55 protein-coding genes, 1 tRNA gene and 3 pseudogenes (2 of these 59 running past the window's edge) are annotated in these 55,327 nt (G+C 67.0%); 24 read left to right on the top strand and 35 right to left on the bottom strand.

Annotation, left to right across the window (positions count from 1 at the left end; genetic code table 11):
• The 11 genes from LRK53_RS07045 to LRK53_RS06995 all read left to right on the top strand — a co-directional run.
• Nucleotides 1–483, top strand: partial view of a response regulator gene (locus tag LRK53_RS07045; RefSeq protein ID WP_027493578.1) — the 3' portion only. 207 nt of this gene lie to the left of the window's left edge; 483 of the gene's 690 nt are visible here — the last part of the coding sequence; the start codon falls outside the window, past its left edge; it ends in the stop codon at nt 481–483.
• Entirely contained in the window at nt 480–1,895 is a 1,416-nt protein-coding gene (locus LRK53_RS07040) for a sensor histidine kinase (protein WP_235642587.1), read from the top strand. Before LRK53_RS07045 ends, LRK53_RS07040 begins: the two co-directional genes overlap by 4 nt.
• A gap of 219 nt (nt 1,896–2,114) precedes the next feature.
• A complete protein-coding gene (locus LRK53_RS07035; RefSeq protein WP_235642586.1) occupies nt 2,115–3,503 on the top strand; it encodes a TolC family protein in 1,389 nt (462 codons plus the stop codon).
• A gap of 136 nt (nt 3,504–3,639) precedes the next feature.
• Nucleotides 3,640–4,770 carry an ABC transporter permease gene (locus LRK53_RS07030; protein ID WP_027493580.1) on the top strand — a complete coding sequence of 377 codons (1,131 nt, stop codon included), beginning with the start codon at nt 3,640–3,642 and terminating at the stop codon, nt 4,768–4,770.
• Between the two features lie 5 nt (nt 4,771–4,775).
• The gene (locus tag LRK53_RS07025) at nt 4,776–5,525 is read left to right on the top strand and encodes an ABC transporter ATP-binding protein (protein WP_027493581.1); all 750 of its coding nucleotides are present in this window, start codon (nt 4,776–4,778) and stop codon (nt 5,523–5,525) included.
• Nucleotides 5,522–6,490, top strand: a complete 969-nt coding sequence (locus tag LRK53_RS07020) for an efflux RND transporter periplasmic adaptor subunit (protein WP_027493582.1) — start codon at nt 5,522–5,524, stop codon at nt 6,488–6,490. The genes LRK53_RS07025 and LRK53_RS07020 overlap by 4 nt, the downstream gene beginning before the upstream one ends.
• A 67-nt stretch (nt 6,491–6,557) precedes the next feature.
• Complete coding sequence (locus LRK53_RS07015) at nt 6,558–7,394, top strand: alpha/beta hydrolase (RefSeq protein ID WP_235642585.1); 837 nt, start codon at nt 6,558–6,560, stop codon at nt 7,392–7,394.
• Nucleotides 7,394–7,774 (top strand): DMT family transporter, encoded by a 381-nt coding sequence (locus LRK53_RS07010; protein WP_027493584.1) that lies wholly within the window; start codon nt 7,394–7,396, stop codon nt 7,772–7,774. The genes LRK53_RS07015 and LRK53_RS07010 overlap by 1 nt, the downstream gene beginning before the upstream one ends.
• Nucleotides 7,771–8,178: a DMT family transporter gene (locus LRK53_RS07005; protein ID WP_027493585.1), complete on the top strand. Its 408-nt coding sequence runs from the start codon at nt 7,771–7,773 to the stop codon at nt 8,176–8,178. Before LRK53_RS07010 ends, LRK53_RS07005 begins: the two co-directional genes overlap by 4 nt.
• Before the next feature lie 22 nt (nt 8,179–8,200).
• On the top strand, nt 8,201–9,400 hold the full coding sequence (locus LRK53_RS07000; protein ID WP_037090240.1) for a DegT/DnrJ/EryC1/StrS family aminotransferase: 1,200 nt from the start codon (nt 8,201–8,203) through the stop codon (nt 9,398–9,400).
• 147 nt (nt 9,401–9,547) lie between these two features.
• On the top strand, nt 9,548–11,233 hold the full coding sequence (locus LRK53_RS06995) for an ArnT family glycosyltransferase (RefSeq protein ID WP_235642584.1): 1,686 nt from the start codon (nt 9,548–9,550) through the stop codon (nt 11,231–11,233).
• A 21-nt stretch (nt 11,234–11,254) separates the two neighbouring features.
• Here the strand turns inward: LRK53_RS06995 and LRK53_RS06990 are convergent, their stop codons facing one another.
• Complete coding sequence (locus LRK53_RS06990) at nt 11,255–11,524, bottom strand: hypothetical protein (protein WP_185754686.1); 270 nt, start codon at nt 11,522–11,524, stop codon at nt 11,255–11,257.
• Between the two features lie 345 nt (nt 11,525–11,869).
• Between LRK53_RS06990 and LRK53_RS06985 the strand changes: the two genes are divergently transcribed.
• The 3 genes from LRK53_RS06985 (at nt 11,870) to LRK53_RS06975 (ending at nt 13,837) form a co-directional block, all read left to right on the top strand.
• Nucleotides 11,870–12,832, top strand: coding sequence for an IS1595 family transposase (locus tag LRK53_RS06985; RefSeq protein ID WP_027493587.1), 963 nt, complete (start codon nt 11,870–11,872; stop codon nt 12,830–12,832).
• Nucleotides 12,833–13,010: 178 nt separating this feature from the next.
• Entirely contained in the window at nt 13,011–13,331 is a 321-nt protein-coding gene (locus tag LRK53_RS06980; RefSeq protein WP_185754687.1) for a hypothetical protein, read from the top strand.
• Nucleotides 13,328–13,837, top strand: a complete 510-nt coding sequence (locus tag LRK53_RS06975; protein ID WP_185754688.1) for a hypothetical protein — start codon at nt 13,328–13,330, stop codon at nt 13,835–13,837. Before LRK53_RS06980 ends, LRK53_RS06975 begins: the two co-directional genes overlap by 4 nt.
• Before the next feature lie 352 nt (nt 13,838–14,189).
• Here LRK53_RS06975 and LRK53_RS06970 read toward each other — a convergent pair whose 3' ends face one another.
• The 4 genes from LRK53_RS06970 to LRK53_RS06955 form a co-directional block, all read right to left on the bottom strand.
• Nucleotides 14,190–14,423: an integrase core domain-containing protein gene (locus LRK53_RS06970; RefSeq protein ID WP_027493588.1), complete on the bottom strand. Its 234-nt coding sequence runs from the start codon at nt 14,421–14,423 to the stop codon at nt 14,190–14,192.
• A gap of 352 nt (nt 14,424–14,775) precedes the next feature.
• Complete coding sequence (locus LRK53_RS06965; RefSeq protein ID WP_235642583.1) at nt 14,776–15,717, bottom strand: IS1595 family transposase; 942 nt, start codon at nt 15,715–15,717, stop codon at nt 14,776–14,778.
• 174 nt (nt 15,718–15,891) lie between these two features.
• A complete protein-coding gene (locus tag LRK53_RS06960) occupies nt 15,892–16,803 on the bottom strand; it encodes an arginase family protein (RefSeq protein ID WP_027493790.1) in 912 nt (303 codons plus the stop codon).
• Nucleotides 16,796–17,866 (bottom strand): GNAT family N-acetyltransferase, encoded by a 1,071-nt coding sequence (locus LRK53_RS06955; protein WP_027493791.1) that lies wholly within the window; start codon nt 17,864–17,866, stop codon nt 16,796–16,798. The genes LRK53_RS06960 and LRK53_RS06955 overlap by 8 nt, the downstream gene beginning before the upstream one ends.
• 91 nt (nt 17,867–17,957) lie before the next feature.
• Here LRK53_RS06955 and LRK53_RS06950 point away from each other — a divergent pair, with 91 nt between their 5' ends.
• Together LRK53_RS06950 and LRK53_RS06945 are read left to right on the top strand one after the other, a co-directional pair.
• Entirely contained in the window at nt 17,958–18,230 is a 273-nt protein-coding gene (locus LRK53_RS06950) for an acyl carrier protein (RefSeq protein WP_027493792.1), read from the top strand.
• Nucleotides 18,230–19,462 carry a beta-ketoacyl-[acyl-carrier-protein] synthase family protein gene (locus LRK53_RS06945; protein WP_027493793.1) on the top strand — a complete coding sequence of 411 codons (1,233 nt, stop codon included), beginning with the start codon at nt 18,230–18,232 and terminating at the stop codon, nt 19,460–19,462. Before LRK53_RS06950 ends, LRK53_RS06945 begins: the two co-directional genes overlap by 1 nt.
• Nucleotides 19,463–19,782: 320 nt before the next feature.
• Here LRK53_RS06945 and vapC read toward each other — a convergent pair whose 3' ends face one another.
• The 4 genes from vapC to LRK53_RS06925 form a co-directional block, all read right to left on the bottom strand.
• On the bottom strand, nt 19,783–20,175 hold the full coding sequence (gene vapC / locus LRK53_RS06940) for a type II toxin-antitoxin system VapC family toxin (protein WP_027493794.1): 393 nt from the start codon (nt 20,173–20,175) through the stop codon (nt 19,783–19,785).
• Nucleotides 20,172–20,387 carry a type II toxin-antitoxin system VapB family antitoxin gene (locus tag LRK53_RS06935; protein WP_235642582.1) on the bottom strand — a complete coding sequence of 72 codons (216 nt, stop codon included), beginning with the start codon at nt 20,385–20,387 and terminating at the stop codon, nt 20,172–20,174. Before LRK53_RS06935 ends, vapC begins: the two co-directional genes overlap by 4 nt.
• A gap of 564 nt (nt 20,388–20,951) precedes the next feature.
• Complete coding sequence (locus LRK53_RS06930; protein ID WP_027493796.1) at nt 20,952–22,355, bottom strand: aspartate aminotransferase family protein; 1,404 nt, start codon at nt 22,353–22,355, stop codon at nt 20,952–20,954.
• Nucleotides 22,356–22,408: 53 nt separating this feature from the next.
• Nucleotides 22,409–23,110 (bottom strand): MtnX-like HAD-IB family phosphatase, encoded by a 702-nt coding sequence (locus tag LRK53_RS06925; RefSeq protein ID WP_027493797.1) that lies wholly within the window; start codon nt 23,108–23,110, stop codon nt 22,409–22,411.
• A gap of 140 nt (nt 23,111–23,250) precedes the next feature.
• On the opposite strand from LRK53_RS06925, the gene LRK53_RS06920 reads away from it, so the two are divergent.
• Entirely contained in the window at nt 23,251–24,036 is a 786-nt protein-coding gene (locus LRK53_RS06920; protein ID WP_027493798.1) for a MipA/OmpV family protein, read from the top strand.
• Nucleotides 24,037–24,162: 126 nt separating this feature from the next.
• On the opposite strand, the gene LRK53_RS06915 is transcribed toward LRK53_RS06920, so the two are convergent.
• On the bottom strand, nt 24,163–24,477 hold the full coding sequence (locus LRK53_RS06915) for a non-heme iron oxygenase ferredoxin subunit (RefSeq protein ID WP_027493799.1): 315 nt from the start codon (nt 24,475–24,477) through the stop codon (nt 24,163–24,165).
• Entirely contained in the window at nt 24,474–25,022 is a 549-nt protein-coding gene (locus LRK53_RS06910; RefSeq protein WP_027493800.1) for a GNAT family N-acetyltransferase, read from the bottom strand. Before LRK53_RS06910 ends, LRK53_RS06915 begins: the two co-directional genes overlap by 4 nt.
• Before the next feature lie 177 nt (nt 25,023–25,199).
• Here LRK53_RS06910 and LRK53_RS06905 point away from each other — a divergent pair, with 177 nt between their 5' ends.
• A complete protein-coding gene (locus tag LRK53_RS06905) occupies nt 25,200–27,236 on the top strand; it encodes a M13 family metallopeptidase (protein ID WP_027493801.1) in 2,037 nt (678 codons plus the stop codon).
• Between the two features lie 301 nt (nt 27,237–27,537).
• Here the strand turns inward: LRK53_RS06905 and panE are convergent, their stop codons facing one another.
• The 7 genes from panE to LRK53_RS06870 all read right to left on the bottom strand — a co-directional run bounded on the left by panE (nt 27,538) and on the right by LRK53_RS06870 (nt 34,995).
• Entirely contained in the window at nt 27,538–28,458 is a 921-nt protein-coding gene (gene panE / locus LRK53_RS06900) for a 2-dehydropantoate 2-reductase (protein WP_027493802.1), read from the bottom strand.
• Between the two features lies 1 nt (nt 28,459).
• Nucleotides 28,460–29,374: an acyltransferase gene (locus LRK53_RS06895; protein WP_027493803.1), complete on the bottom strand. Its 915-nt coding sequence runs from the start codon at nt 29,372–29,374 to the stop codon at nt 28,460–28,462.
• A gap of 75 nt (nt 29,375–29,449) precedes the next feature.
• The gene (locus LRK53_RS06890) at nt 29,450–30,694 is read right to left on the bottom strand and encodes a cysteine desulfurase (RefSeq protein ID WP_027493804.1); all 1,245 of its coding nucleotides are present in this window, start codon (nt 30,692–30,694) and stop codon (nt 29,450–29,452) included.
• Between the two features lie 132 nt (nt 30,695–30,826).
• Nucleotides 30,827–32,146: a Fe-S cluster assembly protein SufD gene (gene sufD / locus LRK53_RS06885; protein WP_027493805.1), complete on the bottom strand. Its 1,320-nt coding sequence runs from the start codon at nt 32,144–32,146 to the stop codon at nt 30,827–30,829.
• Nucleotides 32,143–32,895 (bottom strand): Fe-S cluster assembly ATPase SufC, encoded by a 753-nt coding sequence (gene sufC / locus LRK53_RS06880; RefSeq protein WP_027493806.1) that lies wholly within the window; start codon nt 32,893–32,895, stop codon nt 32,143–32,145. The genes sufD and sufC overlap by 4 nt, the downstream gene beginning before the upstream one ends.
• A 136-nt stretch (nt 32,896–33,031) precedes the next feature.
• Entirely contained in the window at nt 33,032–34,498 is a 1,467-nt protein-coding gene (sufB, locus tag LRK53_RS06875; RefSeq protein WP_185754706.1) for a Fe-S cluster assembly protein SufB, read from the bottom strand.
• An 8-nt stretch (nt 34,499–34,506) separates the two neighbouring features.
• Nucleotides 34,507–34,995, bottom strand: coding sequence for an SUF system Fe-S cluster assembly regulator (locus tag LRK53_RS06870; protein ID WP_027493808.1), 489 nt, complete (start codon nt 34,993–34,995; stop codon nt 34,507–34,509).
• 138 nt (nt 34,996–35,133) lie between these two features.
• Here LRK53_RS06870 and LRK53_RS06865 point away from each other — a divergent pair, with 138 nt between their 5' ends.
• Both LRK53_RS06865 and murU read left to right on the top strand, forming a co-directional pair.
• Nucleotides 35,134–36,144 (top strand): aminoglycoside phosphotransferase family protein, encoded by a 1,011-nt coding sequence (locus LRK53_RS06865; RefSeq protein WP_027493809.1) that lies wholly within the window; start codon nt 35,134–35,136, stop codon nt 36,142–36,144.
• A complete protein-coding gene (gene murU / locus LRK53_RS06860; protein ID WP_027493810.1) occupies nt 36,141–36,857 on the top strand; it encodes an N-acetylmuramate alpha-1-phosphate uridylyltransferase MurU in 717 nt (238 codons plus the stop codon). The genes LRK53_RS06865 and murU overlap by 4 nt, the downstream gene beginning before the upstream one ends.
• Before the next feature lie 293 nt (nt 36,858–37,150).
• On the opposite strand, the gene secF is transcribed toward murU, so the two are convergent.
• From secF to LRK53_RS19410, 8 genes and pseudogenes are all read right to left on the bottom strand, one after another.
• On the bottom strand, nt 37,151–38,113 hold the full coding sequence (gene secF / locus LRK53_RS06855) for a protein translocase subunit SecF (protein ID WP_027493811.1): 963 nt from the start codon (nt 38,111–38,113) through the stop codon (nt 37,151–37,153).
• Nucleotides 38,114–38,126: 13 nt separating this feature from the next.
• On the bottom strand, nt 38,127–40,010 hold the full coding sequence (gene secD, locus LRK53_RS06850) for a protein translocase subunit SecD (protein WP_027493812.1): 1,884 nt from the start codon (nt 40,008–40,010) through the stop codon (nt 38,127–38,129).
• Nucleotides 40,011–40,168: 158 nt separating this feature from the next.
• Entirely contained in the window at nt 40,169–40,501 is a 333-nt protein-coding gene (gene yajC, locus LRK53_RS06845; protein ID WP_027493813.1) for a preprotein translocase subunit YajC, read from the bottom strand.
• A 159-nt stretch (nt 40,502–40,660) separates the two neighbouring features.
• On the bottom strand, nt 40,661–41,788 hold the full coding sequence (tgt, locus tag LRK53_RS06840; protein ID WP_027493814.1) for a tRNA guanosine(34) transglycosylase Tgt: 1,128 nt from the start codon (nt 41,786–41,788) through the stop codon (nt 40,661–40,663).
• A gap of 71 nt (nt 41,789–41,859) precedes the next feature.
• Nucleotides 41,860–42,906: a tRNA preQ1(34) S-adenosylmethionine ribosyltransferase-isomerase QueA gene (gene queA / locus LRK53_RS06835; protein WP_027493815.1), complete on the bottom strand. Its 1,047-nt coding sequence runs from the start codon at nt 42,904–42,906 to the stop codon at nt 41,860–41,862.
• Between the two features lie 63 nt (nt 42,907–42,969).
• A pseudogene (locus LRK53_RS06830) lies at nt 42,970–43,126 on the bottom strand (LuxR C-terminal-related transcriptional regulator); the annotation flags it as partial.
• 290 nt (nt 43,127–43,416) lie between these two features.
• Nucleotides 43,417–43,461, bottom strand: a pseudogene (locus tag LRK53_RS19415) (hypothetical protein); the annotation flags it as partial.
• Between the two features lie 140 nt (nt 43,462–43,601).
• Nucleotides 43,602–43,733: pseudogene (locus LRK53_RS19410) on the bottom strand (ATP-binding cassette domain-containing protein); the annotation flags it as partial.
• 435 nt (nt 43,734–44,168) lie between these two features.
• On the opposite strand from LRK53_RS19410, the gene LRK53_RS06820 reads away from it, so the two are divergent.
• The 3 genes from LRK53_RS06820 to upp all read left to right on the top strand — a co-directional run bounded on the left by LRK53_RS06820 (nt 44,169) and on the right by upp (nt 46,946).
• On the top strand, nt 44,169–45,680 hold the full coding sequence (locus tag LRK53_RS06820) for an aminotransferase class III-fold pyridoxal phosphate-dependent enzyme (protein WP_027493816.1): 1,512 nt from the start codon (nt 44,169–44,171) through the stop codon (nt 45,678–45,680).
• Nucleotides 45,681–45,824: 144 nt separating this feature from the next.
• Nucleotides 45,825–46,190, top strand: coding sequence for a PsiF family protein (locus LRK53_RS06815; RefSeq protein WP_027493817.1), 366 nt, complete (start codon nt 45,825–45,827; stop codon nt 46,188–46,190).
• 111 nt (nt 46,191–46,301) lie between these two features.
• Entirely contained in the window at nt 46,302–46,946 is a 645-nt protein-coding gene (gene upp, locus LRK53_RS06810) for a uracil phosphoribosyltransferase (RefSeq protein WP_027493818.1), read from the top strand.
• 107 nt (nt 46,947–47,053) lie between these two features.
• Here the strand turns inward: upp and pip are convergent, their stop codons facing one another.
• Both pip and LRK53_RS06800 read right to left on the bottom strand, forming a co-directional pair.
• On the bottom strand, nt 47,054–48,013 hold the full coding sequence (pip, locus tag LRK53_RS06805) for a prolyl aminopeptidase (RefSeq protein WP_037090403.1): 960 nt from the start codon (nt 48,011–48,013) through the stop codon (nt 47,054–47,056).
• A 62-nt stretch (nt 48,014–48,075) separates the two neighbouring features.
• Nucleotides 48,076–49,467, bottom strand: coding sequence for an FAD-binding oxidoreductase (locus LRK53_RS06800; protein ID WP_027493820.1), 1,392 nt, complete (start codon nt 49,465–49,467; stop codon nt 48,076–48,078).
• A 115-nt stretch (nt 49,468–49,582) separates the two neighbouring features.
• On the opposite strand from LRK53_RS06800, the gene serA reads away from it, so the two are divergent.
• A complete protein-coding gene (serA, locus tag LRK53_RS06795; RefSeq protein WP_027493821.1) occupies nt 49,583–50,815 on the top strand; it encodes a phosphoglycerate dehydrogenase in 1,233 nt (410 codons plus the stop codon).
• Between the two features lie 118 nt (nt 50,816–50,933).
• On the opposite strand, the gene LRK53_RS06790 is transcribed toward serA, so the two are convergent.
• The 7 genes from LRK53_RS06790 to pheS form a co-directional block, all read right to left on the bottom strand.
• Complete coding sequence (locus LRK53_RS06790) at nt 50,934–51,110, bottom strand: hypothetical protein (RefSeq protein WP_185754707.1); 177 nt, start codon at nt 51,108–51,110, stop codon at nt 50,934–50,936.
• Nucleotides 51,110–51,823: a zeta toxin family protein gene (locus tag LRK53_RS06785; RefSeq protein WP_235642581.1), complete on the bottom strand. Its 714-nt coding sequence runs from the start codon at nt 51,821–51,823 to the stop codon at nt 51,110–51,112. The genes LRK53_RS06790 and LRK53_RS06785 overlap by 1 nt, the downstream gene beginning before the upstream one ends.
• Nucleotides 51,824–52,039: 216 nt before the next feature.
• Nucleotides 52,040–52,116: transfer RNA gene (locus LRK53_RS06780), tRNA-Pro, on the bottom strand.
• Between the two features lie 55 nt (nt 52,117–52,171).
• Entirely contained in the window at nt 52,172–52,528 is a 357-nt protein-coding gene (locus LRK53_RS06775) for a MerR family transcriptional regulator (protein WP_007512073.1), read from the bottom strand.
• Nucleotides 52,509–52,808, bottom strand: coding sequence for an integration host factor subunit alpha (ihfA, locus tag LRK53_RS06770; RefSeq protein ID WP_007512071.1), 300 nt, complete (start codon nt 52,806–52,808; stop codon nt 52,509–52,511). The genes LRK53_RS06775 and ihfA overlap by 20 nt, the downstream gene beginning before the upstream one ends.
• A 1-nt stretch (nt 52,809) precedes the next feature.
• Entirely contained in the window at nt 52,810–55,188 is a 2,379-nt protein-coding gene (gene pheT / locus LRK53_RS06765) for a phenylalanine--tRNA ligase subunit beta (protein ID WP_027493822.1), read from the bottom strand.
• Between the two features lie 100 nt (nt 55,189–55,288).
• Nucleotides 55,289–55,327 carry the 3' end of a phenylalanine--tRNA ligase subunit alpha gene (gene pheS, locus LRK53_RS06760; protein WP_027493823.1) on the bottom strand. 972 nt of this gene lie beyond the right edge of the window, so the window shows 39 of its 1,011 coding nt (coding positions 973–1,011); the start codon falls outside the window, past its right edge; it ends in the stop codon at nt 55,289–55,291.

Raw genomic sequence — 55,327 nt, 5'->3', positions numbered from 1 at the left:
GGCACCGGCATGCCGGTGCTGGTGGTGACCGCCCGCGAAGGCCTGGCCGAACGCATCCGCGTGCTCGATCTAGGCGCCGACGACTACCTGGTGAAGCCCTTCGCCCTGGCCGAGTTCGAGGCCCGCGTGCGGGCACTGCTGCGCCGGGCCAACAGCCAGGGCAAGCCGGAGCTGCAACTGGGCCGGTTGCGGCTGGATCTGCCGGGGCATCGCGCCTGGATCGGCCAGACGCCGCTGGAACTGACCGCGCGCGAGTTCGGCCTGCTCGAGGCGCTGGCCACGCGGGTCGATCGCGTCACCAGTCGCGCCCAGCTGGTGGCGGCGCTGTGCGACTGGGACCAGGAGCTGACCGACAACGGCCTGGACATCGCCATCCACCGGCTGCGCCGCAAGCTGCAAGGCAGCGGCACCGGCGTACGCACCATCCGCGGCCTCGGCTATCTGCTGGAAGAAACCGACGACAGCGGGAACGGCCAGGCATGAACCCGCCGCGCACGCGCCAGCTGCGGCCCAGCCTGCGCCGACGCCTCCTGCTGGCCCTGCTGGTGCCGGTCGGCGTGCTGCTGCTGCTGGATGCGCTGCTGACCTATGGCGTGGCGCTGGGCTACGCCAACCGGGTGCACGATCGCGACCTGAGCAATGATGCCGTGACCCTGGCCACCATGGTCGGCAACGAGCAGTTCGGCAGCGACGTGGCCCCACAGGCACGCTTCCTGCTCGAATACGACCCGGAAGGCCGTGGCTATTTCAACGTGAGCAGCGCCCGGCACGGCCTGCTGGCCGGCAACGAAAGACTGCCGGAACCGCCGCAGGCGCCTGCCATCGGCGCCGCGCCGACGCTCTACGACCTGCAGATGGAGAAACACACCCTGCGCGCGGCGACGGTGCGCGTCGCGATGCGCAGTGAACCCGGCGACAGCCTGGTCGTCACCGTTGCCGAGACGCTGCACGACCGCCACCAGCAGGCACGCGAAATCCTGCTGCTGGCGATCGTGATGCAGGCCCTGCTGATCGCCTGCGTGCTTTCGCTGGTCTGGTTCGGCGTGGGCCGCGGCCTGCGCGTGCTCGACCCGCTGACCGCCCGGCTCGCCGCGCGCAACAACGAACTCACGCCGATCGACGGCCCCGACGTACCGCTGGAGATCCGGCCACTGACACGGACCATCGACGCGCTGTTTGCCCGTCTGCGCGGCATGCTGACCCTGCACGACCGCTTCATCGCCGATGCCGCGCACCAGTTGCGCACGCCGCTGACCGGGTTGAGCCTGCACGTCGAACACGCCATCGCCAACCCGCAGCCGGAAACGGTGGCCGACGCCCTGCTCCACATCCAGCGGCTGGTGCGCCGCGCCGCGCGCACGTCCGCACAACTGCTGGCGCTGACGCGCGCGCAGGCGCCCTCGCTGGAAACCGGCGAGTGCGCCCTGCTCGATCTCGCCCGCTTCATTCCCGAGGCGGTCGCCGACCGCGTGCACGAGGCAATCCGGGCTGGCGTGGATCTGGGCTACGAAGGCAGCGGCCAGCCGCTGTTCGTGCTGGGCGACGCCGCCAGCCTGCTGGACCTGCTGGACAACCTGATCGACAACGCCGTGCGTTATGCCGGCCGCGGCAGCGCCGTCACCGTGAGGCTGGCGGTACGCGCCGATGGTGGCGCCAGCCTCAGCGTCGAGGACAACGGCCCCGGCGTCCCGGCCGAGCTGCTGCCGCGGCTGAGCGAGCGTTTCTTCCGCGTCGCCGGCAACAACGAGGAAGGCAGCGGGCTGGGGCTGGCGATCGTCCAGCGCATCGCCGAGCGGCATCATGCCGAGGTGGTTTATCGGCCCGGCGAGCCGCGCGGCCTGTGTGTGGAGGTCCGGTTCCCCGCCGCGCCAAGCGGCTCCGACCGGCCGGCATGAAGGTGGCCGGCGCCAGCCCGCTGCGTGCCTGCAGCCCGGCCACGCCGCCACCATCAGCATGAAGAAGGATTCTTCCGCCATAATGGCGGGCCACGACCGTCCCTCCACGCCGACCCTGATATCCGGCCCGATCATGCTTCCGAGAACATACACGCTGTGCCACTTCGACTGAGCAAGGCAACCGCGAACCACGGGTGGCGCACCTGCCTGCTTGTCGCCATGCTCTGCGGGCTGGCCGGCTGCGCCGCCCCGCTGCCCAAACTGGCGCCGCCGGTACCTGCGCAATGGCGGCATGCGGTCACGGCGGATCCGGCCCCGCCGACCGACCTGCACGGCTGGTGGCACGCCTTCGCCGACCCCGACCTCGATGCGCTGGTCGACCGCGCGCTGGCCCACAACCTCGACGTGGCGCAGGCGGTCGAGCGGTTGCGCGCCGTGCGCAGCCTGTACAAACGCGCCCACGCCCGCTATCTGCCGGAACTGCACGCGCGCACCCACGACTCGATCGATCCGGATGCCAGCGCCTCGTACCTCGTGGCCGGCTTCGATGCCAGTTGGGAACTTGGCCTGTTCGGCCGCGCCGAGGGCACCCGGCGCGAATCGCAGGGCGCGCTGGATGCCGGTGTGGCCGACCTGCAAGCCGCGCGGGTCAGCCTGGTCGCCGAAGTGGTGCGCGAGTGGATCGGCCTGCGCACCGCGCAGCAGCAGGAACAGCTGCTGCAGCAGATCAGCCAGCAGCGCAGGCAGGCGTGGGAACTGCAGCAGACACGCCAGCGCCTGCTGCTGGCGGCCCCCGGCGCCGTGGACCAGGCGCAGGCCGCCTGGGCACGGGCCGAAGCCGCGCTGGCAGCGCCGCGCCAGGCCGCCGACGCCAGCGCGCAGCGGCTGGCCGTCCTGCTCGGACAGAACCACCCCGACCCGGCGTGGCTGCAGGCGGGTACGCCGCCGGAGCTGGGCGCCTGGCGACTCGACGGCACGCCGGCCGAGCTGCTGCGCACGCGGCCGGAAATCGCCCGCGCCGAGGCGGACGTGCTGCGCAGTGCCGGCGACCTGGCGCTGGCCCACGCCGAGCTGTTTCCCAACATCGGCCTCGGCGCCTCGATGGTCTGGGCCACCGACATCAACAACAACCGCCGCTTCTCCACCACCCCGAACGCCATCAACTCGCTGGGTCCGGTGATCGACATCCCGCTGTTCGACTGGGGCATGCGGCTGGCCGCCAAGCACGCCAGGGACCATGAACTGAAAGCCAGCGTGCTGGCCTACCGACAAGCCGTGCTGCAGGGCGTGGCCGAGGTGGAAACCGCGCTGGGCGGCCTGGAGCAGCAGCGTCGGCGCGAGCAGCAGGAAACTCTGGCGTGGCAGGCGCTACAACGCGCCGACCAGGCCGTGCAGGTGCGTAACAAGCTGCAACTGGACAGCCCGCTCGATCGCACCGAAAGCTGGATCGCCGCCGAGCAGGCCGCGCTCGAACTAGCCGACGCGCGCGCCGCGCACAGCCTCGCCTACGTGGCGCTGTTCAAAGCGCTGGGCGGCGCGCCGCGGCCCGCGCCGGAAACGGCACAGGCCGCGACGGCGCCCGACGCCGCCGACGGAGCGCCGCACTGATGGCAACCTCGAACCACTTCGTCCCCCCGACGAAAGCCGGGGTCCAGCGCCGTCAGGCCACTGCTGGCAGAAGCCTGTGGATTCCTGCTTTCGCGGGAATGACGGCAAACGGAGCAGCTTTTCGGGGTTGCCGCTGATGGTGGCCCTGGCGCGCAAGACGCTGGTCTACGAATGGCGGCGCTTCCTGCCGGCGATGCTGGCGGTCGGCTTCGCCGGCCTGCTGCAGCTGCTGCAGATCGCGCTGGTGCTGGGCATCTTCGGCAGCACCAGCCTCTACATCACCGGCTCGTCGGCCGACGTATGGGTCGGCTACCCCGGCACGCAGAGCGTGAGCCTGGGCCGCACGATCGACGCCGACGTGGAGTCGCGCCTGCTGATGGACCCGGCAGTGCAGCAGGTCGAGCCGTACCTGTGGGTCGACGGCGACTGGCGCGGGCCGCGCGAAACCGGCGGCGTCTCGGTGTTCGTCTCCGGCATCGATCCGGCCGCCGACGCGCTGATGTTCTCCAAGGTGCTGGCCCCGGCGCTGCGCCGGCGGCTGGCCGAACCGGATGCGATCGTGATCGACCGCTCCGCCATGGACCAGCTCGGCGTGGGCATCGGCCAGACCGCCACCATCAACGGTCACCAGGTACGCGTGGTCGGCATCAGCCGCGGCCTGCGCGCGCTCGGCGGGGTCAACGTGCTGTGCTCGCTGGACACCGCGCGCCGGCTGGACAACGACCCGGCCGACCTCGGGCCGACCTACCTGGTGGCGAAACTGCGCGACCCGACCCAGGCCGACGCCGTGGCGATGCGCCTGCGCGGCGACACCGCCTTCGGCCCGTATACCGCATGGAGCGCCGCCGATTTCGCCAACATCTCGGTGCGCTACTGGTTGTTCGACACCGGCGCCGGCGCTGGCGTGCTGTTCCTGGCCGGCATCGTGTTCCTGGTCGGCGCGGCGATCACCAGCCAGACCCTGATCGCCGCGGTGAACGGCTCGGTGCGCGAGTACGCCACCCTCAACGCACTCGGCGTGGGCGTGGGCGCGCTGCGCAAGGTGGTGCTGGAACAGGCGTTCTGGGTCGGCGCGCTGGGCCTGCTCGGGGCCAGCGCGCTGGGCATCCTGCTGATGCTGCTGGCGCGCAGCCAGGACGTGCCGGTGGTGCTGAACGTACCGGCTGCGCTGGCCTGCATCCTGCTGGTGATGGGTCTGGCGGCGGTCTCCGGCCTGGCCGCGATGCGCAGCCTGCGCCGCGCCGATCCCGCGACCTTGCTGAGGTAGCCGCGATGCCTGTCCACGCCATCGAGCCGGCACGCACGCCGGCGCTGCAGGCCGAGAACGTCAGCAAGGCGTTCATCTCCGGCCACCAGAGCACGCAGGTGCTGAACAACTTCTCGCTGAGCATCGACGCCGGCGAACTGACCCTGATCTCCGGCCCGTCCGGCTGCGGCAAGAGCACCCTGCTGGCGATCCTCAGCGGCCTGCAGAAGGTCGATGCCGGCCGCGTGCTGGCGCTGGGCAGTGAGCTGGGCCAGCTCGACATGCGCGCGCTGGAACGCTTCCGCCTGCAGCACACCGGCTTCGTGTTCCAGGGCTTCAACCTGTTCCCCGCGCTCTCCGCGTTCGAGCAGGTCGAGCTGCCGTTGAACCACATGGGTCTGTCGCGCGAGGAGGCGTGCCGGCGCACGCAACAGTCGCTGGAGGAGGTCGGCCTGGCGCACCGCATGCGGCTGCGCCCGTCGGAGCTGTCCGGCGGCGAAAAACAGCGCGTGGCGATCGCCCGCGCGCTGGCCAAGCAGCCCGAGCTGTTGTTCGCCGACGAACCGACCAGCGCGCTGGATGCCGCCAACGGCCAGATCATCATCGACATCCTGCACCGCATCGCCCATACCCACGGCACTACCGTGCTGTGCGTCAGCCATGACCCGCGCCTGGTCGCCCACGCCGACCGTGTGCTGGCGATGGAGGATGGCCGCATACTCAGTGACCGGCGCAACCACGGCGCGGTCATCGACAGCAAGGAAAACCCCGCATGAAGCTGCCCGCCTTCCACCCATCATGGCGCACGCACGCGGCGCGCCTGCTCCGCCGCGGCGGCCTCGCGCTGGCCGTCGCGGCGCTGCTGCCGGCCTGCTCGCCCGCGGGCCCGGCACCGGCCGACACCGGCGCCAAGCCCGCGGCCGCCTACGTCGCCGTCGCGCGCGGCAGGGTCGACATCGAAGGCGGCCTGCTGAACCTGGCCATGCCGCGCGAAGGCACGCTGGCCACGGTTGCCGTGCACGAGGGCGACCGCGTCAAGCAAGGCCAGTTGCTGGCGGCGCTGGATACCGAGCCGGCCAGGCTGGCGGTCGAGGCGGCGCAGGCGCAACAGGAGCAGGCGCAGGCCCAGCTGAAGCTGCTCGGGATCAAGCAGGCCGCGGCGCAGCAGCGCGCCCAACGCCTCGCCGCCGCCGCCGCCGCCGGCGCCGGCGACGGCCAGAGCGCCGACGATGCGCGCGAGGCGGCCGCGCAGATCGACGCCGAGCAGCAGGCGGCCCGCGCCGCCTTGGGCATGGCCGGCCAGAAGCTGGACGAGGCCCGCTACGAGCTGAAGCAGCGCAGCCTGGTTGCGCCGTTCGACGCCGACGTGGTGCGGGTGTCGGGCCAGCGTGGCACCAGCGTGTCGCCCGCATCCGGGCCGTTGTTCGTGCTGTTGCCGCGGAAGCCGCGGATCGTGCGCGCCGAGCTCAACGACAGCTTCGCCGCGGCGGTCCACCCGGGCATGCCGGCCGAAGTGGTGGCCGAAGGCGGCGAGCATGTCCGCTGGACCGCGCACGTGCTGCGCATTGGCAAGGTCTACAGCCCAGCCACGATGGAGAACGACCCGCAGATACGCGCCAACGCGCGCACGGTGGAGTGCGTGCTGGCGTTCGACCAGCCCGACGCCGAACCGGTGCGCAACCTGCGCATCGGCCAGCGCGTGACGGTGCGCTTCGGCGCCGACGGCGCGCCGAAAGACTGAGGAAACCGCCCGCTGCGATCATTCCGCGCATGAAAATTGACGCCGTTCGTTCCCGCAAGGCCATCGCGTGATCCAGCAAACCGACTTTTTCCTCGAGGGTGGCCGCAGCGGCGTGCTGCTGATCCACGGCCTCACCGGCACGCCGATGGAAATGAAGCTGCTCGGCAAGGGCCTGAACAACGCCGGCTTCACCGTGCACGGCATGCAGCTGGCCGGCCACTGCGGCAATGTCGAGGACCTGCTCGCCACCGGCTGGCGCGACTGGTACGCCAGCGTCGAGCAGGCTGCCGACGCAATGCTCGACAAGGTCGACCAGCTGTTCGTCGGCGGTCTCTCGATGGGCGCGCTGCTGGCGCTGAAACTGGCCGCCGAGCGGCCCGGGCGGGTCGCCGGCGTGGGCGTGTACGGCGCCACCTTCCGCTACGACGGCTGGAGCATCCCGAAACTGGCGCGGCTGTCGTTCCTGCTGCCGCTGCTGAAGAAACTCGGCATCGGCCGCGACCGCAGCTTCATGGAGCAGCCGCCCTACGGCATCCGCGACGAGCGCCTGCGCGCGCAGGTCAGTGCGGCGATGCTCGGCGGCGACAGTGCTGCCGCCGGCCTGCCCGGCAACCCGTGGTACTCGCTGGCCGAGATGTACGGCCTGGCGGCCGACGTGCGCCGCCGGCTACCGCGGGTAACCGCGCCGTGCCTGGTCGCCCACGCCAGCGACGACGACGTGGCCAGCACCAAGAACGCCGAGCTGGTCATGCGTCAGGTCAGCGCGCCGACCGAGCTGCTGCTGCTCGAGGACAGCTACCACATGATCACCATCGACAAGCAGCGGCGCACCCTGATCCAGCGCTCGGCCGCGTTCTTCAACGGCATCGCCGCATCGAACGGCACGCAGCGCGCCGCCGCCTGATGATGGCGGCGGAGGGATCCATCTCCACCCTCGTGGCGAGCCTGTGGCTCCTCAACATCGTGCTCGATACCGGCGGCCAGCTGGCGTTCAAGGCCGCCGCGGGCGACCCGGCGGCCGGCGACGGCCTGGCGCGCTGGAAACACATGGCGTCGCGGCCATGGCTGTGGCTCGGCGTCGGCAGCTACGTGGCCGAATTCCTGGTGTGGATCGCGTTCCTCTCGTTGGTCCCGTTGTCCGAGGGCGTGCTGCTGGGCTCGATCAACATCGTCGCGATCATGCTCGCCGGGCGTTTCCTGTTCGGCGAGAAGCTCACCCGGTGGCGCGTCGCCGGCATTGCGCTGGTCACGCTCGGCGTGACGATCGTGGGGCTGGGCACATGAAGCGCTTCTACCTGCTCGGTTTCCTGCTGCTGATGGGCTTCGACACGCTCGCGCAGATCAGCTTCAAGTACGCCGGTACCCAGGCGCTGCCGGTGGAGGCCAGCCTGGCATGGCTGCTGCGCGTGTTCGGCCAGCCGTGGGTCTACGGCGCGGTGATCGGTTACGTCGGCGCGTTCTTCACCTGGATGGCGCTGCTCAAGCACGCACCGATCGGCCCCGCCTTCGCCGCCTCGCATCTGGAAGTGGTCTCGGTGATGCTGCTGTCGATCTGGCTGTTCGACGAGCAGCTCACCCTCGCCCGCGCGCTGGGCGCGCTGGCGATCATCGCCGGCATCGTCTGCCTCGGCTTCGCCGAGAGCCGCGAACACGCCGCGGAAGCCGACGCCGACCCGGCGCTTGGCTAGACGCCCGCGCTACGCTGCGCGCATGCTGCCCCATCGCCGCCACGAACTGCCTCCCACCGCCGGCCTGCCGCTGCGGCTGGCCGACCTGCGCCCCGGCGCGCCGACACTGGCCGACGACGTCGCCGCTCTGCTGGGCACCCCGCCACTGTCACTGACCTGTTCCGGCACCGCGGCGCTGCTGCTGACGCTCACCACGCTGCGCGAACTCGCTCCGCGCCGCCGCGTGGTGGTGCCGGCTTATACCTGCCCGCTGGTGGCGATCGCCGTGCAGCAGGCCGGGCTGGAGCTGCAGCTGTGCGATCTCCGGCCCGGCCACTACGACATGGATCCGTCCGCGCTGCGCGCGGCCTGCGACGAGCACACGCTGGCGATCGTGCCGACCCACCTGGCCGGCCGCGTCGCCGACGTCGATGACGCGCTGGCCGTCGCACGCAGCGTCGGCGCATACGTGATCGAGGACGCCGCGCAGGCGCTGGGCGCGCGCCGCGGCGAGGCCAGCGTGGGGTTGGCCGGCGACGCGGGCTTCTTCAGCCTCGCCGCCGGCAAGGGCCTGTCGATCTACGAGGGCGGCCTGCTCGCCGCACGCGACCCCGCGCTGCGCGAGCGGCTGGCCGACGCGGCGAAGCGCGTGCCGCCGCACGCCGGCTGGGAGTGGCGGCGGCGCCTCGAACTGCTCGGCTACGCCGCGCTGTACCGACCGTGGGGCCTGCGCCTGGCCTACGGCAACCCGCTGCGCCGCGCACTGCGCCGCGGCGACGAGATTGCCGCCGTGGGCGACGACTTCCCCCTGGCCATCCCGCTGCACCGCGTCGGCCGCTGGCGGCAGACGGTGGGCGCGCATGCCGTGCCGCGGCTGCCGGCGTTTCTCGATCAGTTGTCCATGCAGGCGCAACGCCGCCTGCCACGGTTGCGTCGGATCGACGGCATCGAAGTACTCGACGACCCCGCCGGCGCCCACGGCACCTGGCCATTCTTCCTGCTGCTGCTGCCTGACCACCGGCGCCGCGACGCCGCGCTGGCGCAGCTGTGGCAGGCCGGCCATGGCGTCAGCCGCCTGTTCATCCACGCCTTGCCCGACTACCCCTATCTCGTCGGCACGGTGCCCGCGCAGGACGTGCCGCACGCCCGCGACTTCGCCGCACGCAGCCTCAGCATCGGCAACAGCCCGTGGATGACCGATGCGGACTTCGAGGCGATCTGCGGGATACTCGAACGCTGTTGAAGCGGCCGCGCGGCATGTTGTCGCACTGCGGACAATTCACACCGACGAAATCGTCCACCCGCAACAATGACGCTCCGGTTCGCGGTCGCCCACACGCTGGCGACCGCGACGGTTCCGCGCGGTTCCCACACAGTTTCCGAGGGTGGCATGACGGCAATACAAGGCAAGGATCTCATTGGCGGGTTACGCGGAAACCCGCGCCTGCAAGGGATCGCGGCACTGATCCTGCTGCTGCCGCCAGTGTTCTTCCTGTTTCCGGTGCCGATCGACGAGACGCGCTACCTCGCGGTGGCGTGGAACATGCACCTGAGCGGCCAGTGGCTGGTGCCGTGGCTGGACGGCGCGCCGTATTCGGACAAGGCGCCGCTGCTGTTCTGGCTGATCAACCTGACCTGGTCGGTGACCGGCGTGCACGCCTGGGCGGCACGCCTGCTGGAGCTGCTTCTGCTGCTGGCCACCCTCCCGCTGCTCGGCCGGCGGCTGGGTGCCGGGGCCACCGCCGTGCGGGCCTCGCTGTGGCTGTGGCTGGGCTGCGCCGCCGTCGCGGTGTATGCCGGTACGGTGATGTTCGACATGCTGCTTACGTTATGCACGCTGGTGGCGTGGCGGGCCACGCCAGCACTGGCCGGCCGGCGCTGGCCGCTCGCGGTGGCGGCGATGGCGGTGGCGCTGGGTGCGGGGGTCCTGGTCAAGGGGCCGGTCGCGCTGCTGGTGGGCGGCGTGCCGGCGCTGCTGGCACCGTGGTGGCTGCCGCAGGCGCGGCCGCTGGTGACCTGGCTGCGGCTGCTCGCCGCGTTGCTCGGTGCCGTGCTGCTGGCGCTGGCCTGGGCGCTGCCTGCGGCCCGGGCGGGCGGCACGCAGTACGCGGATGCGATCTTCCTGCACCAGACGGTGGGGCGCGTGGTGCAGAGCTTCGCGCACGCCCGGCCATGGTGGTGGTACCTGCCGATCCTGCCGGCGATGATGCTGCCATGGGTGGCCTCGGTCAGGCGCGGCGGGTCCGCGCCGGTGCCTGCCGGCGGGGTGGTGGACCGCTTCATGGCGGCTGCCTTCGTTCCCGCCTTCGTCCTGTTCAGCCTGATCAGCGGCAAGCAGCCGCACTACCTGCTGCCGTTGCTGCCGGCACTGGCCCTGGCCGGCGGGGTTCGCCTCGGCGCAGGCCGCTGGCGCGTGGTGGGCTGGCGCGTCGGGCTGGTGCTGGCGCTGATCGGCATCGCCGTGGCGGTCGGCCTGGGTCGGCTGGCGGTGAATCACGCCGGTCGCATCGAGGCGATCGCCTGCGGCGTGCTGATCGTCGTTGTGGGGCTGTCGTTCATCATGGAGCGGCGGACGACGTCGCTGCCGGTGGACCGCGCCGCGCTCGGCATGCTGGCGGCGCTGCTGCTGTGCAAGCTCGCCTTCGTGCTGGGCGCCGCCCCCCGCTACGACGTCATGGCGGCAGCCCGCCGCGTGGCCGCCGCGCAACAGGCCGGCGTGCCGCTGCTGTTCGCCGGCCCGCAGTACGGCCTGCTCACCTTCGCCGGCCGGCTGACCGCGCCGATCCCGGCCACCGCCAACCCGGCCGCGGTAGCCGCATGGGCGCACGCCCATCCGCAAGGCTGGGTGATCACCAACGAGCCGGACTACCACTATCCGGCCACACCGCTGTACCGCCAGCCCTATCGCGACGGCAGCCTGCGCATCTGGCGCGCCGGTGACCTGACAGGTGCGGCGTCGGCACCTCCGCTTACCCAGACCCTGTCTGACTACCCTACCTCACCGGCACGGTGCCCTCCGCGGACGTGCCCTATGCGCGCGACTTCGCCGCGCGCAGCCACCGGCAACGGCCCGTGAATGGTGCCTACTTGGGATAACTTACTTCCCCAGCAATTTGCGCAGAATCACGCGCCCGTCGACGTCTAGATAATAATGAACCTCAGGGATCGACGACGGCTTTTCAGCCCATGGATCATTACCGCTAGCCGCTGGTGGCACAAAAACCACCTCAATACCCTGGCTACTGCTGGAAACGATCATGCGATAGCTCTGCCACTTATACCCGTCTTCTCGGAAACGCTCTGTGGCACGGAACACCGCTTGAGATCTTGATTCGCCTAGATCAATCCCTTCAGACTCATTCGACATAGCTACTCCTGAGCAGCCAAGCAAGACTAAATAAATTAGGAGTAACGAAATCCACTTGCTTGTGCACATGCCGACGCCCAATCCGCGTTAATGAAGTGGAATTACTACGCCTGAAGCTGGGTTGTACTGATAAAACAGGCCACTTGGCGTCCCTAAGTAAGATATGAAAGGTTTGAAAAACTTGGCCCTGAATTTGGCGTCGTCCATGTCCTGCTGAGAGAAGCAGTCGTCGTAAAAGTCACTCCTTGCCTTGTCCTGATTAGCGACGACGCTCAGCCGGCCATCGCGTGATGTGAGACACGACCGGCGCAACCTCGGGGCCATGTTACGAAGCGGAGAGTCGTCATGGCCATGAACCAGGTGCCGTTCCAGTCGGGGTTGTCGATGGCGCGGTTCATCCAGCAGTACGGCACGGAGGCGAAGTGCTATCGGGCGCTGTACCGGGCACGCTGGCCGCAGGGCTTCCGCTGTCCGAAGTGCAACAGCCGGCCGCGCTCGCGGTTTCGCCGTGCGGGCCGGATTTACTACCAGTGCCGTGCCTGCCGCCATCAGACGACGCTGACCAGCGGGACGGTGTTCGAGGGCAGCAAGCTGCCGCTGACAACGTGGTTCTTGGCCATGCACTTGTTGACCGGCAGCAAGACCAACATGGCGGCGCTGGAACTGAAGCGGCACGTGGGCGTGTGCTACGACACCGCCTGGAAGCTCAAGCACAAGATCATGCAGGTCATGACCGAGCGCGAGGAGCCACGCCAGCTTGCCGGTTTCGTGCAGATCGACGATGCCTACCTCGGCGGTGAGCGCAACGGCGGCAAGCCGGGGCGCGGCTCGGAAAACAAGCAGCCGTTCGTCATCGCGGTAGCCACCGACGAAGCGCTGGAGCACCCGACCTTTGCCGTGATCGAGCCGGTGCGCAGCTTCGACAATGTCTCGCTCACCGACTGGGGCCAGCGTCGCCTCGCCCCCGGTGCCGAGGTCTTCAGCGACGGCCTAGGCTGCTTCCGGCGAGTCGTCGAGCTGGATCACGCGCACACCGTGCTGGAAACCGCTGGCGGGCGCGCCGCCACCGAGGTCAAGGGCGCGCGCTGGGTGAACGTGGTGCTCGGTAACGTCAAGCGCGCCATCAGCGGCTGCTACCACGCCATGCGGCAAGCCAAGTACGCGCGGCGCTATCTGGCCGAAGCCGCCTACCGGTTCAACCGCCGGTTTCGTCTCGCCGCGCTGCTGCCGCGACTGGCGCGCGCCATGGTGCTGTGCAAGCCTTGGCCAGAGCCGAAATTGCGCGCCGTCGACAATTTTCATAGCTGAGCGTCGTCGCTAATCAGGAGCTCCGATGGCGGCGATCAGAGCGTGTTGCATGCGGGCATGCAGATCTGTCAGGTAGGTGCGCATGGACGCGTCAGAAAGTGCACTCTGACCCCTGTTTTCAAATAATTTGTCAGATTACGGATATTCATTTGCTTCGCACAACACTAGCATAGAGTTCTTGGGTGAGGGTTACGCGACCTTAAATAATGTTGCTGCGCAGCAAGAGGTGTATAACTCGACCGGACTTAATATAGGGGTCGCTTCCGCCAATCAGTCTGTGAATGTTCCTCAATATAAGGAGGTATATAATAATTACATGAGTGGCGGTGAAGGTTCTTACGATGCTGCACAGCAAATTGGTGCGATATATAGAAATGGTGAAATTCCTGGCGGAGATCAGACTATTCCAGTGGGGACTCCATTCACTACGAATGGTTCGTACGGAACTCATTATTTCAATGGATTTCTAAATATATTTTATAATTGGAGTCACAAATGAAATTAAGTAAACATATTATTATTTTCCTTGTTTCTATACTTGCTGGTAATGCGGCAGTAGCTAGAGATGTGGCTCAGGCAGATAAATTTTTATTATCTGTTAATAGGCTTGCTTCGACTAATAATTTTAGTACCGATATGGTCAAATCATATTTTTGTCTGACAATGGTCCGAGGCGAATCTGGTCGAATTGGATATGTTAGATATCGAGGGATGGGATCTGGCTGTGGCCTTCCCATTAGGGCGTTTGAGGTTGATATTCCAAGTGTCTCAGCCAACGATGATATTTTTGTTAAAATTTCACTAAGTAACAAAGTGTGTTTGGTACCAAAAATATTTGAAGACACCTTTCCTGGAGGGACCTCTTCTTTGATGCCTGACGCGGGCATTCCATATTACAGCGCAAAAATTGGGCTAAACACTGCTAGCGCGTCCTATCAATCGTTCTTAAATGGTAAATATTGCATATACGAAATCAATCTTAAAATTAAGCAAAGTGCAAAGTGAAAACCGATTTAAGGGGACGATTTAAGGCGTAAGCTCCCCCGTTGTGCTGTCCGCTGTCCGAATAGCCCTTACGAGTCGTTAGCGGGGCTCTTTTCTGAAGCGATCGTCGTCCGACATGGTCGACAAGCGCCGTCCTGGGTGTGCTGTCCGCTGTCCGAATGGCCTTTCCGTGTTGTTGGCGCGGCCTTTTTTGTGAAGCGATCGTCTTTCGAAATGACCGGTGAGCGCCGGTCTGGCGTGTCGGATGTACGTCCTTCCCGGGATTTCCGCGCCAACCCCGTGTTCTTTGACAACACGAACGGCTTGGGGCCTTCCGCGATCCGGACAGGCATAGGTTCGTCGTGGCGTGGCGTCAGCGCTGCAGGTATTCGCCCTGCAACAGCCCGTCCCACCCCTCGAACCAAAGCCGTCGTCGCGGCGGCCGGCGGATGTCGATGCCTTCCCAGGCCTCCATCGGCGTGAGGCTGCCTAGGTGCTGATGAGGGCGCACATGGTTGTACCAGCAGCAGAAGATCGTCAGCGATGCGTGTAGTGCGGCGGCATCGGCTACCGCCCAGCGGTCGAGCTTGTCCTTGAGTGTGCCCAATTTAAGGGACTGGGCTGGGCAAACCGCCGGCCACTCTTAGCATCGCCAAAAACGCGGGACAGACCTTGAGCATCCCCAGAACCCGGCGCGATGGTGATGGCGTTTACAGGGATGTTCAACGATGAGCCGTTGATGACAGTGGTGACCACGTTGTACTGACCGAACTGACCGGTCCATGTACTTGTGATGGCAGCGGCCATGGCTTGTTGTTGGCCAAACGTCCCGCCCGTAAACGTAATTGGGAGAACAATAGAGATGTTGTTTCCCGACTGCCATATGTAGCCCACTAACCCCGTCGGGTCGACGGCGGCGAGTGGATTGTTCTTCACATAGGCAGACCTGATTCCCCACCTTACGCATCCAACGTTGCGAGCCGATAGCTCAGCGGCGGCGTCCGCGCCGCGGCGACGATGAGGCGCGGTACCAGGGCGGCCAGGTCGAAGCGGCGATTGAAGCGGTAGCAGAACTCGGACAAATAGCGCTGCAGGTACTTCGGACGCAGCGCATGGTAGGTGCCATGCAGCGCGTTCTTGACGTTACCCAGCACGGGGTTGACCCCCGTGAAGATGGGATGCCCCCGAGTGGGGACGCCGCCGCCGGTGGGCATGGCGGTATGCGTGCAATCGGCATCGGTCACGCCCGGAAAACACTTCAGCCCATCGGGGACAACCGCCGTGCCCGGCGCCAGGTGGCGTTGGGCCCATGCCGCCAACGCCTTTTTGCGAAACCCGGCCACCTCATCCATCCGCATGGCGATGGGGTGCCCCTCGGCGGTGCACTGCACCGCCGCCACAAACGGGGTCTTGCCAGGGCTGCCGCGGCCCACGCCGCCGCCGTGGCGTTCGCCGCCCCAGTACGCATCGTCCATCATCACGATGCCGCCCAGGACCTGCTCGCTGTCGCGCTCGACCATCGCCTGCATCAACTTGGGCTTGAGCAGCCACGCCGTGTGGTACGACACGCCCAATTGCCGCCGCAGCGCCAGCGCCGAGATGCCATTCTTGTGCTGGGTCAGCAGATAAATCGCCAGAAACCACGTCCGCAGCGGCAACCTGGTTTCGGCGAACAGCGCGCCGCTGGTCAGCGACACCTGCCGCTTGCAGCGATTGCACTGGTACACGTCGCGACGCTTGAGATGGCCATGACTCGTATGACCGCAGTCCAGGCAGCGCCATCCCTTCGGCCAGCGTGCCTTCATCAGCGCCTCGCGGCACTGCTGCTCGCTACCGTAACGGTCAAGAAAGGCCGTCAGACTCAGGCCGGGTTGGAACTGCACTTGATTCCTGGCTGCCATGGGACTTCCTCCTTCGCAGCAGGAGGTTGCAGCATCTACCCACGACGTATCATGGGCGGCGACAGGTGGGGAATCAGGAACCCTTTTCCTTGATGACCCAACCTCGTGCCGTACTCCGCGAAGCTATCCGGTTGAATGGCCATCCAAAAAGGGCTTAAGTAAGTGCCATTCGAGTCACGTACTACTTTTCATACTGTTGAACTGTGCTGGCCCTAGCGTCGCGATCGCCTGCAGCAGTTCGAGGTTCAACGTGTGCTGCTGCGCCTGCCAGTCGGCCAGTTGCGCGGTGTCGATCACCGGCTGCTCGTCCAGCGCCGACAGCTTGCGCTTCCACCAGCTGCGATAGCGGTAGTGCGAGATCTCGCCGTTGATGTCGCTGCCGAGCAGGCCGTGGCGCAGGCTGCCGATCAGCGCCCGCGCGTGGTCGAGTTGCAGGCGGCCCTGGTCCCAGTTCGTGCGCGCCACGTCGGCGGCGAACACGTCCTTGTCGATCGACAGGTAGCTCGGCGCGGCCTGCGTGCGCTGGAACTCGACGAACGCGTCGACCAGCGCCTCGGCGCTGTCGAAACCGCGGAATGCGTGCGCCAGGCCAAGCCGGCGCGACCAGCGCGTGTCCACGCCGATGCTCCAGTAGCTCAGCTTGCGGCGGCGCAGCGGCGCCAGATAGTTCTCCCACGCGTGGCCGGCGCCGATGTCGGCGGAGGTGATGCCGAGCACGTGCACGTGGCTTACCTGCGGCAGCAGCGCCACCTTGCGCACCCACGAGCCGCAGTGCACGCCGAACGGGAAGCGCATGTTGTCCGGGTGGTTGTCCAGCACCACCACCTGGAACGGCACCTCGCTGCGCACGCGTTCGATCAGCGGCCAGCTCAGATGATGGAAGTCACCGCTGCCGGTGAACACGGTGCCGTGGCGTTCGGGCAGCAGCTGCTGCAGCATGGTGCGGAAGCGTTGTATCGTCTGCAGCGAACAGCCGAAGCGGATCGACTCCTGCCAATGCTCCAGCGGCAGCACCAGGCGGCCCGGCAACGGCCCCACCGAGTTGTCGATATCCAGCACCACCGGGCGCCCCGCCAGCCTATCCATCGACCGCCTCCGCCGCCGCCTGCCACTGGCGGTCGCTCTCGAAATGGCTGCCCAGCCGGCGCAGCAGCGCGCGCAGCAGCGGGTTGCGCGCGTACACCGCGTGGCGGGTGAAGGTGAAGCTCGCGCCGAGGAAGGACTTCACTTCCGGGTCGGTCCAGCCGGCCACGTAGTGGCTCAGGCCGCGTTCGCGCGCGTAGCCGAGGTTGTGCATCCAGCTCACGAAGTACAGGTTGTGCTCGCGCGCTTCGGGGTAGGCGAAGCCGATGTACTTGTCGACCAGCTTGCCGCCGTGTTCGTAGCAGAGGTTCCAGCCGATCATCTTGCCGGCGTGGCGGTACACGAACACCACCCCGCCGCTGGCCGCGTCCTGCAGCAGCAGGCGGAAGAACGTCGCGCTGAGACGGTCGAAGTGGATCTCGCTTTGCGCGTACACGTTGTCGAACAGTGCGTGGAACGCCGCCAGCGTGGCCTCGTTGCGGAAGCAGGCGTCGCCGGTGCGCAGCGTCTCGATCTCGAGGTCGGCGCGCGAGCGCAGCTTGCGCCTGATGTTCTTGCGCCGACCGGGCGACAGCCGGGCCAGGTACTCGTCGTCCGAGCCGAAGTCGATCGGCACGAAAGCCAGCGCCTGGCCTTCCAGCAGCACGAAGCCCTGCGCTTCGCAGGCGGCGGCGAAGGCGCGCGCGTGGGCGTTCGCGGCGGCGTCCAGCAGCGGCGACTCCTGCGCAATGTCCTTCACGATCAGCAGCCGGCACTCGCGTCCGAACGCAGCCTTCAGCCCCTGCGCCAGCAGCGTGGGCGACACGCCGGCGGGCAGCGGCGCGTACTCGCTCACCGTGGTGCCGGCGAAGCGGGTGCGCCAGCGCAGCAGCCGGCTCCAGCGGCGGTACAGCGGCAGCGCGGCCACGCGGCGGCGCAGCGGTGCGTCGGCAGTGGTCAGCAGGTCGAACGGCGCCACGAACGCCGGCATGCCCTGCGGCGAATGGTCCACCGCGAAGCCGTGCGGCGGCTCCAGCATGAACGCCGCGAGCAACGCATCCGGTTCCAGTTGCGAAATGAAAGGCATGAGTAAACGAGTTTGCCTAGACTGTGCGTCAGCCTGCACGAGACACCTTGCGCGGGCCTTCCATCACTGTCTGCCAACGAAGGACATCGTCATGACCGCAACGATCCAGCAGCAGTTGTTCGAGATCATCGCCAAGCAGGCCAAGATCGACGTGGCGACGATCCGGCCCGAATCCACCCTGAAGGATCTGGGCATCGCTTCACTGGAGGCGATCGAGATGATCTTCGACATCGAGGAGCACTTCAACATCAACTTCCCCGACCAGCAGGGCGCCAACTTCGACACCGACACTGCGCAGAGCCTGGTCGACGCGGTGCAGAAGGCACTGGCCGACAAGGCCGCCGCGGGCGAAGGAAGCAAGTGATGCCCATCGTGTCGACGCGCCGGGTGGTGATCACTGGCATGGGCGCCATCAGCCCGCTTGGCGTAGGCGCCGCGGCGCTGTGGCAGGGCCTGCGCGAGGGCCGCAGCGCGATCGGCCCGCTGCGTCACGTCGACGCTGGGCGCCTGCGCGTGAAGGTCGCCGCCCAGGTACCAGAGAGTTTCGACCCCGCCGCGCACATCGACGAGCGCACCCTGCCCCTGCTCGATCGCACCTCGGAGTTCGCACTGCACGCGGCGCGCGAGGCGGTGGTGCAGTCCGGCGTGGACTTCGCCGGCGACGGCCTGGGCCAGCGCACCGCGGTGATCGTGGGCACCGGTGTCGGCGGCGAGACCACCCAGGACGAGCAGAGCCGGCGCCTGTACGCCGAGAACACTCCGCGCGCGCACCCGCTCACCATCGTGCGGCTGATGACCAACGCCTCAGCCAGCCAGATCAGTATCGCGTACGGCCTGCATGGCCCCACCTATGCGGTGGCCAGCGCCTGCGCCTCGGCCAACCACGCGATCATCCAGGCCGCGCAGATGATCCGTTACGGCATGGCCGACGCCGCCGTCACCGGCGGTACCGAAGCCTGCCTCACGTACGGCGCGCTGCGCGCATGGGAGGCGATGCGCGTGCTCGCCGACGACACCTGCCGCCCGTTCAGCGCGAACCGGCGCGGCCTGGTGCTGGGCGAAGGCGCCGGCATCTTCGTGCTGGAATCGCTGGAGCATGCGCAGGCGCGCGGCGCCACCATCCTCGCCGAACTCGCCGGCACCGGCATGAGCGCCGACGCCAGCGACATCGTGATGCCCAGCGCCGAAGGCGCCGCGGCCGCGATGCAACAGGCACTGCAGGAAGCCGAACTGAACCCAGGCGACGTGGACTACATCAACGCCCACGGTACCGGCACCCAGGCCAACGACGTCACCGAAACGCGCGCCATCCGCCTCGCCTTCGGCGCGCAAGCCGACCGCCTCGCAGTGTCCTCCACCAAGTCCATGCACGGCCACGCGCTGGGCGCCTCCGGCGCACTGGAACTGGTCGCCGCGATCGGCGCGCTGCGCGAGAACGTGGTGCCGCCCACCGCGAACCTGGACAAGGTCGATCCGGCCTGCGACCTCGACTACGTGCCGAACGTGGCGCGCGAGATGCCGGTGCGAGTGGTGCTCAGCAACTCGTTCGCGTTCGGCGGACTGAACGCGGTGTTGGCGTTGAAGCGGGCGCCCTGAGCGGCGGCGGCGCAAACAAGCCCGCCTCTCACCCGTCATTCCTGCGAAGGCAGGAATGGCAGTGCCTTAGCCTTTGTGTTGCCGCAAGCGGTATGTGTCAAGGTAGTTGTCGCCTCACCGGTCATGCGGCTTTGGGCGCGATCGGGTCGGGTCGCTCGGGGTTGAGGTAGACGGCATCATCCAGATGCCAGTTGCGTGTCGGCCCGCTCCATCGTTGCGGATGCGTCTGGCGAGCGGAATCGGGGTCAGGTTCAGTTCGCTTGAAACCGCGGCCACCTCACCTGCCCGCTGCACGCAGTCGTATCAGTACGCCAGCGTCGCTAAAAAACCGACTGCAACCCCAGGTGCACGACGAACGGCTCGAAGTCCCGGTCGCTGTGCAACAGCGTCAGTCCGTCCGTGATGCAGCGGGTGGCGATGAGGCAGTCGATCGTCTTGCGGACGGTGACGCCTTTTTCGCGCAAGGTGCGGAAATTCCGGGCGGCCTGCACTGCCGCGGCCTGGCCCCCGAGCTGCACGAGGTCGAGGCTGCCAAGCAGACGCAGAACGTCGCGGAACTCCTTGTCGCTGGTGGTCCCCTGCAGCACCTCGGTGAGAATCAGGTCCCCGATGGCCAGCGGCTCGGCTCCCAGCAGGCCATGCAGGCAATCCGTGTGCCGAGTTTCCACGCCACGCAGGTAGTCGATCCACACGCTGGAATCGACCAGGATCACGCATCCGTCCTCAGCTTTTCGAGGTTGCCCTGCCACTGAACCTTGCCGCGCAACGACTTGATCTGCTGCTGCCGCTTGAGTCGCACCAGGGTACGCAAGCCGAGCTCCACCGCCTCACGCTTGGTTTTGAGCCCCGCAGCCTTCATGGCATCGCGCATCAGCGCATCGTCGATCACGATATTGGTCCGCATGTGTATCTCCTCAAAATCCATACACACTCTAGCGCGGGGCGTGCTGACCGTTCAAGTCATTGGGAGAAAAGGCGAAAAGTGTTCGAGGCAAATAGCCATGAGTTCGCGGTGCTTCGGCTTCTGACGCGCAGGATGCGCGCCTGCTCTTCCGGGCCCCTGGGCGGCGGGTGAGGCGGGTGAGGCGGGGACGATCAGGCCGAGCAGCGGGCGTTGCCAGGAATGGCAACGCCTTTTCGCGCGGGCAGAAGCCCGCTCGAAAAGCCCGGCCCCGCCTCACGGACTTGCCGGGCAGGCGACGGCGTGGATGCCGGAGTTGAGGCAACGCAGGAGCGGTTGCCCGATGGCCGGACATGAAACAGCCACGCCAGTGACTGTTTCATGTGAGCGGGTCCGGGCGTGTATCGGACTCGCGATCGAAGAAAACCACAGGATGTGGTTTTCTTCACAAGCTCTGAGTGTTCGTGACAGCCCGATAGCTCCCGTACGGACGGTTGCCATCGCCAGGCCAGCGACTTTCAGGCGCTGGGCCCCAGCTTTCGCTGGGGCGACGGCGGTTTCTCGGGGTGCCGGAATGGCCGCAGAACCTTAGCCCTTCTTGGCCTTCGTCAGCAGCTGATCCAGCAAGCTGATCGCCAGATCGATCTCCTCGTGCGTGATGTCAAGCGAGGGCGCGAAGGTGATCACGTTCTTGTACCAGCCGCCCACGTCGAGCACCAGGCCGATCTTCTTGCCGTTGTGCGTAAGATCGCCGGCCAGGCCGATGTCAACCATCTTGTCGAGTAGCGCCTTGTTCGGGGTGAAGCCGTCGTCGGTGCAGATCTCGGCGCGCAGGGCGAGGCCGAGGCCGTCGACGTCGCCGATTTCCTTGTGCTTCTTCTGCAGCTCGCGCAGGCCTTCGAGGAAGTGCGCGCCCTTCACCGGCACGCTCTTCTCGTAGTCCAGTTCGTAGCCCATCTTGATCACTTCCAGACCCAGCGCGGTGCCTAGCGGGTTGGAGTTGAAGGTGGAGTGGGTGGAGCCCGGCGGGAAGATGGTGGGGTTGATCATCTCCTCGCGCGCCCACAGGCCGGACAGCGGGTTGAGGCCGTTGGTGAGCGCCTTGCCGAACACCACCACGTCCGGCGTGACGCCGAAGTGCTCGATCGACCACAGCTTGCCGGTGCGCCAGAAACCCATCTGGATCTCGTCGACCACCAGCAGGATGCCGTACTGGTCGAGCACCTTCTTCAGGCCCTTGAAGAAGCCCATTGGCGGGACGACATAGCCGCCGGTGCCCTGGATCGGCTCGACGTAGAACGCGGCGTACTCGCACTGGTTCGTTTTCGGATCCCACACGCCGTTGTATTCGGTTTCGAACAGGCGGGCGAACTGGTTCACGCAGCTGTCCGAATACTCCTCGGGGGTCATGCCCTTCGGGCGGCGGAACGGGTACGGGAACGGCAGGAACATCGCGCGTTCGCCGAAGTGGCCGAAGCGGCGGCGGTAACGGTAGCTGGAGGTGATCGACGAGGCGCCCAGGGTACGGCCGTGGTAGCCGCCCTCGAAGGCGAACATCAGGCTCTTGCCGTTCTTGTAGTTGCGCACCAGCTTCAGCGAATCCTCGATCGCCTGCGCGCCGCCCACGTTGAAGTGCACGCGGCCGTCCAGGCCGAACTTCTTCTTCGCATCCAGCGCCACCGTCTTGGCCAGCTCGATGCGGGTCTGGTGCAGGTACTGGCTGGCGACCTGCGGCAGCAGGTCGATCTGGCGCTTGAGCGTGTCGTTCAGGCGCTGGTTGCCGTAGCCGAAGTTGACCGCCGAGTACCACATCTGCAGGTCGAGGAACGGCGTGCCGGCGGTGTCGAACATGTAGCTGCCTTCGCCGTGGCGGAAGATCTTCGGCGGGTTTACGTAGTGCACGGTGTCGCCGAACGAGCTGTACTTGGCCTCGTCGGCAAGCAGCTCGGCGTCGTCGATCACCACGGAAGCGTTCTTGTCGAAAACATTCATCGGAAATCCGGAGTCGGTAAGCGGAATGGAAAAGGCGCGCGGGCCGGCAGCGATCAGGCCAGCACGGCCGACGCCGGCACGGCAGGACGATCGAACAGGCTGCCGTCGAGCAGTTGCGGCAACAGCTCAAGCGCATCCTCGAATCCGGTGATCGGCATGTAGGGAATGCCGGCGGCGCGGCAGTGCTCGATCAGGCGATGCTTGGCGAACACGAAGTCGACGCGGTCGGCGGCGCAGAAATCGGAGGCGCCGTCGCCGATCAGCAGGGTCTTCGCGCCGCTGCTGCGGGCCTTCGCCACGCAAGCGCACTTGCAGGTGCCGCTGCGGCAGCCATCGGCCTGGAACGGCGAGGTCAGCTGCCACTGTTTCGGCGGGGTGGCCGGCGCCAGGTGGTTCGCCGCCAGCGGCAGGTCATCCAGACCGTAGCGGGCAAGGATGCGGTGGATGGCGTAATCGAGGCCGTCGCTGACCACGCGGACCGGCACGCCGAGTTCGCGCGCCTTCGCCACGAAGCCGGGAAAGGCGTGATCGATCCACATCTCGCGCAGATGCTCGTCCAGCTCGGCGCGGCTCATCTGCAGCAGGTCGACCTGGCCAGCCATGCATTCGCGCGAACCGATGCGGCCGGCGCGCCAGTCCTGCTCCAGCACTTCCCAGCCGGGGCGGCCGAAGCGGTCGAGCAGCGAGTCGATCACGTCCTCGACGGAAATGGTGCCGTCGAAATCGCACAAAATGGTCCAGCTGGAAACGGGCATCGTCGGCACGCATTGCATGAAGATGCTGTGCAGCCTAGGAAAGCTGTCTTTCGGTGCCCTTTCCCCTTCCGGAACGGACGCTGAGCGCGCACCCCGCATCCTCCGCCACAGTGCGCCGGCAGCCCGTATGCTGCCGCCTCATGTCGAACCGTCGCGCCATTCCGTTGCAACTCGGCCTGCTGCTGGCTGCTGCGTGTCTGTCGTGGTCGCCGCGCTGCAGTGCGGCGGCCAACCCGGAGATGTTCGCCCTCGGTGCCGGCGTGCAACGCATGCCCAGTTGGCCCGGCGCCAGGAACCAGCACAGCGAGCCGGTGCCGTACCTCGACATCGAACTGCCCGGCCACGGCAGCTTCTCCACGCTGGACGGGCTGCAGGTCGAGCTGATCCACGGCGATACATGGCGCGGCGGCATCCATGGCGATTACCAATGGGGTCGCTCGCGTGACGACCTCGGCAGCCTGGGCGGGAAGATTGCGTCGCTGTCGCCTCGGATCAACCTGGGCGGCTACCTCGAATGGCAGATCAGCCGGCAGGTCGACGTCGGCGGCAGCCTCAGCCACGACATCAACGGCCCCGGCGCCTACCTGAAGCTGTACGCCGAATGGGATCCGCCGTCGATCGGCCCGATCGAGCCATCCTTCGAGCTGCGCTGGCAGGCGATGAACGCGCCAGCGATGAACCGCTTCTTCGGTATCGACCCGCAAGCCGCACGCGCCTTGTCGGTACCGGTGTGGCAACCCGGTGCCGGCAGCCAGCTGGCCTCGCTGGAGTGCGACCTGTTCATGCCCATCGGCCGGCATACCGGCGTGGCGCTGGCGCTGGTCTACGGGCGCCTGCTCGGCGGCGCCGCCGACAGCCCGCTGGTCACCCGCTACGGCTCGCGCACGCAGCTGACGGAGTCACTGGCGTTCGTCTACCACTTGTGAGGCCATGCGCGCTGCCGGCAAGGCCGGCGCCAACCACGGCATCAGCAGGCGAGTACCGCCACCCACGGTTCCTCATGGCCACCGCTGCCCTTTGCTGTCGGCAAAACCCCGGCGGCGCGCAGCGTGTCAGCGGTCGTCGCGGGTCCAGATCGCGCCGTCTTCCTCGCGCACGGGGAAGCTGGCGATCGGTTCGTAGGCCGGCGGCTTGGTCACCGCACCGGTGCGCAGGTCGAAGCGCGCGCCGTGGCGCGGGCACTCCACCTCGAAGCCGAACACCTCGCCGCCGGCCAGGTCGCCGCCGTCGTGGGTGCAGATGTCCTCCACCGCGTACAGCGCGCCGTCGAGGTTGTACACCGCGATCGGCGTGTCGCCGTCCCACACCACCTTGAACTCGCCCGGCAGGAAGTCGCTGCGCGTGCCGACGCGGACCCAGTCGTTCATGCCGCGACCTTGTCGAAGTCCTTGCGCAGCACTTCGAAGCGCAGGTCGTCGCGGCGGGGGATGCCGAAGCGCTCGTCGCCGTAGGGAAACGGCTGGTACTCCCCGGTGCGCCGGTAGCCACGGCGGCCGTACCAGGCAATCAATTCGTCGCGCTGCACGATCACCGTCATGCGCATGCCGCGGCAATGCCACTCCTCGCGCGCGACGCGCTCGGCCTCGGCCAGCACCAGCTTGCCCAGGCCGCCGCCCTGCCCGGCCGGATCGACCGCGAACATGCCGAAGTAGCCGGCCTCGCCCTGGCGCTCGATATGGCAGCTGGCCATGAGCTGGCCATCGCGTTCGGCCAGCACGATGCGGCTGCCGGGACGCTCGATCAGCCCCCGCACATCAGCCGCGTCGGTGCGCTGGCCGTCCAGCAGGTGCGACTCGGTGGTCCAGCCGCGCCGGCCGGACTCGCCACGGTAGGCGGATTCGACCAGCACCACGATGGCGTCGACGTCGGCCATGGTCGCCGCGCGGAAAACGAGAAGGTTCTGGGTGCTCATCGCCGTGATGATAGTGCGACGTCCGGCGCGCACACCATGACCTGGAACAGACGTTCCGGGCATGACCTTCGACACTGGGCAGTTCGCCGGCCGCCTGCCTAGCCTGCGGGGATCGCAATTTATTGCGACAGCTGCACCGACCGGACGCCCGCGTCCCCGACCCGAAGGAAACTCTCCATGAAGCACCGTTGCATGAAGCCGCTGGCATTCGCCCTGGCGATGACGCTGGGCGGCAGCGCGCTGGCCGCCTCCACCACCGCTTTCAATGTGAGCGAGCTGGACAGTTCGATCAAGGCCTGCACCGACTTCAACGGCTTCGTCAATGCGAAGTGGGTGGCCGCCAACCCGATTCCCGCCGACCGCACGCGCTGGGGCTCATTCGACGCGCTGCGCGAGGACAGCCTCAATGTGCAGCGCCGAATCGTCGAACAGGCCGCGCGCGAAGCGGCTACCGCCAAGCCGGGTTCGATCGAGCAGAAGATCGGCTACCTGTACGCCTCCGGCATGGATGTAGCGGCCATCGAGCGGGCCGGCTTCGATCCGGTCAAGCCGCAGCTGGCGCGCATCGACGCACTGAAGAACCGCGCCGACGTGGTGGCCTATATTCGCAACAGCTACGCCCGCGGCGAGCCGGTGCTGTTCCGCTTCTCCGGCAACGCCGACTTCAAGGATTCCAACCGGCAGATCGCCTACGCCGGCCAGGGCGGCCTTGGCCTGCCCACCGTCGACTATTACGCCAAACCCGACTTCGCGAAGATCCGCACCGCCTACGTCGCGCACATCGCGAAGCTGCTCGAACTGACCGGCGTCGGCGCCGCCGGGGCGCAGCAGCAGGCCAAGGCGGTGCTGGCGTTCGAGACCTGCCTCGCCGCCGTGTCGCTACCGCCGGTGGAAATGCGCAACCCGAACAACCGCTACCACTACGTCGGCATCGCCGAGGCCGACCGGGTGACGCCGGACTTCGATTGGGCCGCGTTCTTCAAGGTGCAGGGCGCCGACGTGAAGGACGGCTTCTCGCTGTCGCAGCCGAAGTTCTTCGCCGAAGTGCAGAAGATGCTCGGCGACGTGCCGCTGGCGCAGTGGCAGGCCTACCTGCGCTACCACGCGATCGCCAACGCGGCACCGTACCTGTCCACACCGTTCCAGCAGGAGGACTTCGCGTTCAACGCGCAGACCCTGAACGGCCAGAAGGAGATGAAGCCGCGCTGGAAGCGCGTGCTCGACGCCACCAACGATGGCATGGGCATGGCGCTGGGCCAGCTATACGTGGCGGACAACTTCTCGCCGACCTCGAAGCAGCGCGCCGAGGAACTGGTGGCCAACCTCAGCGCAGCCTTCCGCATGCGCATCGAGCAGCTCGAGTGGATGAGCGACACGACCAAACAGAAGGCGCTGCAGAAGTGGGCGACCTTCGTACCGAAGATCGGCTACCCGGACAAGTGGCGCGACTGGTCCGGCCTGGCGCTGACGCCGGACAACTACTTCGGCAACGTGCAGGCGGCAAACAAGTTCAACTACGACTACGCCATCGCCAAGATCGGCAAGCCAGTCGACCGCACCGAATGGGGCATGACCCCGCAGACGGTGAACGCCTACTACAGCGCGCAGAAGAACGAGATCGTGTTCCCGGCCGCGATCCTGCAGCCGCCGTTCTTCGACGCGAACGCGGACGACGCGATCAACTACGGCGGCATCGGTGCGGTGATCGGCCACGAGATGGGCCACGGCTACGACGACCAGGGCAGCAAGTTCGACGCCCAGGGCAACAACACCAACTGGTGGACCGATGCGGACCGCACGGCGTTCGAGGCGCGCACCGCCAAGCTCGGCGCGCAGTTCGACGGCTACGAGGCGCTGCCCGGCAAGCACGTCAACGGCCAGCTCACCATGGGCGAGAACATCGGCGACCTGGGCGGCCTCAACGCGGCGTACACCGCGCTGCAGATGGCGCTGGCGAAAAACCCGGCCGAGGCCCGGCGCAAGATCGACGGCTACACCCAGGACCAGCGCTTCTTCCTCAACTGGGCGCGCGTGTGGCGCGGCAACATCCGCCCGGAGGCACAGCTGACCCTGCTCAACACCGACCCGCACGCACCGGCGAAATTCCGCGCGATCGGCGCGCCTTCGAACATGCCGGAATTCGCCAGGGCGTTCCAGTGCAAGACGGGCGACGCGATGGTGCGCGACGGCGCGAAGCAGGTGAAGATCTGGTAGGCGCCACGGCTTGTCTGTAGAAGGCCGCTGGCGGGCGATGCTTTTGGAGCCGGGATTCGGGATTCGGGATTCGGGATTCGGGATTCGGGATTCGGGATTCGGGATTCGGGATTCGCAAAAGCAAAAGCATCGCCCGCCAGCGGACTCCTACAGGGCGGTGATCAGCTGCGTAGGGCGGGCACTGCCCGCCGCCTTTAATGCGATGACCGAGAGCGGCGGCCAATGCCCGCCCTACGGAACTTTTGCGAATCCCGAATCCCGAATCCCGGCTCCACGCCAGCGGGCTGCTACAGGGCGGTGATCAGGCTCTGCCCGCTTCGTAGACTTTCAAGTGAGCGTAGACGGTCGCCAGCAGCGAGCGTTCGTCGCGCGAGCGGTCGGCGCGGGCCAGCAGGTCGCCGACGATGTGGTCGGCTTCGATCGGGTGGCCGTGCCGCAGGTCGCGCAGCATCGAGGCGGTCAGCGTGGAGCCGGCCTCGGTCAGCACGTGGCGGGCGCGCTGCAGGGTCTGCTCGCTGGGCGCATGGCCGGCGCGCCCGGCCACCGCGCAGCAATCCTCCAGCAGATCCAGCGCCGCGGCGGTGCCGCCCGGCGCCGCCACGATCTCGCCCACCGAGCCGCGCATCAGGCAGGTGATGCCGGCCAGCGTGGCCAGGAAAATCCACTTGTCCCACATGTCCTGCAGCACCGTGCTGCTCGGGCGCGCGTCGAAGCCCGCGTCGGACAAGGCCTGCGTGATCCGCTGCATGCGCGCGGAGGCGCTGCCGTCGCGCTCGCCGAAGGTGAGGCTGTGCGAGGTGTTGAGGTGGCGCACGCTGCCGTCCTCATCGAGCGTGGCGGCGATTACGCACTGCCCGCCCAGCACGTGTTGGGCGCCGAAGCGCGCGTCCAGCAGATCTAGCTGGCGCATGCCATTGAGCAGCGGCAGGATCGTGGTGTCCGGCCCCACCGCCGGCGCGATGTCGGCCATCGCCTGTTCCAGGCCGTACGCCTTGCAGCTCAGCAGGATCAGCTCATAGGGTTCGCGCAGGCCGCTGGCCAGCACGGTCGGCGGCGACGGCAGCGCCGTGTCGCCGGTGGCGCTCTTGATCGACAGGCCATGCCGCGCCAGCTGCGCCGCGCGCTTTTCATGCACCAGGAACGTCACGTCACGGCCGTGCTCCAGCAGGCGGCCGCCGAAGTAGCCGCCGGTGGCGCCGGCGCCTACGATCAGAATACGCATCTCAATCTCCCGTCGGTGCGGCGTCCGCCGCCGTCAGCATGCGCGCGATCCGCTCATCCTTCTCGCGCCACAGTCCATTCACCCACAGCTTGACGCGGCCGCGAAACGCGGGGTCGTCGTCGTAGCTGCCCACCAGGCCGGTGTCGATCGGCAGCTCGCACACGTGCACGCGGATGTCGTGCACGCGGCCGGCGATCAGATCCATCATCGTGCGGGGACCTTCCGGATAGACGATGGTGACGTCGAGGACCGCATGCAGCGCGTCGCCCATCGCATCGAGCACGAACGCCAGGCCGCCGGCCCTGGGCCGCAACAGATGCCGGTACGGCGAGGACTGCGCCGCGTGTTTGGCCGGCGTGAAGCGGGTGCCCTCGACGAAATTCATCACCGACACCGGCATGTGGCGAAACTTCGCGCAGGCGCGGCGGGTGGCGTCGCGGTCCTTGCCCTGCAGTTCCGGATGCCTCAGCAGGGTTTCCCGCGAATAGCGCTTCATGAACGGAAAATCCAGCGCCCACCAGGCCGGGCCCAGCACCGGCACCCAGATCAGCTGCTGCTTGAGGAAGAAACGCAGGAACGGGATGCGCCGGTTGAACACCTTCTGCAGCACCGGGATGTCGACCCAGCTTTGGTGGTTGCACAGCACCAGGTAGTTGCCGTCGCGACGCAGGCCGGCCAGGCCCTCGACCTGCCAGCGGATGCAGGTGAACAAGCCGAACAGGAAGTTATTGACCCCGATCCAGCTCTCCGCAATCGCCACCAGCGCGCGCGAGCAGGCTTGCCGCACGACGCGCGCCGGCACGACCAGCTTGACCAGGGTGAGCAGGAACAGCGGCAGCACGTGCAGCAGGATGTTGATGGCGAGCAGCAGCATGGCCAGCGGGATGCGGATCGGGCCGGGAAGCTTGGCGAGCATGGGGTCGGTCGTGGCGGATGGAACGGGAAGCATAATGCCCACCGCCACAGCAAGACCATGCGGTGCTGCGCCATTTCACAGCAGCAGCTTGCGCACCTTGAGCAAGGCCACCACGAACGCGTCGATCTCCTCGCGCGTGTTGTAGAACGCCAGCGAGACGCGCAGCGTGGCCGGCACGCCGTAGAACTGCATCAGCGGATGCGCACAGTGGTGGCCGGAGCGCACGGCCACACCCTGCAGATCGAGCAGGGTGGCCAGATCGGTGGCCTGCGCGCCTTCCAGCAGGAACGAGATCACCGGCTCCTTCTCGGCCGCCTCGCCGATGATGCGCAGGCCTGGAACCTCGCGCAGGCGCTCGGTGGCGTAGTGCAACAGCTGCTGCTCCCAGGCATGGATGGCCTCGAAACCCACGGAGGCGTAATAGTCGATCGCCGCCGACAGCCCGACGAAGCCGGCGATGTTCGGCGTGCCGGCCTCGAACTTGTGCGGCGGCGCGGCGAAGGTAGTGCCGCTGAAGCGCACCTCGCGGATCATCTCGCCGCCGCCGAAGAACGGCGGCATCGCCTCCAGGTGTTCGCGTTTCGCCCACAGCGCGCCGGTGCCGGTGGGGCCGAGCATCTTGTGCCCGGTGACCGCGTAGAAATCGCAGCCCAGCGCCTGCACGTCGACCGGCCGGTGCGGCGCCGCCTGCGAGCCGTCGACCAGCAGCGGGATGCCGCGCTTCCTGCATTCGCGCGCGATCTCGCGCACCGGGTTCACCGTGCCCAGCACGTTGGAGACGTGGGTGACGCAGGCCAGCTTCACTTCCGGCGTCAGCAGCTCGACGTACTTCTCCACGATCAGCTCGCCGCGCTGGTCGATCGGCGCCGCCTTCACCGTGGCGCCGCTACGCGCCGCCACCAGCTGCCACGGCACGATGTTGGCATGGTGCTCCATCACCGTGGTGAGGATGCTGTCGCCGGGCTTCAGCTGCGGCAGTGCGTAACTGTAGGCCACCAGGTTGATCGACTGGGTGGTACCGGTGGTGAGGATCACCTCGTTGCGCGACGGCGCATTGAGGAAGCGCGCCAGCCGGTCGCGCGCGCTTTCGTAGGCAGCCGTGGCCTCCTCGCCCAGCTGGTGCACCGCCCGCGCCACGTTCGCGTTGTGCTCGCGGTAATGGTGGTCCACCGCCTCGATCACCGACAGCGGCTTCTGGCTGGTGTTGGCGTTGTCGAAATACACCAGCGGCTTGTCGTGCACGCGTCGCGCCAGCAGCGGGAAATCCGCGCGGATGCGCTGGACGTCGAAGACGGTGGGCGTGCTGGCTTGTGCGTTCATGCAGAGAGTTCCGGTTGGGACTCCCTCCCCTGCCTGCAGGGGAGGGCTGGGGTGGGGTCAGCTCTTGATCTTAAAGTCAGAAGCCTTACCCCTCCCAGCCTCCCCCTGCGCAGCAGGGGGAGGAGAAAGGCATCAGGCAGGTAATTGCGCGATCAGCAACGCCGACAGGTGCTCGCGCAGCGCCCCGCTCGGCAGATCGTCCAGCACCGCGCGGCAGAACGCGGCGGTCAGCAGCGCGCGCGCCTCGGCCAGCGGGATGCCGCGCGAGCGCAGGTAGAACAGCGAGCGCTCGTCGAGCTGGCCCACGGTGGCGCCGTGCGCGGCCTGCACCTCGTCGGCGTAGATCTCCAGCTCCGGCTTGGTGTCGATCTCGGCGCCCGGCGACAGCAGCAGGTTCTTGTTGTTGAGGTTGGCATCGCTGCCGTCGGCGCCGGGCGCCACCACGATCGCGCCGCGGAACACGCCGCGCGCGCGGTCGCTGGCGACGCCGCGCCAGGTGGAGGTGGAGGTGGTGTCCAGCGCCTGGTGACGAATCGCCAGCTGGGTATCGACGTGCTGGCGGCCGTGCGGCATGAACGCGCCGCGGGTATGCAGCTGCGCCCCGTCGCCGACCAGCTCAGCCTGCAGGTCGTGCCGCACCAGCGCGCCACCCAGCTCCAGCACATGCAGCTGCATCTGCGCACGCGCATGCAGACGCAGGCCGCTGCGGCGGATCAGGTTGGTGGCGGTCGCGGCGTTCTGCAGCACGACATGGTGCAGTTGCGCGCCTTCGTGCAGCACGAAATCACCGACCAGGGTGGCCAGCTGGGCCTGCTCGCCGCTGCCCACATGATGTTCGACCAGCTCCAGCGAGGCGCCTTCGCCCAGCTCGACCAGGTTGCGCGCATGCCAGGCCAGCTCGGCGTCCGCGGCGGCGCCGACGAAGACCAGCTGCACCGGCGCGGCAATCCTGGCGTGCGCGGCAACCCTCAGCACCACGCCGTCGGTGGCGCTGGCGGCGTTGACCTGCACGAACGCATCGCCGCCCTCGCGGACGTGCCCGACCAGGGCCGGCCGCGACAAGGCGAACCGCAGCGGCTCCGCGTCGTCGCGCAGGGCCTGTGACAGCGGCTGCAGCAAAAGCCCGTCGGGCAGTGCGGTGGCGGTCGACAGATCCGCCCGGAACACGCCGTTGACGAACACCAGCCGCGGCCCATCCACGCCCGGCAGGGCGAACGCGGCCGCATCGACGTCGCGCGTGGCCGCCGCTGCGTCGCCAGCGGCAAAGCGGCGCTGGGCAAGCCCGCGCAGCGCGGTGTACTTCCACGCCTCGACCCGCGCGCCGGGCAGGCCGCCGGCGGCGAACGCGGCGCGGTGCTCGCGGCGCGCCTCATCCAGCCAGGCGATGCCGCTGGTCGGCAGGGGCGCGTCCAGCAACGAGGCGCCCAGCGGCGTGGAGGCCGACGGGTTCATGCCACCGCCCCCGTGCCGAGCCCGGCGTAGCCGTGTTCCTCCAGCTTCAGCGCCAGCGACTTGTCGCCGCTCTCGACGATGCGGCCGTTCGCCAGCACGTGCACGAAATCCGGCACCACGTAGTCGAGCAGGCGCTGGTAGTGGGTGATCATCAGGAACGCGCGGTCGGGCGAGCGCAGCGCGTTGACGCCCTGCGCCACCTGCTTCAGCGCGTCGATGTCCAGGCCTGAATCGGTCTCGTCGAGGATCGCCAGCTGCGGCTCCAGCACCGCCATCTGGAAGATCTCGTTGCGCTTCTTCTCGCCCCCGGAGAAGCCCTCGTTGACCGCGCGGTGCAGCAGCTCGTCGGAGATCTGCATCACCTTCAGCTTCTCGCGCACCAGCTTGAGGAACTGCATGGAATCGAGTTCCTTCTCGCCACGCGTCTTGCGCTGTGCATTCAGCGCCGCGCGCAGGAAATAGGTGTTGTTGACGCCCGGGATCTCCACCGGATACTGCAAGGCCAGGAACACGCCGGCCGCCGCGCGCGCTTCCGGCGAAAGCTGCAGCAGGTCGATGCCGTTGTAGGTCACCGTGCCGGCGGTCACCTCGTAACCGTCGCGGCCGGACAGCACATTGCCCAGCGTCGACTTGCCGGCGCCATTCGGGCCCATGATCGCGTGCACCTCGCCCGCGTTCACGCTGAGGCTGAGCCCCTTGAGGATTTCCTTGCCCTCGACGCGGGCATGCAGGTTTTCGATTTTGAGCATGGTGATTCCTGATCTTGAGCCCCTCTCCCCTTGGGAGAGGGGTTGGGGTGAGGGTTCGGCTGGAACGGAATACCCGCTCCGCCCGTACCCTCATCCGCCCTGCGGGCACCTTCTCCCGGAGGGAGAAGGAAAAATGTCAACCGACGGCGCCTTCCAGCGAGACTTCCAGCAGCTTCTTCGCCTCCACCGCGAACTCCATCGGCAGTTCGCGGAAGACCTGCTTGCAGAAGCCGTCGACGATCATCGACACGGCGTCTTCCTCGCCGATGCCGCGGCTGCGGCAGTAGAACATCTGCTCGTCGGAGATCTTCGAGGTGGTGGCCTCGTGCTCGACGATCGCGGTGGGATTCTTCACTTCCATGTACGGGAAGGTGTGCGCGCCGCACTTCTTGCCGATCAGCAGGCTGTCGCACTGGGTGTAGTTGCGCGCGCGCTCGGCGCCCTTCTCCATCTTCACCAGGCCGCGGTAGCTGTTGGAACTCCTGCCGGCGCTGATGCCCTTGGAGACGATCTTCGACTTGGTGTCCTTGCCGAGGTGGATCATCTTGGTGCCGGTGTCGGCCTGCTGGAAGTGGTGGGTCAGCGCCACCGAGTAGAACTCGCCCACCGAGCGGTCGCCGCGCAGCACCACGGAAGGATATTTCCAGGTAATCGCCGAACCGGTTTCCACCTGGGTCCAGCTGATCTTGGAATCGTCGCCGCGGCAGTCGCCGCGCTTGGTGACGAAGTTGTAGATGCCGCCCACGCCGTTCTCGTCGCCCGGGTACCAGTTCTGCACGGTGGAGTACTTGATCTGCGCGCCTTCCAGCGCCACCAGCTCGACCACCGCCGCGTGCAGCTGGTTCTCGTCGCGCTTCGGCGCGGTGCAGCCTTCGAGGTAGGAGACGTGGGCGCCTTCCTCGGCCACGATCAGGGTGCGCTCGAACTGGCCGGTGTTCTGCGCGTTGATGCGGAAATAGGTGGAAAGTTCCATCGGGCAGCGCACGCCCCTGGGGATGAACACGAAGCTGCCGTCGGAGAACACCGCCGAGTTCAGCGCGGCGAAGAAGTTGTCGCCGGTGGGCACCACGCTGCCCAGGTACTTCTGCACGATCTCGGGATACTCGCGGATCGCCTCGCTCATCGAACAGAACAGCACGCCGGCATCGGCCAGCTGCTTGCGGAAGGTGGTGCCGACCGAGACCGAGTCGAACACCGCATCCACCGCCACACCGGCCAGCGCGGCGCGCTCATGCAGTGGCACACCGAGTTTCTCGTAGGTTTCCAGCAGCGCCGGGTCGACCTCGTCCAGCGACTTGGGCTGCTTCTTCGGCGCGGCGTAGTAGCTGATCGCCTGGTAGTCAATCGGGTCGATGTTGAGCTTGGCCCAGTCCGGCTTCGGCATGGTCAGCCAGTGGCGATAGGCTTCGAGCCGCCACTCGGTCATCCACTCCGGTTCACGCTTGACCGCGGACAGCGCGCGGATGGTGCCTTCGTCCAGACCCGGCGGCAGGCCGGTCATCTCGATCTGGGTGACGAAACCGGCGCTGTAGCTGCGGCCAAGGACCTCGGCCACGCCCGCGTTGTCGCGCAGTGTGGCGGCGGTGCTGCTCTGATTGTTCATCATCTCGTTCATTCGGTGGTGACCCGGCGGGCTTTCGCCGGCATGGCGATGTCGCCCAGCGGCACGGCGGCGATCCGGCGCGGCGGCCGTGGCGGCTGCGGCTTGAGCATGTCGGTCAGGCTGACCGCACGCAGTGCGTTGTCCAGCACGTTGTTGACCAGTTGCCAGCTGCCGCGCACACCGCACTGCGATTCGCGTTCGCACTGGCCTTCGGCCACGCTGCATTCGGTCATGCCGATCGGCCCTTCGATCGCCTCGACGATCTCGGCCAGCGAAATCTCGCCGGCCGGCCGGGCCAGCCGGTAGCCGCCGTTGACGCCGCGGAACGACTCGACCAGCGCGGCATGGCCGAGCGCCTTCAGCAGCTTGCTCACGGTGGGCAGTTCCAGCCGCGTCTCGTCGGCGATCTGCACCGCGCTGAGCACCTCGGCCGGGTGCGCGGCGATACAGGTCATCACCACGGTGGCGTAATCGGTGAGTCGGCTGACGCGGAGCATGGGCTCGGGCTGGGTCGGTTGAATCGGGACTAAAATGGTACTGATTCGATGCCGCGCGGTCAATGCCGCGGTGTTCGACGCCTCGTCACGACGCCGGTGGGTCGCTAAGCTGGCGCCATCCTGTTGCCCACGCTTGTCATGACCCCGATTGCCGATCGCGCCGCCGCCCGCCTCGCCTGGACCCGCCACGTGCTGGATGACGCCAGCCTCACCCTGCAATCGGCGTCTTCCGACGCCAGTTTCCGCAGCTACTGGCGTACCAGGCACGGCGGGCAAAGCTGGATCGTGATGGATTCGCCGCCGGAGCGCGAAGACCCGCGGCCGTGGCTGGCGATCGGCGCGCGGCTGGCCGCTGCCGGACTACACGTGCCGGCGGTGCGGGCGCACGACCTGCAGCAGGGCCTCCTGCTGATCGAGGATCTCGGCTCGCGGCTGTATCTGGCCGAGTTGAACGACGCGAACGCGGACAGACTCTACGGCGACGCGATGGACGCGCTGCTGACGATGCAGGCGAAGGTGGCCAGCGACGACCTGCCACCGTTCGACCACGCCGTGCTGGTTAGCGGGCTGGAAGTGATGCCCGAATGGTTCCTGCAGCGCCACCTCGGCCACCCGCCGAGCTGCGAGGAATGGGACGTGCTGGAAGCCGCCTTCGGCGTGATCGTGCGCAACGCGCTGGCGCAGCCGCGCCGCTTCGTGCACCGTGATTTCCACAGCCGCAACCTGCTGGTGACGGAGGCGAACAACCCGGGCATCGTCGATTTCCAGGGCGCGCTGCACGGCCCGATCACCTACGACCTCGCCTCGCTGCTGCGCGACGCCTACATCGCGTGGCCGCGCGCGCGCGTCGAGGGCTGGGTGGAGTCCTACCGGCAGCGCCTGCTGGGCGCCGGCGTGATCGACGCCAGCGTGGACGCCGCACGCTTCCTGCGCTGGTTCGACCTCACCGGCCTGCACCGCCACGTACGCGTGCTGGGCCAGTTCTATCGGCTGTGGTACCGCGACGGCAAGCCAGGCTATCTCAAGGATGTGCCGCAGGTGTACCGCTACGTGATCGAGGTGGCGCGCCGTTACCCCGAGCTGGCCGAGTTCGCCGCGTTGCTGCAGCGGCATGCGGCCGGCCGCGACCTCACGCAGGTCGCCGCATGAGGCACGCGCTGATCTTCGCCGCCGGCCTCGGCGAGCGCATGCGCCCGTTGACCGAGCACACGCCCAAGCCGCTGCTTCGCGTGGGCGGCAAGCCGCTGATCGCATGGCACCTGGAAAAGCTGGTTGCGGCCGGCGTGCACTACGTGGTGATCAACACCTCGCATCTGGCCGAACAGTTCCCTGCCACGCTGGGCGACGGCTCGCGCTGGGGCCTGCGCATCCGCTACGCCTACGAAGGCCCCACACCGCTGGAAACAGGCGGCGGCATGCTCAATGCACTGCCGCTGCTGGGGCCGGAGCCGTTCCTGGTGGCAAGCGGCGACGTGTGGTGCGACGCGGATTTCGCCGCCCTGCCCGCCGAGCCGCGGGGCCTCGCGCATCTGCTGATGACCGACAACCCCGCGCATCACCCTCGCGGCGATTTCCGGCTGGACGCCGCAGGCCAATTGCACGACGACGGCGAACCCCGACTCACCTACAGCGGCATCGGCGTGTTCCGCCGCGAGCTGCTGGACGGCTGGCGCGAGGCTGTGGGCGCTGCGTCGGGCGTCGAGGCCAAACCACCGCGCTTCAAGCTGCGGCCGCTGCTGGAAACGGCGATGGCGCATGGAAAGATGGACGGTTCGCATCACCGTGGCACGTGGACCGACGTGGGAACCCCGCAGCGCCTTGCCGAACTGGAAACCTGGCTGTCATCCCCACGGCTTCCGTAGGAGCCCGCTGGCGGGCGATGCTTTTGAAGCTGGGATTCGGGATTCGGGATTCGGGATTCGGGATTCGCAAGAGCATTCGCAAGAGCAAAAGCATCGCCCGCCAGCGGGCTCCGACCGGTGCTGCGTGGAATCCTGTGCGTGCAAAAGAAAACGGCCCGATGTAGACCGGGCCGTTTCGTTTCGCGGGGCTACCCCTCTGCCCCCGGATCAAGTCCGGGGCAGGCTCTTCGGGCATCTCCCCTGCAAGCAGGGGAGAAAATATTGGAATCACCCGCCTTGCGGATAATGGTTGCTCAGGGGCGCCGCGCCAGTTCCGGGTTTTCCTTGGTCACCGGCATCAGGTCCTTCTTCGACACGCCCAGCCACAGCAGGATCGGGCTGGCCACGAAGATCGAGGATAGCGTGCCGACCACGATGCCGATCAGCATGGTGACGGCGAAGCCGTGCACCGCAGTGCCACCGAAGAAGTACAGCGCGCCCATGGTGATGCCGGTGAACAGCGAGGTGATGATGGTGCGCGACAGCGTGTTGTTGATCGAGCGGTTGAGGATCTCCTCCGGCTCGGCCTTGCGCGCCAGCCGGAACAGCTCGCGGATGCGGTCGAACACCACCACCTTGTCGTTGATCGAGTAGCCGATCACCGCCAGTACCGAGGCCAGCACGGTCATGTCGAACTCGCGCTGCACCAGCGCCAGGATGCCCAGCGTGACCAGCGTGTCGTGCACCTCGGTGATCACCGCGGCGATCGCGAAGCGGCGCTCGAAGCGGATCCACAGGTAGAACATGATGCCGAGGATCACGAACACCGCGGCCACCGTGCCGTCGCTGCGCAATTCCTGGCCCACCTGGGCGCTGACGTAGTCGCGGCTCTTCAGCTTCGCGTCCGGGCGGGCCACCTGCAGCACCTTGATCACGTCGGCGGCGATGCGGTCGAGGTTGAACTTGCCGTTGGCGTCGACGGCGCCGGGGTCGTCCTTCGGCTGCAGCCGGATCGACACCTCGCGGGTGCCGCCCATGCTCTGCACCATCGCGTTGTCGATGCCGCCCTTCTCCAGCGCATTGCGCACCTCGGAAATCTCCACCGACTGGCCGTAGTCGACGATCATCGAGACGCCGCCGGTGAAGTCCAGGCCATAGTTGAGGCCCCGGAACATGATCAGGCCGATCGAGGCAACCATCAGGAAAATACCGATGGCAATGGTGTACTTGCGCATCCCCAGGAAGTGGATGTTGCTGTCGTGATTGAAAATTTCCATGATATTCCCGCCCTTACACCGAAAGGGTCTTGAGCTTGCGGTGGCCGTGGATCGCCGCGGTGAACGCATGGGTCAGCGTGACCGAGGTGAACAGCGAGGTCAGGATGCCGATCATCAGCGTCACGCCGAAGCCCTTGATCGCGCCGGTACCCATGGTGGTCAGCGCCAGCGCTGCGATCAGGTGGGTGACGTTGGCGTCCAGAATGGTCGACCATGCCTTTTCGTAGCCGGCGCGGATCGCCGCGTGCGGACTGGAGCCGTTGCGCAGTTCCTCGCGTATGCGTTCGCAGATCAGCACGTTCGCGTCGATCGCCATGCCCAGGGTCAGCACGATGCCGGCCACGCCGGGCATGGTCAGGGTGACACCGATCAACGACATCACCGCCAGCAGGACCACCAGGTTGAAGAACAGCGCGATGTCGGCAACCAGACCGAACAGCTTGTAGTAGATCGCCGCCGCCAGCAGCACCAGCGCCAGGCCCAGCATCACCGCCTTGAAGCCCTTGTCGATGTTGTCCTGGCCCAGGCTGGCGCCGATCACGCTTTCCTCGACGATGTCCATCGGCGCGGCCAGCGCGCCGCCCTTGAGCAGCAGGGCCAGCTCGGAGGCTTCCTTCGCGCTGCCCAGGCCGGTGGTCTGGAACTGCTTGCTGAAGGGGCTCTGGATGGTGGCGTCGTTGATCACCGTCTCGGTGATCTTGGGCACGCGCACTTCCTTGCCGTCGACCACCTTGGTCTCATAGACCTGCTCCACGTACAGCACCGCCATCGGCTTGCCGACGTTGGCGTTGGTGAAGTCGCCCATCTTCTTGGCGCCGGCCGCGTTCAGGGTCACGTCGACCTTCGGCGTGCCGCTCTGCTGGTCGATGCCGGAGGAGGCGTCCACCAGCTGGTTGCCGGTCACGATGATCTGCTTGCTCACCAGCACCGGCCGGTTGTCGCCACGCATGTAGTACAGGTTGGCGTCCGGCGGGATGTTGCCGGTGCGGGCCGCTTCCACCGCGCGGGTGTCGCCGGGCTGGCCGATGCCGGGCCGGTACTGCAACGTGGCGACCGCGCCGATCAGCTTCTTCGCCTCGGCCGGGTCCTGCACACCGGCCAGCTCGACCACGATGCGGCTGTCGCCCTGCTGCTGGATCAGCGGCTCGGACACGCCCAGCGCATTGATGCGGTTGCGCAGCGTGCCCAGGTTCTGGGTGATCGCACTGCGCGACAGCTCGCGCAGCTTGTCCGGCTTGATCGCCACGTTCAGTACGAAGCGGTCACCGGTGCTGGCGCCGGAGGACACCAGCAGGTCGACATATTCGTTGGCGATCGCGTCGGAGGCGGTGGAGCGGTCGTCGGCCGAGCGCAGGATCACCGCGATGCCCTGGCCGCCCGCGGCGTTGCGGGTGACCGATTCATAGCGGATGTTTTTCTGCCGCAGCAGGCTGCGGATGTCGTCCGCGTAGCTGTTCTCCTGCTTCTCGATCGCGTCCTTCTGGTCGACCTGCATCAGGAAGTGCACGCCGCCCTGCAGATCCAGGCCCAGCGGCATCGCGCGGGCACCGATCGCGCTCAGCCAGCGCGGCACGTTGGACTGCAGCTTGAACGCCACCGTGTAGCCGTCGCCCAGCGCCGCCTTGATCTCCTCCAAGCCACTCTTCTGCACGTCGGAGTTGGCGAACGTGGCCAGCAGATGGTCGCCTTCCATGAATACGTCGGTGACCGCGATCTTCTTCGCCGTCAGCGCCGCCTGCACCTTCTGCTGTACCGCCTGGTTGATCGGCGGCGCATCGCGGTTGGCCGTGACCTGCACGGCCGGCACCGGCGGGAATGCATTCGGCAACGCATAGATGATGCCGAACAGCATCACCAGCGCAACCAGCGCGTATTTCCAGCGGGGAAAATCACTCATGATCGGGTCCTTTGCGAGCATCCGTGATCGCGAACGTCAGGAAGCGGCCATCCTTGGCCGAAGTTTATTTTTACGATCGTCCATGATCGCGAACGTCAAGAAGCGGCCATCCTTGGCCGCACTATTCGAAAAAGCTTCGCCCCTGGACATCCGGGGTCTCAGACGGACTTCAGCGAGCCCTTGGGCAGCACCTGCTGGACCGCGCCCTTCTGCACCTTGACCTTCACGTTGGCCGCGATCTCGACCGTGACGAAGGTCTCGCCAACCTCGTCCACGCGCCCGGCGATGCCACCGTTGGTAACCACCTCGTCGCCCTTGGCCAGGCCGGCGATCAGCGCGCGATGCTCCTTCTGCCGCTTCATCTGCGGGCGGATCATCATGAAATACATCAGGCCGAACAGCACCACCATCGTGATGATCAAGGATATGCCGCCACCCTGCGGCTGCGGTGCCGCGGCCTGGGCGATCACCAGGGAGATCGGAAAACTCATGGATTGGTCTCGCAAGTTATGGCGCCATCGAGGTTTTCGACAGGACGCCTGATAAAAGATTCCCGATTATGCCATGCACCCCCCAATGCGTGCACGGCAGCGCTGCCACCGGCCCGGACCCCGCCGGAACCGCCAGCTGGCGCCCCTGCAGCAGCCTTCCTACGAAACCGCGGCGCCCTGGCGGCGGGCGTAGAACTCCGCCACGAACGATTCCAGCGTGCGGCCGGCGATCGCCGCACGCAGACCGGCCATCAACCGCTGGTAGTAGCGCAGGTTGTGCATGGTGGCGAGCTGGCTGCCGAGAATCTCGTTGCAGCGGTCGAGATGGCGCAGGTAGGCGCGGCTGAAACCGTGGCTGCAGGTGTAGCAGTCGCAGCCCTCCTCGATCACGCTGGTGTCGGTGGCGTACTTCGCGTTGCGGATGCGCAGCGTGCCCTCGGCGGTGAACAGGAAACCGTTGCGCGCGTTGCGCGTCGGCATCACGCAATCGAACATGTCGATGCCGCGGCGCACCGCCTCCACGATGTCTTCCGGCCGCCCCACGCCCATCAGGTAGCGCGGCTTGTCGGCCGGCAGCAGCGGCACGGTGAAATCCAGCGAGTGATTGCGCTCGGCCTCCGGCTCGCCCACCGCCAGGCCGCCCACTGCGTAGCCGTCGAAACCGAGCTTCACCAGCCCTTCCGCGGAGCGTCGGCGCAGGGTTTCATAGACGCTGCCCTGCACGATGCCGAACAGCGAATTCGGATTCTCCAAATCGTCGAACGCGCGCCGCGAGCGCTCGGCCCAGCGCAAGCTGAGCTCCATCGAATCGGCCGCCACCTTCTCCGTCGCCGGGTACGGCGTGCACTCGTCGAAGACCATCGCGATGTCGGAATCCAGCGTCTTCTGGATCTGCATCGACACTTCCGGCGACAGGAACACCTTCGAGCCATCCACCGGCGAGGCGAAGGTCACGCCTTCCTCGGTGATCCGGCGCTTGTGCGCCAGCGAGAACACCTGGAAACCACCCGAGTCGGTGAGGATGGGCTTGTTCCAGCCGATGAAGCGATGCAGCCCGCCGAACGGCTCGATGACCTCCAGCCCCGGCCGCAGGAACAGGTGAAAGGTATTGCCCAGAATGATCTCGGCGCCGATCTCGGTAACGTCGCGCGGGGTCATCGCCTTGACCGAGCCGTAGGTGCCCACCGGCATGAACGCCGGCGTCTCCACCGTGCCGCGGGCAAACGTGAGGCGACCGCGGCGGGCGGCGCCGTCGGTGGCATGGAGGTCGAAGCGGAGGGAAGTCATCCGGGCATTATCGCGGGTTTTGCGCAAGGGGTCAGAGTCACTTTTCGCATGCGAAAAGTGACTCTGACCCCTCACCCCTTATCTTGCCCGACCCCGTGCGGCAGGATCAGCATGGCGTCGCCATACGAGAAGAAGCGGTAGCGCTGCTCGACCGCATGGCGGTACGCACCGAGCATGAATTCGCGCCCGGCCAGGGCGGACACCAACATCAGCAGGGTTGACTGCGGCAGGTGGAAATTGGTGATCAGGCCGTCGATGCTGCTGAAGCGGTAACCGGGGAAGATGAAGATCTGCGTCTCGCCGGCGAACGGGTGCAGCTCGCCGTCCCTGCTGGCGCTTTCCAGCGCGCGCACCACGGTGGTGCCCACCGCGATCACCCGCCCGCCGTTCGCGCGGGCGCGGCGGATCTGCCCGATCAGGTGCGCGCCGACGTTGAGCCACTCGCGGTGCATGCGGTGGTCCTTGATGTCGTCCACGCGCACCGGCTGAAAGGTGCCGGCGCCCACATGCAGCGTGATGTAGCCGAAGTCGACGCCGCGCTCGCGCAGCCGGCCCAGCATCGGCTGATCGAAATGCAGCCCTGCGGTTGGCGCAGCGACCGCGCCGGGCTCGCGCGCGAACACGGTCTGGTAGCGTTCCATGTCGCTGGCGTCGGCGTGCCGCTCGATGTACGGCGGCAACGGCATCTCGCCCAGCTTCTGCAGCAGCTCCTCCAGCGGCTCTGGCGCCTCGAAACGCAACCGGAAGAAGCTTTCGTCGCGGCCCAGCACCAGCGCACGGCTGCCGTCGGCCAGCTCGATCCGGGCGCCCTCCTTCGGTTTCTTGCTCACCCCCAACTGCACCACCGCCTCGTGCGCGCCGGTGACCCGCTCGATCAGGATCTCCACCGCGCCGCCGGTGTCCTTGCGCCCGTACAGCCGCGCCGGCAGCACGCGGGTGTCGTTGAACACCAGCAGGTCGCCCGGCCGCAGCAAGTCGGGCAGCTCGCGGAACATGCGGTCCTGCTGCGACTGCGCCGGCACATCCAGCAGCAGCATCCGGCTGGCCGAACGCTCCGGCAACGGCGCCTGCGCGATCAGCCCGGGCGGCAGCTCAAAATCGAAATCGGACTTCTTCAAGGGGCACAGCCGGTATCGGGAAACGGGGCATTATCCCGCAGCGGACCGATTCCCGTGCAGCGCCTACAGCCAGCCTTTTTGCCGCGCCAGCCGATACGCCTCGATGCGATTGGCGACACCGAGTTTGCCGATTGCCTCGGACGGGTCAGCGCACGGTGCCGTGCGACAGGTTCAGGTGTGCAGCGATGTCGCCGGCGGGCTGGCCCTCGCCGGCCAGGCGCCAGCCCTGCACCACTTCGAGCGGAACCGCGCCGAGGCAACGCACGCGCTTCAGCGCAGCTCGTCGACGCTGCCTTCGTGGATCACTCTTCCGCGCGACATCACGCAGACGCGGTCGGCCAGCACCTCGGCCTCCTCCAGGTAATGCGTGGTCAACAGCTCCGAGCAACCCTTAGCCACCAATTGACGGATCGCCGCCCACAGCTTCCGCCGCGCCCCGATATCCATGCCCACGGTGGGCTCGTCCAGGACCTGCAGCTCGGGCCGGCCGCACAGCGCCAGCGCGAACTGCACGCGGCGCTGCTGGCCGCCGTAAAGCTTGCCGTAGGGCCGCAGCAGCAGGTCGGCGATGCCGCCAGCGTGGCGGTCTCGTCGCAGCCGAGCGGGTTCGGGTAATAGCTCATCGTCGGGCGCAGCAGCTCGCCCACGCGCAGCGTGGGCGGCAGACTGGCCGACTGCAGCATCACGCCGATGCGCCGGCGCACCTCGATGCGCTGCGGGTCGAGTCCGAACAGTTCGGCGCGACCCGTGTCCGGGCGAATCAATCCCAGCAGCAGGCTGATGCTGGTGCTCTTGCCGGCGCCGTTGGGACCGAGCAGGGCGAGCATTTCGCCGCGCCGCACGACGAGGTCCACGCGCCATCCATCCAGCGCGGCGAGTCGGCCGTAGCGCTTCACGGCGGCGGCAAGGCGGCAACGGTGGTGTCGTTCATGCGAGTGTCTCCTCTCGCCGCACAGCCTAGGCAGTGCGCGGCGGCAGCCCTAGTCGCCGCCGTCAACCATCGTGGGTGACAGCCGTCATCCACACGGCAAATTCTGCCCCAAGCGCCTGATCGGGCGAGGCAAAGCGCAGCGGCCATGGATCAGCCAGCCAGGCGCAGGGGGTACCGGGCAGGCCATGCCGCGAGTTATCCTCAACATTCGTGGATACGCGCCACCCGCCAAACCGGGCCGCGCGCCGCGGGAGCCGGGCTCCCCCCACGCACTACACGTTGGCCTGCTTCGCGCTGGGTGCGAGGCGCCGGCGGATCTGAGGAGATAGCCATGGGTGTGATCAACCAGCTGCGCGAACTGCGCGAATTCGGCGGCAAGCCGCGGACCGTCGGCCTGGACGACGCCACCATCGAGCGCATGGCGGCAAACGATCCCCTGCTGGGCCAGGCGGTGACCAACGCGGTGGCGCGCCATCGCGAGCTGCGTGCCGAGCTGGCGGCGGCTGGTATGGGTGATTTCCTCAAGCTCGACGAAGCCGAGCAGTTGGCCCGCGCACAGGCCGGTTTCGTCAACTTCTACCCGGACGACGCGATCAACCCGTACCTGCCGGCGGCCGCGCGCGGCCCGTGGATGGTCACCCTGAAGGGCGCCGTGGTGCACGACAACGGCGGCTACGGCATGCTCGGCTTCGGCCACAACAACCCGGCGATCCTGGCCGCGCTGGCCCGCCCGCAGGTGATGGCGAACGTGATGTCACCCAGCGTGGCGCAGCTGCGCTTCACCGCGGCGCTGAACAAGGAACTGGGCCGCAGCCGCGGCGGCAGCCCGTACAAGCACTACCTGTGCCTGAACTCCGGCTCGGAGTCGGTCTCGCTGGCCTGCCGCATCGCTGACGTCAACGCCAAGGCGATGACCGACACGGGCGCGCGCTACGCCGGCCGCACGATCAAGCGGCTGGCGGTGAAGGGCGCATTCCACGGCCGCACCGAGGCGCCGGCGCTGTACTCCGATTCCAGCCGCAAGACCTATCAGCAGAACCTCGCCAGCTACCGCCACGAGGACACCCTGATCACCGTGGCGCCCTACGACGTGGCGCAGCTGGAAGCCGCGTTTGCCGACGCCGACCGGCACGGCTGGTTCATCGAGGCGATGTTCCTGGAGCCGGTGATGGGCGAAGGCGACCCCGGCCGCGCGGTGACCCCGGAGTTCTACCAGGCCGCGCGCGCGCTGACCGAATCGCACGGCAGCCTGCTGCTGGTCGACTCGATCCAGGCCGGCCTGCGCGCGCATGGCGTGCTGTCGTTCGTAGACTACCCCGGCTTCGAGGGCCTGCCGCCGCCGGACATGGAAACCTTCTCCAAGGCGCTCAACGCCGGCCAGTACCCGCTCTCCGTGCTGGCCGTCGGCGACCGCGCCGCCGGGCTGTACCGCAAGGGCATCTACGGCAACACCATGACCGCCAACCCGCGCGCGCTGGACGTGGCCCTGGCCACGCTGGGCGAGCTCAGCGATGCCGTGCGCAGCAACATCCGCGAGCGCGGCAAGGAATTCGTCGACAAGCTCAACGCGCTGAAGAACGAGCTGGGCGGCCTGATCACCAAGGTGCAGGGCACCGGCCTGCTGTTCTCCTGCGAGCTGGCCGCGGAGTACAAGTGCTACGGCGCCGGTTCCACCGAGGAATACATGCGCGAGCACGGCGTCGGCGTGATCCATGGCGGCGCCAACTCGCTGCGCTTCACCCCGCACTTCAACGTCACCAGCGCCGAGGTCGACCTGATCGTGTCGCATGTACGCCGGGCGCTGCTGGAAGGCCCGCGCAAGGCCAAGGCCGAGGCGGCCTGAACCGAACCCGCTGCGGCGACACTTGACGCGTCGCCGCAGCTGAATACTTCGTGCATGTCAGGTTCCACCCACTCCCGCCGCAGTGGCCGCCGGGCATAGACTGCCCGCGCCGGCGCTCGCCGGTCACCTAGGGAGGGTTCAACGATGTCGATGTCACTTCGTCTGCTTGCCGTCAGTGCCGCGCTGGCTTTCGCCGGTGCCGCCTTCGCAGCCACGCCGCAAGCCAGCACCGCCGCTGCTCCGGCCACCAAGCCACACACGGCGCAGCAGCAGCGCATGGTCGATTGCAACAAGCAGGCCACCGGCAAGAAAGGGGCCGAGCGCAAGACTTTCATGAGCAGCTGCCTGAAAGGTGGCAGCGCCGCAGCGGCCACCGCACCCACGGCGAAACAGGCCCAGCAGGAAAAGATGAAGACCTGCAACACCGACGCCACCGCCAAGGGGCTCAAGGGCGCGGACCGCAAGACCTTCATGAGCAGCTGCCTGAAGGGCAACGCCGCCACACCGTAAGACCTTCTGCAACTCCGGCCCCGCCGGCGCCCGTTCCTGCGTGCGCCGGCGGGGCCACTTCGCTAAGCTTCCCGACTGTCGCGCCCGCACCGCCCGGAAAGACAGTCATCCATGAAGATCGTCGAAGTGCGCCACCCGCTGATCCAGCACAAGCTCGGCCTGATGCGCCGTGCCGGCATCAGCACCAAGGAGTTCCGCGAGCTGGCTTCCGAGGTCGCCGCACTGCTCACCTACGAGGCCACCAAGGACCTGGAAACCGTCGAGGAAGAAATCGAGGGCTGGGCCGGGCCGCTGCAGGTGCACCGGATCAAGGGCAGGAAGATCACCATCGTGCCGATCCTGCGCGCCGGCCTGGGCATGCTGCCAGGCGTGCTCGACCTGATTCCCGCGGCCAAGGTCAGCGTGGTCGGCCTGCAGCGCAACGAGCAGACGCTGAAGCCGACCACCTACTACGAGAAGCTCAGCGGGCGCATGGACGAGCGCATCGCACTGATCGTCGACCCGATGCTGGCCACCGCCGGCACCCTGGTCGCCACCGTCGACATGCTCAAGGCGGCAGGCTGCAAACGCATCAAGGGGCTGTTCCTGGTCGCCGCGCCGGAAGGCCTGGAGCGCATCACCGCCGCCCATCCCGACATCGAGATCTACACCGCCGCAATCGACCAGCGCCTCAACGAACGCGGCTACATCCTGCCCGGCCTCGGCGACGCCGGCGACAAGATCTTCGGCACCAAGCAGCTGCCAGCGAACGACTGACCGACACCTGGGTAGGAGCCCGCTGGCGGGCGATGCTTTGAAAGCCGGGATTCGGGATTCGCAAGAGCATCGTCCGCAAGCGCGGCTCCTACCCGTCATGGCTCGCCTCACCGGCCGAAGCGGTCGGTCGCCTCGATCAGCTCATGCACGTTGCCCGGCTCGAACGCCGAATGGCCGGCATCCTGCACGATGCGCAGCTCCGCCTCGGACCACGCCCGATGCAGGTCCCATGCGCTGCGCAACGGGCACACCACGTCGTAGCGGCCCTGCACGATCACCGCCGGGATGTGGCGGATGCGCCCGACGTTGCGCAGCAGCTGGTCGTCGTGCTCGAAGAAGCCGCCGTTGACGAAGTAATGGCACTCGATACGCGCGAACGCCAACGCGAACTCATCCTCGCCGCTGGACTCGATGTGCGACTGGTCCTGCCACAGGAAGCTGGTGGCGCCCTCCCATACTGACCAGGCACGTGCCGCGTCGGTACGCGTCTTCGCATCGGTGCTGGTCAGGCGGCGGTGGTACGCGCTCATCAGGTCGCCGCGTTCGACCTCGGGGATCGCGTTGAGATAGGTTTCCCACGCATCCGGATAAAGCGCATCGCAACCCTTCTGGTAGAACCACTCCAGCTCCCAGCGGCGCAGCATGAAGATGCCGCGCAACACCAGCTCGGTGACCTTGTCCGGGTGCGTCTGCGCATACGCCAGCGCCAGCGTGGAGCCCCACGAACCGCCGAACACCTGCCAGCGGTCGATGCCGAGATGCCCGCGCAGGCGCTCGATGTCGGCGACCAGGTCCCAGGTGGTGTTGTCGGTCAACTCGGCATGCGGCGTGGACTGGCCGCAGCCGCGCTGGTCGAACAGCACGATGCGGTAGATCGCCGGGTCGAAGAAACGCCGGCATTTCGGATTGGTGCCGCCGCCCGGGCCGCCATGCAGGAACACCACCGGCTTGCCGTGCGGGTTGCCGCTCTGTTCGTAGTACAGCGTGTGCACGGGCGAAACCGGCAGGAAGCCGCTGTCGAACGGCTCGATTTCGGGGTACAGCGAACGCAGCGGCGACGACGGCATGACGGCTCCTCGGGATCGGCTAACAAGCCCGCAAGACTAGCATGGGCGCGGCTTGCGGACCTTCAGTCAGGCGCGAACAGCTTGCCTGGATTGAGCACGCCGTTGGGGTCGAACACCCGGCGCACCCCGCGCATCAGCGCGATCTCCGTCGCACTGCGGGTGCTTTCCAGATACGCCCGCTTGACCAGGCCGATGCCGTGCTCGGCCGAGATGCTGCCGCCATGGCGCTGCAGTGTCGCCGCCAGCAGCGCGGTGACGTGTTCGCACTGGGCGATGAACGCGTCCTCCACCAGGCCGTCCGGGCGCAGCACGTTGATGTGCAGGTTGCCGTCGCCGATGTGGCCGAACCAGACCACCTCGGCCTGCGGATACTCGCGCGCCAGCAACGCCTGCATCTCGTGCAGGAACGCCGGCACCGCGCTGATCCGCACCGACACGTCGTTCTTGTACGGCCGCCGCGGCGCCAGGCTCTCGGTGATGCCCTCGCGCAGCCGCCATAGCGCGGCGGCCTGCGCTTCGCTCTGCGCGATCACGCCGTCGCTGATCCAGCCTTCCGCCATGCCCTGCTCGAACGCGGCCAACGCGGCCTCCTGCTGCCGCTCGTCGGCCGCATCGAATTCGGTCACCACGTAGTAGGGATGATCGCCGTCGATGGCGCGCTGCGCGCCGTGCGCCAGCACGTGCCGCAACGCATGGTCGGTGAAGAACTCGAACGCCTGCAGGACGAGCCGCGCGCGGAACAGTGCGAACACCTGCATCAACGCATCCATGTCCGGCAGCGCCAGCAGCATCACTTGCGACGGCGGCGGCGGCTCGGTGAGCTTCAAGGTCGCCTCCGCCACGATGCCGAGCGTGCCTTCCGAACCGACCAGCAGCTGGCGGAAATCGTAGCCGCTGGAGTTCTTGATCAGCCCGCGGTTGAGCTCAAGCAACTCGCCGTTGCCGGCTACCACTTTCAGCCCGGCGATCCATTCACGCGTGTTGCCGTAGCGGATCACCCGGATGCCGCCGGCGTTGGTGGCGATGTTGCCGCCGATCGAGCACGAGCCGCGCGCGGCGAAATCGACCGGATAGACCAGACCATGTTCACGGGCGGCCTCGTGCACGTGTTGCAGGATCATCCCCGACTGCACGGTCAGCGTGCAGTCCACCGCGTCGAAATCCAGCACCCGGTTCATCCGCTCCAGGCTCAACACCAGCTCGCCGTTGGCCGCCACCGCACCGCCGGACAGGCCGGTGCGGCCACCGGACGGCACGATCGCCACGCGCGACTCGTTCGCCCAGCGCACGATGGCCTGCACCTCTTCGGTGCTGGTCGGCAGCGCGATGGCCAGCGGCGCCGGCGTCCAGCGGCGGGTCCAGTCGCGGCCGTAATGCTCCAGCTCGGCGGGTGCGTTGAGCACGCGCAGCTCCGGCAACCGGCGGGACAGTTCGGCGAGGCGAGGGTCGGACATGCTTGGGCTCCTGGGGCGTTCCCGCAGCCTGCCAGCCGCTTCGCCCCGCGTCCAGTGCTGCAGCGCCGCAAAATCTGGCATAGTGGGCGACAACGCCACTCGACCCGGGACGACCATGCAGACCTCCTACCCTCGCCAGGACATCAAGGTATTGCTGCTGGAAGGCGTCAGCGCCAGCGCGGTCGACAACTTCCGTCGCGCCGGCTACAGCCAGGTCGAGCTGCATGCCAAGTCACTGCCCGAAAACGAACTGAAGGTGCGCATCGCCGACGCGCACATCGTCGGCATCCGTTCGCGCACCCAGCTCACCGCCGAGGTGCTGGCCCAGGCCAAGCGGCTGATCGCGGTGGGCTGCTTCTGCATCGGCACCAACCAGGTGGATCTGGGCGCCGCGCGCAGGCTCGGCGTGCCGGTGTTCAACGCGCCCTACTCCAACACCCGCAGCGTGGCCGAACTGGTGATCGCCGAGGCGATCATGCTGCTGCGCGGTATTCCGCAGAAAAACGCGCAGTGCCATCGCGGCGGCTGGTCCAAGTCGGCCAGCGGCAGCTACGAGACGCGCGACAAGGTGCTCGGCATCGTCGGCTACGGCCACATCGGCACCCAGGTCGGCGTGCTGGCCGAGAGCATGGGCATGCGGGTGATCTTCCACGACATCGAGACCAAGCTGGCGCTCGGCAACGCACGCGCCGTGTCCAGCCTGGACGAGCTGCTGGAACGCGCCGACGTGGTCACTCTGCACGTGCCGGAAACCCCTGCCACCCGGATGATGATCCGTCGCGAGCAACTGGCGAAGATGCGCGCCGGCGCGATGCTGATCAACGCCTCGCGCGGCAGCGTGGTGGACATCGACGCGCTGGCCGCCGTGCTGCGCGCCGGCCACCTCTCCGGCGCCGCGGTGGACGTGTTCCCGACCGAACCCAAGGGCAACGACGACCCCTTCGTCTCGCCGCTGGTCGGTCTGGACAACGTGATCCTTACCCCACACATCGGCGGCAGCACGCTGGAGGCGCAGGACAACATCGGCATCGAGGTGGCCAGCAAGCTGGTCCGCTACAGCGACAACGGCTCCACCCTGTCGGCGGTGAACTTCCCCGAAGTGGCCCTGCCCGAACACCCGCACAGCCGCCGCCTGCTGCACATCCACCGCAACGTGCCAGGCACGCTGTCGCGCATCAACGAGCTGTTCTCGGCCGGCAACATCAACATCGACGCGCAGTTCCTGCAGACCGACGGCGAAGTCGGCTACGTGGTGATCGACGTCAGCGCCGACGAGGCCCAGGCCAGCGAGCTGAAGGCGAAGCTGGCGGCAATCCCCGGGACGCTGCGCAGCCGGGTGTTGTATTAGGAACCCACTCCCTGCAGCGAAGTCACAAGCAGTCCGACACACAAGAGTGCGTTCGTGCTCAATCATGAGGCAAGGCACACAAGAAAAACCCCGCAGAAGCGGGGTTTTTCTTGCTGCATCAACCGCAGGCCTTCAAGAGGTAGCCTGTCGGAGCGCGCTTCACCACATCCTCTTGGCGTTTGGTCGCCTTGACGAGGACTTCGCGATATACCTTGTTCTTTTCGGATGAGGACGCGTTACGGATGAACTCCGCCATCGCGCTTCGCTCAACCTTTTTGGCGGTGAAGATACCCATTAGTCACTCACGTATTTCATGGTTGAAATGGCTACTCTCAAGCGCTTTTCATCGTACGCTTCGGGTGCGTGGTGATCAACGTTCTGGATGTTCGCTTGGTAGGATCGATTTGATCCATCATTGTTCTTCAGAAGCAGGTCAATTTTGATATCGGCACCGTACTTCGCTTTTAAAGCGTTAACGACCCTTCGGGACTCAAAATATTGACTTATAAAGGTTTCTAGGTCAATACGACGCCCCTCGACGGCTTCCCTAGCGCAGACGAACTGCCAAGCCTGACACGGGTCCTGATACACATACAGAACCTGAACCACCCGCTTGTGCTGCAGCGATCGCTCTATGTTGTATCGAGCTTTGTTCTCGTTGGCTAGCGTTCCGTCAAGTAGGAAGCTCTGGTCGTTGTCGAACACAAAGTCGATCATCTTGTCGACGATGATCGAGACCGCTGGCTGAAAGAGGTGGGCGTTGCCGCCGTTGTACATCGGAAATTCCGACCGCAGGTCGTCTGGGTCAATCCGAATGGTTGGCCCGACCGCAGCGACAAGCTCGATCGACGCCTCAGTTTTACCGGCTCCTGGCGACCCCGCCATGAAGATCGAGACCGGATCCTTTTCAGGTGGGTACTGTTCTTTTGAACACAACCTTCGAGCAATGTTCTTCTTGTTTGCTTTCGCGAACGCGATGGCATCGCCTTTGATCTGGTCGTCTGTCATGGCATCTCTCCCTCCGGCCGATCCTAGCAGCGAGAGGCGCATCTAATACGCACCGCATTCCTGGCCCTCAGCGACCCAGCAGATCACCCTTGGCTCGCGTACCCCGAGCCATCCTACGGACTTGGAGGGACTCAATGGGGGTGCCGATGTAGACAACAAAAAACCGCGCCAGAGCGCGGTTTCAGTGACATTCCGGATTGTCTAGAGTAGTCCAATTGGTCGGGGCGGCCGGATTCGAACCGACGACCCTCTGCCCCCCAGGCAGATGCGCTACCAGACTGCGCTACGCCCCGACGAAACGGCAATTCTAGCAGCTTGATGCCCGCTGCCGGAAGCGCGAATCGCGCTTCAGCGGCGCAGCAGGGTCAGCACTTCTTCCAGTTCCATCCGCACCTGGCGCACGATCTGGTGCGAGATGCTCGCTTCCATCCGCGCCTGCGGACCTTCCAGACGCGCGCGCGCACCGGTAATGGTGAAACCCTCGTCGTACAGCAGCGAGCGGATCTGGCGGATCATCAGCACGTCGTGGCGCTGGTAGTAGCGGCGGTTGCCGCGGCGCTTGACCGGGTTGAGGGCAGGAAACTCCTGCTCCCAGTAGCGCAGCACGTGGGGCTTCACCCCGCACAACTCGCTGACTTCACCGATGGTGAAGTAGCGCTTGGCCGGGATGGCGGGCAGCTCGGTGTTATTCCCTTGGTCCAGCATAGCCCTCGACTCTTACCTTGAGTTTCTGTCCCGGCCGGAACGTCACCACGCGCCGGGCGGAGATCGGAATCTCCTCGCCGGTCTTCGGGTTGCGCCCGGGCCGCTGGTTCTTCAGTCGCAGGTCGAAATTGCCGAAGCCGGACAACTTCACCTGTTCGCCGTTTTCCAGGGCTCCGCGGACCACCTCGAAATAGGCGTCCACGAACTCCTTCGCCTCGCGCTTGTTGAGGCCCACGTCGAGGAAAAGCCGCTCGGCCATTTCCGCCTTGGTCAGAGCCATCTCACCCTCGCAACTTTGCCTTGCATGATTGCTCCAACGCCGCTATGGCCTCGCGTACGCAACGGTCCGCGTCGTCGTCGGTAAGCGTGCGTGAAGCGTCCTGTAAAATCAAGCCCATAGCGAGGCTTTTTCGGCCTGCTTCGACTCCCTTGCCGCTGTAGCGGTCAAACAGGCGCAGTTCTTTCAGGCGTTCGCCCAGCGTGCGGCGAACCGTCTGCTCGATTTGTGACCAGTGGACCGTTTCCGGCAGGTCCATGGCAAGGTCGCGGCGCACGGCCGGGAACCGGGGCACTGCCTGCGCCTGGGGCAGGCGGCGCGCCAGCAGCGGCTCCAGCGCCAGTTCCAGCACATGCACGTCCGGGCCCAGGTCCAGCGCCTTGGCCAATTGCGGGTGCAGGGCGCCGAGGTGACCCACGATGAGGCCATCGCGCGTCACCCGGGCACCGCGCCCCGGGTGCAGCCAGCCCGGCAGGCCATCGGCATGCACCGACCAGCGCTGCGGCTCGCCGCCCCAGGCGAGCAGCGCATCCAGGTCGCCCTTGAGATCGAAGAAATCCAGCGCCCGCGTCGGTTCGCCCCATTGCTCGGCACGAGCCTTGCCACAGGCCACGATGGCCAGACTGGGCGTCTCGACCGGCGGATTGCCCTGCGCAAACACGCGAGCGACCTCGAACAGCCGCACCCGTTCCTGCTGGCGTGCGCGATTGTGGCGCAGTGCCTCGATCAGCCCCGGCAGCAGCGAGGGCCGCATCACCGCCAGATCGGCCGACAGCGGGTTGGCCAGCGGCACCAGTTGCCCGGTGAAGCCCCACTCCGCCAGCAGCTCGGCCGCCACGAAGGACAGGTTGACGGCCTCGTAGTAGCCGCGCGCGGCCAACTGCTCGCGCAGCGCCAGTTCGTTGATGCGCGCCTCCGGCTCGATAGCCAGGGTCAGCGCGCCAGCCGGGGTAGCCGTGGGAATGTTGTCGTAGCCGAAAATGCGCGCGACTTCCTCGATCAGGTCCTCTTCGCGTTCGATGTCGAAACGGCTGCTCGGCGCGGTGACCTGCCAGCCGTCGGTCGTCGCCGCGACCTGCATGCCCAGCGCGGTGAAGATGCGCGCCACTTCGGCGTCGGCCACGTCCACGCCGAGCACGCGCTGCAGACGCGCACGGCGCAGGACGACCGGAGCCGGTTTCGGCAGGTCGGCCGGATTCTCCGCCACCAGTACCGGGCCGGCCTTGCCGCCGGCGATCGCCAGCAGCAGCTCGCTGGCGCGCTCCAGCGCACGGCGCGGCAGTTCCGGGTCGACACCGCGCTCGAAGCGATGCGAGGCATCGGTGTGCAGGCCCAGCTTGCGCGCGCGGCCCATGATCGCGGCGGGTGCGAAATGCGCGGATTCCAGGAACACGTTGCGGGTGGCGTCGGTGACGCGCGAGTCGTGGCCACCCATCACGCCGGCCACGGCCAGCGCCTTCTTTTCGTCGGCGACCAGCACGAAGCTTTCGTCCAGTTTCGCCTCGTTGCCGTCAAGCAGCTTCAGCGTCTCGCCGCTGCGCGCGTGGCGCACCACGATGTCGCCCTCGAGCGTGTCGTTGTCGAACGCATGCAGCGGCTGGCCCAGTTCCAGCATCACGTAGTTGGTGACGTCGACCACCGCGCTGATCGGACGCAGGCCCGCGCGGCGCAGTCGCTCGGCCAGCCACAGCGGCGAGCGTGCCATCGGGTCGATGCCTTCGATGATGCGGCCAAGGTAACGCGGCGCATCCCTGCCCGCTTCCAGGCGGATGCCGCGACGCGCATCGCCGGTCACCGGCACGCTTGCTGCTGCCGGCAGCTTCACCATGCTGCCGAACAGCGCAGCCACGTCGTGCGCCAGGCCGACCATGCTCAGGCAATCAGGGCGGTTCGGGGTGAGCTTCAGCTCGAAGCTGGCATCCGGCAGACCAAGATAAGCAGCCAGCGGCTGGCCGACCGGCGCAGCGGCCGGCAGCTCCAGCAGGCCGGAGGCGTCGGCGTCGATGCCCAGTTCCTTCGCCGAGCACAGCATGCCGAACGATTCCACGCCGCGCAGCCTGGCCGCCTTGATGGCGATGCCGCCCGGCAACTTTGCACCGACCGTCGCCAGCGGCACCTTGATGCCAACGCGCGCGTTGGGCGCGCCGCAGACGATCTGCAACGGATCGCTCTGCCCCGCATCGACCTTGCACACCTGCAGCCGGTCGGCCTGTGGGTGCTTTTCGGCGGCGACGATCTCGGCCACCACCACGCCGGCCAGGTCGTCGCCCAGCGGCGTAACTTCTTCCACTTCCAGCCCGGCCATGGTCAGCGCATGGGCCAGTTCGGCACGATCGGCCTGCACATCCACCAGTTCGCGCAGCCAGTTTTCGGAGAATTTCATGGATTGAAGTCCGGGATTCGAGATTGGGGATTAGGGATTCGGAAAAGCGGGAAATCGAGGCTCTTGCGAATCCCGAATCCCCAATCCCGAATCCCGTTCCTCAAGCAAACTGCCTGAGGAAACGCAGATCGTTCTCGAA

It is taken from the genome of Rhodanobacter thiooxydans (assembly GCF_021545845.1).
Lineage (GTDB): Bacteria > Pseudomonadota > Gammaproteobacteria > Xanthomonadales > Rhodanobacteraceae > Rhodanobacter.
Note: the sequence above shows the minus strand (reverse complement) of the source record. Positions and strands in the feature narration are given on the sequence as shown.

Bases quoted from the DNA above. Each gene is read 5' to 3' on its own strand.
- LRK53_RS07020 (WP_027493582.1), top strand. From the start codon at position 5,522: ATGAAGCTGCCCGCCTTCCACCCATCATGGCGCACGCACGCGGCGCGC.
- serA (WP_027493821.1), top strand. From the start codon at position 49,583: ATGCAGACCTCCTACCCTCGCCAGGACATCAAGGTATTGCTGCTGGAA.
- LRK53_RS06820 (WP_027493816.1), top strand. From the start codon at position 44,169: ATGGGTGTGATCAACCAGCTGCGCGAACTGCGCGAATTCGGCGGCAAG.
- LRK53_RS06910 (WP_027493800.1), bottom strand. From the start codon at position 25,022: ATGAGCACCCAGAACCTTCTCGTTTTCCGCGCGGCGACCATGGCCGAC.
- LRK53_RS06990 (WP_185754686.1), bottom strand. From the start codon at position 11,524: ATGTCGAATGAGTCTGAAGGGATTGATCTAGGCGAATCAAGATCTCAA.
- LRK53_RS06920 (WP_027493798.1), top strand. From the start codon at position 23,251: ATGTCGAACCGTCGCGCCATTCCGTTGCAACTCGGCCTGCTGCTGGCT.
- LRK53_RS06895 (WP_027493803.1), bottom strand. From the start codon at position 29,374: ATGCTCGCCAAGCTTCCCGGCCCGATCCGCATCCCGCTGGCCATGCTG.
- LRK53_RS06985 (WP_027493587.1), top strand. From the start codon at position 11,870: ATGGCCATGAACCAGGTGCCGTTCCAGTCGGGGTTGTCGATGGCGCGG.
- LRK53_RS07030 (WP_027493580.1), top strand. From the start codon at position 3,640: ATGGTGGCCCTGGCGCGCAAGACGCTGGTCTACGAATGGCGGCGCTTC.
- LRK53_RS06950 (WP_027493792.1), top strand. From the start codon at position 17,958: ATGACCGCAACGATCCAGCAGCAGTTGTTCGAGATCATCGCCAAGCAG.
- LRK53_RS06930 (WP_027493796.1), bottom strand. From the start codon at position 22,355: ATGAATGTTTTCGACAAGAACGCTTCCGTGGTGATCGACGACGCCGAG.
- secF (WP_027493811.1), bottom strand. From the start codon at position 38,113: ATGGAAATTTTCAATCACGACAGCAACATCCACTTCCTGGGGATGCGC.
- LRK53_RS07025 (WP_027493581.1), top strand. From the start codon at position 4,776: ATGCCTGTCCACGCCATCGAGCCGGCACGCACGCCGGCGCTGCAGGCC.
- LRK53_RS06865 (WP_027493809.1), top strand. From the start codon at position 35,134: ATGACCCCGATTGCCGATCGCGCCGCCGCCCGCCTCGCCTGGACCCGC.
- LRK53_RS06960 (WP_027493790.1), bottom strand. From the start codon at position 16,803: ATGGATAGGCTGGCGGGGCGCCCGGTGGTGCTGGATATCGACAACTCG.
- LRK53_RS06800 (WP_027493820.1), bottom strand. From the start codon at position 49,467: ATGTCCGACCCTCGCCTCGCCGAACTGTCCCGCCGGTTGCCGGAGCTG.
- LRK53_RS06945 (WP_027493793.1), top strand. From the start codon at position 18,230: ATGCCCATCGTGTCGACGCGCCGGGTGGTGATCACTGGCATGGGCGCC.
- LRK53_RS06955 (WP_027493791.1), bottom strand. From the start codon at position 17,866: ATGCCTTTCATTTCGCAACTGGAACCGGATGCGTTGCTCGCGGCGTTC.
- LRK53_RS06870 (WP_027493808.1), bottom strand. From the start codon at position 34,995: ATGCTCCGCGTCAGCCGACTCACCGATTACGCCACCGTGGTGATGACC.
- LRK53_RS07035 (WP_235642586.1), top strand. From the start codon at position 2,115: ATGCTCTGCGGGCTGGCCGGCTGCGCCGCCCCGCTGCCCAAACTGGCG.
- secD (WP_027493812.1), bottom strand. From the start codon at position 40,010: ATGAGTGATTTTCCCCGCTGGAAATACGCGCTGGTTGCGCTGGTGATG.
- LRK53_RS06890 (WP_027493804.1), bottom strand. From the start codon at position 30,694: ATGAACGCACAAGCCAGCACGCCCACCGTCTTCGACGTCCAGCGCATC.
- LRK53_RS07040 (WP_235642587.1), top strand. From the start codon at position 480: ATGAACCCGCCGCGCACGCGCCAGCTGCGGCCCAGCCTGCGCCGACGC.
- panE (WP_027493802.1), bottom strand. From the start codon at position 28,458: ATGCGTATTCTGATCGTAGGCGCCGGCGCCACCGGCGGCTACTTCGGC.
- LRK53_RS06775 (WP_007512073.1), bottom strand. From the start codon at position 52,528: ATGCTGGACCAAGGGAATAACACCGAGCTGCCCGCCATCCCGGCCAAG.
- LRK53_RS06925 (WP_027493797.1), bottom strand. From the start codon at position 23,110: ATGCCCGTTTCCAGCTGGACCATTTTGTGCGATTTCGACGGCACCATT.
- LRK53_RS07005 (WP_027493585.1), top strand. From the start codon at position 7,771: ATGAAGCGCTTCTACCTGCTCGGTTTCCTGCTGCTGATGGGCTTCGAC.
- LRK53_RS06935 (WP_235642582.1), bottom strand. From the start codon at position 20,387: ATGGATTTTGAGGAGATACACATGCGGACCAATATCGTGATCGACGAT.
- sufC (WP_027493806.1), bottom strand. From the start codon at position 32,895: ATGCTCAAAATCGAAAACCTGCATGCCCGCGTCGAGGGCAAGGAAATC.
- LRK53_RS06785 (WP_235642581.1), bottom strand. From the start codon at position 51,823: ATGACAGACGACCAGATCAAAGGCGATGCCATCGCGTTCGCGAAAGCA.
- LRK53_RS07000 (WP_037090240.1), top strand. From the start codon at position 8,201: ATGCTGCCCCATCGCCGCCACGAACTGCCTCCCACCGCCGGCCTGCCG.
- ihfA (WP_007512071.1), bottom strand. From the start codon at position 52,808: ATGGCTCTGACCAAGGCGGAAATGGCCGAGCGGCTTTTCCTCGACGTG.
- LRK53_RS06995 (WP_235642584.1), top strand. From the start codon at position 9,548: ATGACGGCAATACAAGGCAAGGATCTCATTGGCGGGTTACGCGGAAAC.
- pip (WP_037090403.1), bottom strand. From the start codon at position 48,013: ATGCCGTCGTCGCCGCTGCGTTCGCTGTACCCCGAAATCGAGCCGTTC.
- LRK53_RS06815 (WP_027493817.1), top strand. From the start codon at position 45,825: ATGTCGATGTCACTTCGTCTGCTTGCCGTCAGTGCCGCGCTGGCTTTC.
- LRK53_RS06790 (WP_185754707.1), bottom strand. From the start codon at position 51,110: ATGGGTATCTTCACCGCCAAAAAGGTTGAGCGAAGCGCGATGGCGGAG.
- LRK53_RS06965 (WP_235642583.1), bottom strand. From the start codon at position 15,717: ATGGCAGCCAGGAATCAAGTGCAGTTCCAACCCGGCCTGAGTCTGACG.
- LRK53_RS07010 (WP_027493584.1), top strand. From the start codon at position 7,394: ATGATGGCGGCGGAGGGATCCATCTCCACCCTCGTGGCGAGCCTGTGG.
- pheT (WP_027493822.1), bottom strand. From the start codon at position 55,188: ATGAAATTCTCCGAAAACTGGCTGCGCGAACTGGTGGATGTGCAGGCC.
- LRK53_RS06905 (WP_027493801.1), top strand. From the start codon at position 25,200: ATGAAGCACCGTTGCATGAAGCCGCTGGCATTCGCCCTGGCGATGACG.
- sufD (WP_027493805.1), bottom strand. From the start codon at position 32,146: ATGAACCCGTCGGCCTCCACGCCGCTGGGCGCCTCGTTGCTGGACGCG.
- murU (WP_027493810.1), top strand. From the start codon at position 36,141: ATGAGGCACGCGCTGATCTTCGCCGCCGGCCTCGGCGAGCGCATGCGC.
- LRK53_RS06915 (WP_027493799.1), bottom strand. From the start codon at position 24,477: ATGAACGACTGGGTCCGCGTCGGCACGCGCAGCGACTTCCTGCCGGGC.
- tgt (WP_027493814.1), bottom strand. From the start codon at position 41,788: ATGACTTCCCTCCGCTTCGACCTCCATGCCACCGACGGCGCCGCCCGC.
- sufB (WP_185754706.1), bottom strand. From the start codon at position 34,498: ATGAACAATCAGAGCAGCACCGCCGCCACACTGCGCGACAACGCGGGC.
- yajC (WP_027493813.1), bottom strand. From the start codon at position 40,501: ATGAGTTTTCCGATCTCCCTGGTGATCGCCCAGGCCGCGGCACCGCAG.
- LRK53_RS06975 (WP_185754688.1), top strand. From the start codon at position 13,328: ATGAAATTAAGTAAACATATTATTATTTTCCTTGTTTCTATACTTGCT.
- upp (WP_027493818.1), top strand. From the start codon at position 46,302: ATGAAGATCGTCGAAGTGCGCCACCCGCTGATCCAGCACAAGCTCGGC.